Annotated in this window: 60 protein-coding genes, 2 tRNA genes and 1 riboswitch (2 of these 63 running past the window's edge); of the genes, 25 read left to right on the forward strand and 37 right to left on the reverse strand. The window is 66.7% G+C overall.

The features are described from left to right. On the forward strand, window positions 1–1,127 hold the 3' portion of the coding sequence (locus VLI63_RS03270; protein WP_409155483.1) for a hypothetical protein. It extends 286 nt beyond the left edge of the window; only the last 1,127 of its 1,413 coding nucleotides appear in the window; the start codon falls outside the window, past its left edge; its stop codon occupies window positions 1,125–1,127. A gap of 42 nt (window positions 1,128–1,169) precedes the next feature. Here VLI63_RS03270 and VLI63_RS03275 read toward each other — a convergent pair. Then, a tRNA-Arg gene (locus tag VLI63_RS03275) sits at window positions 1,170–1,241 on the reverse strand. 362 nt (window positions 1,242–1,603) lie between these two features. Here VLI63_RS03275 and VLI63_RS03280 point away from each other — a divergent pair. Next, window positions 1,604–3,967, forward strand: a complete 2,364-nt coding sequence (locus VLI63_RS03280) for an HAD-IC family P-type ATPase (protein WP_409155484.1) — start codon at window positions 1,604–1,606, stop codon at window positions 3,965–3,967. Here the strand turns inward: VLI63_RS03280 and VLI63_RS03285 are convergent. Beyond that, window positions 3,942–6,056: an MMPL family transporter gene (locus tag VLI63_RS03285; protein WP_409155485.1), complete on the reverse strand. Its 2,115-nt coding sequence runs from the start codon at window positions 6,054–6,056 to the stop codon at window positions 3,942–3,944. The genes VLI63_RS03280 and VLI63_RS03285 overlap by 26 nt on opposite strands. Before the next feature lie 62 nt (window positions 6,057–6,118). On the opposite strand from VLI63_RS03285, the gene VLI63_RS03290 reads away from it, so the two are divergent. After that, a complete protein-coding gene (locus tag VLI63_RS03290) occupies window positions 6,119–6,625 on the forward strand; it encodes a MarR family winged helix-turn-helix transcriptional regulator (protein WP_409155486.1) in 507 nt (168 codons plus the stop codon). A 7-nt stretch (window positions 6,626–6,632) separates the two neighbouring features. Here VLI63_RS03290 and VLI63_RS03295 read toward each other — a convergent pair whose 3' ends face one another. From VLI63_RS03295 to VLI63_RS03305, 3 genes are read right to left on the reverse strand one after another with little or no spacing between them, the layout of a single operon-like run. Beyond that, the gene (locus VLI63_RS03295) at window positions 6,633–6,890 is read right to left on the reverse strand and encodes a thioredoxin family protein (RefSeq protein ID WP_409155487.1); all 258 of its coding nucleotides are present in this window, start codon (window positions 6,888–6,890) and stop codon (window positions 6,633–6,635) included. 12 nt (window positions 6,891–6,902) lie between these two features. After that, the gene (locus VLI63_RS03300) at window positions 6,903–7,181 is read right to left on the reverse strand and encodes an oligoribonuclease (RefSeq protein WP_409155488.1); all 279 of its coding nucleotides are present in this window, start codon (window positions 7,179–7,181) and stop codon (window positions 6,903–6,905) included. Window positions 7,182–7,212: 31 nt separating this feature from the next. Then, entirely contained in the window at window positions 7,213–7,422 is a 210-nt protein-coding gene (locus VLI63_RS03305) for an SCO4848 family membrane protein (RefSeq protein WP_409155489.1), read from the reverse strand. A gap of 363 nt (window positions 7,423–7,785) precedes the next feature. On the opposite strand from VLI63_RS03305, the gene VLI63_RS03310 reads away from it, so the two are divergent. From VLI63_RS03310 to VLI63_RS03340, 7 genes are all read left to right on the forward strand, one after another. Then, window positions 7,786–8,223: a MarR family winged helix-turn-helix transcriptional regulator gene (locus VLI63_RS03310; protein WP_409155490.1), complete on the forward strand. Its 438-nt coding sequence runs from the start codon at window positions 7,786–7,788 to the stop codon at window positions 8,221–8,223. 1 nt (window position 8,224) lies between these two features. Further along, a complete protein-coding gene (locus VLI63_RS03315; protein WP_409155491.1) occupies window positions 8,225–9,472 on the forward strand; it encodes an MFS transporter in 1,248 nt (415 codons plus the stop codon). Window positions 9,473–9,543: 71 nt separating this feature from the next. Then, entirely contained in the window at window positions 9,544–10,167 is a 624-nt protein-coding gene (gene orn / locus VLI63_RS03320) for an oligoribonuclease (protein ID WP_354574904.1), read from the forward strand. Between the two features lie 185 nt (window positions 10,168–10,352). After that, window positions 10,353–10,425: transfer RNA gene (locus tag VLI63_RS03325), tRNA-His, on the forward strand. Between the two features lie 91 nt (window positions 10,426–10,516). Continuing rightward, window positions 10,517–10,801, forward strand: a complete 285-nt coding sequence (gene clpS / locus VLI63_RS03330) for an ATP-dependent Clp protease adapter ClpS (RefSeq protein ID WP_185201040.1) — start codon at window positions 10,517–10,519, stop codon at window positions 10,799–10,801. Further along, on the forward strand, window positions 10,798–11,277 hold the full coding sequence (locus tag VLI63_RS03335) for a DUF2017 domain-containing protein (protein ID WP_409155492.1): 480 nt from the start codon (window positions 10,798–10,800) through the stop codon (window positions 11,275–11,277). The genes clpS and VLI63_RS03335 overlap by 4 nt, the downstream gene beginning before the upstream one ends. After that, the gene (locus VLI63_RS03340; RefSeq protein ID WP_409155493.1) at window positions 11,277–11,627 is read left to right on the forward strand and encodes a metallopeptidase family protein; all 351 of its coding nucleotides are present in this window, start codon (window positions 11,277–11,279) and stop codon (window positions 11,625–11,627) included. The genes VLI63_RS03335 and VLI63_RS03340 overlap by 1 nt, the downstream gene beginning before the upstream one ends. Window positions 11,628–11,630: 3 nt before the next feature. Here VLI63_RS03340 and VLI63_RS03345 read toward each other — a convergent pair whose 3' ends face one another. The 3 genes from VLI63_RS03345 to VLI63_RS03355 are packed head-to-tail and all read right to left on the reverse strand — an operon-like array spanning window position 11,631 to window position 14,962. Then, window positions 11,631–12,551, reverse strand: coding sequence for an acetamidase/formamidase family protein (locus VLI63_RS03345; RefSeq protein ID WP_409155494.1), 921 nt, complete (start codon window positions 12,549–12,551; stop codon window positions 11,631–11,633). A 3-nt stretch (window positions 12,552–12,554) separates the two neighbouring features. After that, window positions 12,555–13,994 (reverse strand): APC family permease, encoded by a 1,440-nt coding sequence (locus tag VLI63_RS03350; protein WP_409155495.1) that lies wholly within the window; start codon window positions 13,992–13,994, stop codon window positions 12,555–12,557. A 53-nt stretch (window positions 13,995–14,047) separates the two neighbouring features. After that, the gene (locus tag VLI63_RS03355; protein ID WP_409155496.1) at window positions 14,048–14,962 is read right to left on the reverse strand and encodes a proline iminopeptidase-family hydrolase; all 915 of its coding nucleotides are present in this window, start codon (window positions 14,960–14,962) and stop codon (window positions 14,048–14,050) included. 203 nt (window positions 14,963–15,165) lie between these two features. Between VLI63_RS03355 and VLI63_RS03360 the strand changes: the two genes are divergently transcribed. After that, a complete protein-coding gene (locus tag VLI63_RS03360) occupies window positions 15,166–15,912 on the forward strand; it encodes a FadR/GntR family transcriptional regulator (protein WP_409155497.1) in 747 nt (248 codons plus the stop codon). A gap of 15 nt (window positions 15,913–15,927) precedes the next feature. Here VLI63_RS03360 and VLI63_RS03365 read toward each other — a convergent pair whose 3' ends face one another. From VLI63_RS03365 to VLI63_RS03385, 5 genes are read right to left on the reverse strand one after another with little or no spacing between them, the layout of a single operon-like run. Then, entirely contained in the window at window positions 15,928–16,791 is an 864-nt protein-coding gene (locus VLI63_RS03365; protein ID WP_409155498.1) for a sulfurtransferase, read from the reverse strand. Further along, window positions 16,788–17,360 (reverse strand): AAA family ATPase, encoded by a 573-nt coding sequence (locus VLI63_RS03370; protein ID WP_409155499.1) that lies wholly within the window; start codon window positions 17,358–17,360, stop codon window positions 16,788–16,790. The genes VLI63_RS03365 and VLI63_RS03370 overlap by 4 nt, the downstream gene beginning before the upstream one ends. Then, window positions 17,347–18,141 (reverse strand): energy-coupling factor transporter transmembrane component T family protein, encoded by a 795-nt coding sequence (locus VLI63_RS03375; RefSeq protein ID WP_409155500.1) that lies wholly within the window; start codon window positions 18,139–18,141, stop codon window positions 17,347–17,349. The genes VLI63_RS03370 and VLI63_RS03375 overlap by 14 nt, the downstream gene beginning before the upstream one ends. Continuing rightward, window positions 18,138–19,622, reverse strand: coding sequence for an ABC transporter ATP-binding protein (locus VLI63_RS03380; RefSeq protein WP_409155501.1), 1,485 nt, complete (start codon window positions 19,620–19,622; stop codon window positions 18,138–18,140). Before VLI63_RS03380 ends, VLI63_RS03375 begins: the two co-directional genes overlap by 4 nt. An 8-nt stretch (window positions 19,623–19,630) precedes the next feature. Continuing rightward, window positions 19,631–20,251: an ECF transporter S component gene (locus tag VLI63_RS03385; RefSeq protein ID WP_409155502.1), complete on the reverse strand. Its 621-nt coding sequence runs from the start codon at window positions 20,249–20,251 to the stop codon at window positions 19,631–19,633. Window positions 20,252–20,310: 59 nt separating this feature from the next. Further along, window positions 20,311–20,422: riboswitch (TPP riboswitch) on the reverse strand. A gap of 245 nt (window positions 20,423–20,667) precedes the next feature. Here VLI63_RS03385 and glgX point away from each other — a divergent pair. The 5 genes from glgX (at window position 20,668) to VLI63_RS03410 (ending at window position 29,176) form a co-directional block, all read left to right on the forward strand. Then, the gene (gene glgX, locus VLI63_RS03390) at window positions 20,668–22,866 is read left to right on the forward strand and encodes a glycogen debranching protein GlgX (RefSeq protein ID WP_409155503.1); all 2,199 of its coding nucleotides are present in this window, start codon (window positions 20,668–20,670) and stop codon (window positions 22,864–22,866) included. Then, the gene (treY, locus tag VLI63_RS03395; protein ID WP_409155504.1) at window positions 22,866–25,163 is read left to right on the forward strand and encodes a malto-oligosyltrehalose synthase; all 2,298 of its coding nucleotides are present in this window, start codon (window positions 22,866–22,868) and stop codon (window positions 25,161–25,163) included. The genes glgX and treY overlap by 1 nt, the downstream gene beginning before the upstream one ends. A gap of 7 nt (window positions 25,164–25,170) precedes the next feature. Further along, window positions 25,171–26,919: a malto-oligosyltrehalose trehalohydrolase gene (gene treZ, locus VLI63_RS03400; protein ID WP_409155505.1), complete on the forward strand. Its 1,749-nt coding sequence runs from the start codon at window positions 25,171–25,173 to the stop codon at window positions 26,917–26,919. 199 nt (window positions 26,920–27,118) lie between these two features. After that, window positions 27,119–27,919 (forward strand): Ltp family lipoprotein, encoded by an 801-nt coding sequence (locus VLI63_RS03405; protein ID WP_409155506.1) that lies wholly within the window; start codon window positions 27,119–27,121, stop codon window positions 27,917–27,919. A 792-nt stretch (window positions 27,920–28,711) separates the two neighbouring features. Next, entirely contained in the window at window positions 28,712–29,176 is a 465-nt protein-coding gene (locus tag VLI63_RS03410) for a phage tail protein (RefSeq protein ID WP_409155507.1), read from the forward strand. Between the two features lie 122 nt (window positions 29,177–29,298). Here VLI63_RS03410 and dinB read toward each other — a convergent pair whose 3' ends face one another. The 4 genes from dinB to VLI63_RS03430 all read right to left on the reverse strand — a co-directional run bounded on the left by dinB (window position 29,299) and on the right by VLI63_RS03430 (window position 33,156). Beyond that, window positions 29,299–30,561 carry a DNA polymerase IV gene (gene dinB / locus VLI63_RS03415; RefSeq protein ID WP_409155508.1) on the reverse strand — a complete coding sequence of 421 codons (1,263 nt, stop codon included), beginning with the start codon at window positions 30,559–30,561 and terminating at the stop codon, window positions 29,299–29,301. Window positions 30,562–30,641: 80 nt separating this feature from the next. Continuing rightward, window positions 30,642–31,535: an oxygenase MpaB family protein gene (locus VLI63_RS03420; RefSeq protein WP_409155509.1), complete on the reverse strand. Its 894-nt coding sequence runs from the start codon at window positions 31,533–31,535 to the stop codon at window positions 30,642–30,644. Between the two features lie 78 nt (window positions 31,536–31,613). Beyond that, window positions 31,614–32,264 carry a M23 family metallopeptidase gene (locus VLI63_RS03425; protein ID WP_409155510.1) on the reverse strand — a complete coding sequence of 217 codons (651 nt, stop codon included), beginning with the start codon at window positions 32,262–32,264 and terminating at the stop codon, window positions 31,614–31,616. 361 nt (window positions 32,265–32,625) lie between these two features. Beyond that, window positions 32,626–33,156, reverse strand: a complete 531-nt coding sequence (locus VLI63_RS03430) for a DUF1697 domain-containing protein (RefSeq protein ID WP_409155511.1) — start codon at window positions 33,154–33,156, stop codon at window positions 32,626–32,628. Window positions 33,157–33,262: 106 nt separating this feature from the next. On the opposite strand from VLI63_RS03430, the gene VLI63_RS03435 reads away from it, so the two are divergent. Next, window positions 33,263–33,823 carry a YceI family protein gene (locus VLI63_RS03435; RefSeq protein ID WP_409155512.1) on the forward strand — a complete coding sequence of 187 codons (561 nt, stop codon included), beginning with the start codon at window positions 33,263–33,265 and terminating at the stop codon, window positions 33,821–33,823. An 87-nt stretch (window positions 33,824–33,910) separates the two neighbouring features. Here the strand turns inward: VLI63_RS03435 and VLI63_RS03440 are convergent, their stop codons facing one another. Both VLI63_RS03440 and VLI63_RS03445 read right to left on the reverse strand, forming a co-directional pair. Further along, the gene (locus VLI63_RS03440; protein WP_409155513.1) at window positions 33,911–34,849 is read right to left on the reverse strand and encodes a cation diffusion facilitator family transporter; all 939 of its coding nucleotides are present in this window, start codon (window positions 34,847–34,849) and stop codon (window positions 33,911–33,913) included. A 47-nt stretch (window positions 34,850–34,896) separates the two neighbouring features. Then, window positions 34,897–35,409, reverse strand: a complete 513-nt coding sequence (locus VLI63_RS03445) for a PaaI family thioesterase (protein ID WP_409155514.1) — start codon at window positions 35,407–35,409, stop codon at window positions 34,897–34,899. An 82-nt stretch (window positions 35,410–35,491) separates the two neighbouring features. Here VLI63_RS03445 and VLI63_RS03450 point away from each other — a divergent pair, with 82 nt between their 5' ends. Together VLI63_RS03450 and VLI63_RS03455 are read left to right on the forward strand one after the other, a co-directional pair. Then, the gene (locus VLI63_RS03450) at window positions 35,492–36,331 is read left to right on the forward strand and encodes a hypothetical protein (protein WP_409155515.1); all 840 of its coding nucleotides are present in this window, start codon (window positions 35,492–35,494) and stop codon (window positions 36,329–36,331) included. 51 nt (window positions 36,332–36,382) lie between these two features. Further along, window positions 36,383–36,964, forward strand: a complete 582-nt coding sequence (locus VLI63_RS03455) for a TIGR03086 family metal-binding protein (RefSeq protein WP_409155516.1) — start codon at window positions 36,383–36,385, stop codon at window positions 36,962–36,964. Window positions 36,965–36,968: 4 nt separating this feature from the next. Here VLI63_RS03455 and VLI63_RS03460 read toward each other — a convergent pair whose 3' ends face one another. Beyond that, window positions 36,969–37,946 carry an aldo/keto reductase gene (locus VLI63_RS03460; RefSeq protein ID WP_409155517.1) on the reverse strand — a complete coding sequence of 326 codons (978 nt, stop codon included), beginning with the start codon at window positions 37,944–37,946 and terminating at the stop codon, window positions 36,969–36,971. A 65-nt stretch (window positions 37,947–38,011) separates the two neighbouring features. Here VLI63_RS03460 and VLI63_RS03465 point away from each other — a divergent pair, with 65 nt between their 5' ends. After that, complete coding sequence (locus VLI63_RS03465; RefSeq protein WP_409155518.1) at window positions 38,012–38,584, forward strand: YdeI/OmpD-associated family protein; 573 nt, start codon at window positions 38,012–38,014, stop codon at window positions 38,582–38,584. Between the two features lie 34 nt (window positions 38,585–38,618). Here the strand turns inward: VLI63_RS03465 and VLI63_RS03470 are convergent, their stop codons facing one another. Further along, window positions 38,619–39,815, reverse strand: coding sequence for an MFS transporter (locus VLI63_RS03470; protein WP_409155519.1), 1,197 nt, complete (start codon window positions 39,813–39,815; stop codon window positions 38,619–38,621). Between the two features lie 93 nt (window positions 39,816–39,908). Here VLI63_RS03470 and VLI63_RS03475 point away from each other — a divergent pair, with 93 nt between their 5' ends. Continuing rightward, on the forward strand, window positions 39,909–40,385 hold the full coding sequence (locus tag VLI63_RS03475) for a Dps family protein (RefSeq protein ID WP_409155520.1): 477 nt from the start codon (window positions 39,909–39,911) through the stop codon (window positions 40,383–40,385). Window positions 40,386–40,391: 6 nt separating this feature from the next. Here the strand turns inward: VLI63_RS03475 and VLI63_RS03480 are convergent, their stop codons facing one another. Continuing rightward, window positions 40,392–40,892, reverse strand: a complete 501-nt coding sequence (locus VLI63_RS03480) for a GNAT family N-acetyltransferase (RefSeq protein ID WP_409155521.1) — start codon at window positions 40,890–40,892, stop codon at window positions 40,392–40,394. Between the two features lie 39 nt (window positions 40,893–40,931). Beyond that, on the reverse strand, window positions 40,932–41,114 hold the full coding sequence (locus tag VLI63_RS03485) for a PspC domain-containing protein (protein ID WP_409155522.1): 183 nt from the start codon (window positions 41,112–41,114) through the stop codon (window positions 40,932–40,934). 81 nt (window positions 41,115–41,195) lie between these two features. Between VLI63_RS03485 and VLI63_RS03490 the strand changes: the two genes are divergently transcribed. Further along, the gene (locus VLI63_RS03490) at window positions 41,196–41,825 is read left to right on the forward strand and encodes a DUF1345 domain-containing protein (RefSeq protein WP_409155523.1); all 630 of its coding nucleotides are present in this window, start codon (window positions 41,196–41,198) and stop codon (window positions 41,823–41,825) included. A gap of 46 nt (window positions 41,826–41,871) precedes the next feature. Here the strand turns inward: VLI63_RS03490 and VLI63_RS03495 are convergent, their stop codons facing one another. The 11 genes from VLI63_RS03495 to VLI63_RS03545 all read right to left on the reverse strand — a co-directional run bounded on the left by VLI63_RS03495 (window position 41,872) and on the right by VLI63_RS03545 (window position 50,314). Continuing rightward, window positions 41,872–42,705, reverse strand: coding sequence for a DUF3097 domain-containing protein (locus VLI63_RS03495; RefSeq protein ID WP_409155524.1), 834 nt, complete (start codon window positions 42,703–42,705; stop codon window positions 41,872–41,874). After that, window positions 42,702–42,974, reverse strand: a complete 273-nt coding sequence (locus VLI63_RS03500; RefSeq protein ID WP_409155525.1) for a hypothetical protein — start codon at window positions 42,972–42,974, stop codon at window positions 42,702–42,704. The genes VLI63_RS03495 and VLI63_RS03500 overlap by 4 nt, the downstream gene beginning before the upstream one ends. 31 nt (window positions 42,975–43,005) lie before the next feature. Continuing rightward, window positions 43,006–43,179 carry a hypothetical protein gene (locus VLI63_RS03505; protein WP_409155526.1) on the reverse strand — a complete coding sequence of 58 codons (174 nt, stop codon included), beginning with the start codon at window positions 43,177–43,179 and terminating at the stop codon, window positions 43,006–43,008. Between the two features lie 85 nt (window positions 43,180–43,264). Next, window positions 43,265–44,098, reverse strand: coding sequence for an SDR family oxidoreductase (locus tag VLI63_RS03510; protein ID WP_409155527.1), 834 nt, complete (start codon window positions 44,096–44,098; stop codon window positions 43,265–43,267). A gap of 64 nt (window positions 44,099–44,162) precedes the next feature. Next, entirely contained in the window at window positions 44,163–45,623 is a 1,461-nt protein-coding gene (locus VLI63_RS03515) for an MFS transporter (protein WP_409155528.1), read from the reverse strand. A gap of 106 nt (window positions 45,624–45,729) precedes the next feature. Further along, window positions 45,730–46,110: a VOC family protein gene (locus VLI63_RS03520; RefSeq protein WP_409155529.1), complete on the reverse strand. Its 381-nt coding sequence runs from the start codon at window positions 46,108–46,110 to the stop codon at window positions 45,730–45,732. 16 nt (window positions 46,111–46,126) lie between these two features. Beyond that, window positions 46,127–46,759, reverse strand: coding sequence for a TetR/AcrR family transcriptional regulator (locus VLI63_RS03525; protein WP_409155530.1), 633 nt, complete (start codon window positions 46,757–46,759; stop codon window positions 46,127–46,129). Further along, entirely contained in the window at window positions 46,752–47,606 is an 855-nt protein-coding gene (locus VLI63_RS03530) for an alpha/beta fold hydrolase (RefSeq protein WP_409155531.1), read from the reverse strand. Before VLI63_RS03530 ends, VLI63_RS03525 begins: the two co-directional genes overlap by 8 nt. Before the next feature lie 58 nt (window positions 47,607–47,664). Then, window positions 47,665–47,940, reverse strand: coding sequence for a hypothetical protein (locus VLI63_RS03535; protein WP_409155532.1), 276 nt, complete (start codon window positions 47,938–47,940; stop codon window positions 47,665–47,667). Next, a complete protein-coding gene (locus tag VLI63_RS03540) occupies window positions 47,937–48,728 on the reverse strand; it encodes a hypothetical protein (RefSeq protein ID WP_409155533.1) in 792 nt (263 codons plus the stop codon). Before VLI63_RS03540 ends, VLI63_RS03535 begins: the two co-directional genes overlap by 4 nt. A gap of 71 nt (window positions 48,729–48,799) precedes the next feature. Then, the gene (locus VLI63_RS03545; protein WP_409155534.1) at window positions 48,800–50,314 is read right to left on the reverse strand and encodes a methyltransferase; all 1,515 of its coding nucleotides are present in this window, start codon (window positions 50,312–50,314) and stop codon (window positions 48,800–48,802) included. A gap of 40 nt (window positions 50,315–50,354) precedes the next feature. Between VLI63_RS03545 and VLI63_RS03550 the strand changes: the two genes are divergently transcribed. Both VLI63_RS03550 and VLI63_RS03555 read left to right on the forward strand, forming a co-directional pair. After that, window positions 50,355–51,317 carry a TIGR03557 family F420-dependent LLM class oxidoreductase gene (locus tag VLI63_RS03550; RefSeq protein WP_409155535.1) on the forward strand — a complete coding sequence of 321 codons (963 nt, stop codon included), beginning with the start codon at window positions 50,355–50,357 and terminating at the stop codon, window positions 51,315–51,317. Between the two features lie 577 nt (window positions 51,318–51,894). Continuing rightward, window positions 51,895–52,389 (forward strand): FBP domain-containing protein, encoded by a 495-nt coding sequence (locus tag VLI63_RS03555; protein WP_409155536.1) that lies wholly within the window; start codon window positions 51,895–51,897, stop codon window positions 52,387–52,389. Window positions 52,390–52,576: 187 nt separating this feature from the next. Here VLI63_RS03555 and VLI63_RS03560 read toward each other — a convergent pair whose 3' ends face one another. Beyond that, the gene (locus tag VLI63_RS03560) at window positions 52,577–52,879 is read right to left on the reverse strand and encodes a hypothetical protein (protein ID WP_409155537.1); all 303 of its coding nucleotides are present in this window, start codon (window positions 52,877–52,879) and stop codon (window positions 52,577–52,579) included. A 13-nt stretch (window positions 52,880–52,892) separates the two neighbouring features. Between VLI63_RS03560 and VLI63_RS03565 the strand changes: the two genes are divergently transcribed. Next, complete coding sequence (locus VLI63_RS03565) at window positions 52,893–53,654, forward strand: VOC family protein (RefSeq protein WP_409155538.1); 762 nt, start codon at window positions 52,893–52,895, stop codon at window positions 53,652–53,654. Between the two features lie 18 nt (window positions 53,655–53,672). Here VLI63_RS03565 and VLI63_RS03570 read toward each other — a convergent pair whose 3' ends face one another. Next, on the reverse strand, window positions 53,673–54,038 hold the full coding sequence (locus VLI63_RS03570) for a DUF3054 domain-containing protein (RefSeq protein ID WP_409155539.1): 366 nt from the start codon (window positions 54,036–54,038) through the stop codon (window positions 53,673–53,675). Between the two features lie 20 nt (window positions 54,039–54,058). Then, on the reverse strand, window positions 54,059–55,562 hold the 3' portion of the coding sequence (locus VLI63_RS03575) for an APC family permease (protein WP_409155540.1). 236 nt of this gene lie beyond the right edge of the window; 1,504 of the gene's 1,740 nt are visible here — the last part of the coding sequence; its start codon lies off the right edge, out of view — the gene reads right to left on this strand; the stop codon is at window positions 54,059–54,061.

Below are 55,562 nucleotides of genomic sequence, written 5' to 3' on the forward strand. Positions count from 1 at the left end.
TGCGCCTTCTGCCGATCGCGGGAACCGCGCTCGCAGCCGACTGGTCGCGCCACGAGATCGCGGGGATGAAGCGCAACGCCATCTCGTTCAGCTTCCAGGCCGAGCAGTCCCTGCTTGTATTCCGCGACCGCCTGATCGAATGGCAGGGACGCCCGAGCCGCGCCAAGAAGCTCTTCAAGAACGACCTCGACTCCTGGGCCTATGACTCCTCGGCTAGCGAGCAGGAGCTCGTGCACCAGCAGCAGAAATGGGCCGCGCAGCAGGTCACGGAGACCGGTCCGATCACCACCGTCACGACCACGCCGTTCACCCGGCCACCGTCGCCCGCGCCGATCCAGGCTCCGCTGGTCGAGTCCACCGCGGCCGTCACCGCCGGAGCCGCTGCCGCTGGCGCCGCCGCTGCCGGAGTCACTGCCGCCGGCCTCGCTGCCGCGGCTGCCCCCGTCCCGGCCACCGTCGAGACGGAGGTCGATCCTCCTCGCGGGGTAGTACCCTCGCCTGCCGAAGCGGCAGCTGTCGACGCCGCTCGGCTCGAAGGAGCCACCGCCAAGCCCGAGGTGCCCGCGGCGGGCCTGATCGAACCGAGTTTCAGCTCTCCCGAAGCCACCGTGCCTGCTGAGTCCGCCGTGCCCGCTGAGTCCGCCGTGCCCGCTGAGTCCGCCGTGCCCGTGGGCGATGAGCCGCATCCTCTGGTGGAGCCTGCCGACACCTCCTCGCACGATGTCTCTGAAGCATCCATCTTCGGGGGAATTCCGCCTCAGGGGTCCGCAGAGCCGCAGAGCAACGCGCCAGACCACACCGCGTCCGCGTTCACGGGGCCCGAGCACACGGGGCCCGACCACACGGGGCCCGACCACACGGGGCCCGACCACACGGAGCCCGAGCAGAACGAACCTTCCCTGTCCGAGTCCCACATCATCGATGGTGAAATCGTCGAGTCGGATGCCGAGCACGGGGACGCGTCGCACGATTCTGGAGCGGACCAGAACTCCGGCTCCGACGATGACCATCATGGTGACCACGAGAACAATCATGACGATCATCAGGACCACGAGCACAATCACGACGAGCACCAGCACGACGAGCACAATCACGACGAGCACCAGCACGACGAGTGGCGCGGCTGACCCGAATCGGGCACGAAGAACAACGCACTGACTGGCGCTGGGTCCCCCCGGAGGGATTCGAACCCCCGGCCAAGTGGGTAGAAACCACACGCTCTTCCGCTGAGCTACGGGGGGAGGACGGTCCCCAGATTACTACGCGGGCGTGCATCGCCCGTTGCTGCAGCGCCGCACACCAGTTCTCGCCTGACCCTTGCCCGACGGGTCTGAGGCAACGTCCGCAGCGCTGCAGTCCTCTGGAAACCGAGTCTGGACCTTCTAGACGGATATCGCTAGGGGCGCGCACAGAACCGTGCGAGCCGCCATCCTCGGGATGAGCCATCTAGTAGATTGAGGCGATCGAGCCCTCTCCGCAGTCCCTCCCGGGTACCGATCCGTTCGCGCCCCCCCACCGGCCCGCCCTCCCCCCGGTCGATGCCGCGCGGCTTGCCGATAGCGGACTGGATCACACCGAGGTGGCGGTTCGCGTCCGCGCGGGGGTGACCAACATCCTTCCCAGCGGATCCAGCCGCAGCTTCGGACACATCCTTCGCGCCAACCTGTTCACCCTCTTCAACGCGGTCGTCGGTGCCGGCACGGTGGTGCTCATTCTCTTCGGCGACTGGCAGGACGGGCTGTTCGGGCTCACCGCCCTCGCCAACGTGCTGATCGGGGTGTTTCAGGAGTTCCGCGCCAAACGACTCCTGGACTCTCTCGCCCTTCTCAACGCGACCCCGGCCCGGGTCCTTCGCGGGGGCGAAACCCACGAGATCGCCACCGAACTGGTCGTGCTCGATGATCTGCTAGTGCTCCGGGTGGGAGACCAGGTGCCGGCCGATGCGGTGATCGTGAGCGAGGTCGGTCTCGAGATCGACGAGTCGCAATTGACCGGTGAGACCGTCCCGGTGGGAAAGCGGGCGGACGACACGGTGCTCTCCGGATCCGCCGTCGCCGCCGGGCACGGCACGGCCCGCGTGGTGCGGGTCGGCGCGGATTCCTACACGAGCCGACTCACCGCGGAGGCGAAGCGCTTCTCCCTGGTCAATTCCGAGCTCCGCAATGCGGCCAATCGCATCGTCCGGTGGGTGAGCTGGGGCTTGGCTCCCCTGATCATCCTCGTCATGAACGCGCAGATGCACGCCGCGGGCGGATGGGATGCGGCGATCCGGTCCGGGCACTGGCGAGAGGCCCTGATCGGCACAGTGGCCAGCGCGTCCAGCGTCATCCCGCAGGGCCTGATCCTCATGATCAGCATCTCTTTCGCCCTTGCGGCGGCAAAACTCGCACAATCCCAGGTTCTGGTGCAGGAGATCGCGGCCATCGAGATCCTCGCCAGGGTCGACACTCTCTGCTTCGACAAGACGGGCACGCTGACCGACGGCGCCATCGCCTTCGATGGTGCCTATCCGATCGAGGCCGACGGCGAGATGGCTGGTGCCGAATCAGCGGATTGGGAGGCCGTGCTGGGCTGCTTCGGTGCCGACGACGATGCGAATGCGACGGCGCGCTGCCTGCGGGCCGCCTTCCCGGACGGAGACCTGCGGCCGAGCAGATACGCGCCGTTCTCATCGGAGCGCAAGTGGAGCGCGCTCGGCATCTCGCAGGGAGCGTCACGGGGCACCTGGGTATTGGGAGCGCCCGAGATGGTCTTCGTGCACCTCCCCGATACGCATCCCGACCTGCAGAAGCGCCTCTCCGGCCTCCTCGCGCGCGGGCTCCGCACCCTGGTGCTCGCCCACAGCGTCGATCACCTGAGCGAGGCAGCTGTCGCCGGACACCGCTTGCCCGGCTCTCTACAACCGGTCGCTCTCGTCACCTTCGCCGAGACCATCAGGCCGGATGCGGCGGAGACCGTCGCCTACTTCCGAGCGCAGGGAGTCGAGCTGAAGGTGATCTCCGGGGACAACCCGCACACCGTCGCCACCATCGCCCGCGCGGTGGGCATCCAGTTCGAGGGTTCCGGCTACGACGCGAGTGAGCTCCCCCCAGACCTCGCGGCGATGGGCGAGGTCCTCGAAATGAACTCGGTTTTCGGCCGGGTGACGCCGGCCCAGAAGCGGCAGATGGTTCGGGCCCTGCAGCAGCGCGGACACGTGGTGGCCATGACCGGTGATGGCGTGAACGATGCGCTGGCCCTCAAGGCCGCCGACATCGGCATCGCGATGGGATCGGGGGCTTCGGCCACGAAAGCCGTGGCCCGCATGATCCTGCTCGACGGGCAGTTCTCCCGGCTCCCCAAGGTGGTCGCGGAGGGCCGACGCGTGATCGTGAACATCGAGCGAGTGTCGAAACTGTTCCTCACCAAGACCACCTACGCCATCCTGCTGTCGATCGTCGTGGGGGCGCTGCTCTGGAAGTTCCCGTTCCTGCCCCGCCAGTTCGCTCCGACCGACGGCCTCACCATCGGCATCCCGGCGCTGCTTCTGGCGCTCGCCGCGCAACAGAAGCCGTACCGGCCGGGTTTCCTGCGCCGCTCGCTGACGTTCTCGCTCCCGGCCGGAGCAGTCACCGCGACGGTGATCGTCGTGGTGCTCGCATTCGCCCGCCTCTCCGGAGGTTTTTCGAACAGCGAGATGTCCACCGCAGCGGCGATCGCGCTGTCTATCGTGGGATTCTGGGTGCTCGTGGTGTCGGCGCGCCCCCTGACCGCACGGCGTTACGCGCTGTTGCTCACCATGGCGACCGTACAGGCAGCCTGTTTCCTCGTGCCGCTCGTGCGCACATTCCTCGCGTTCACCCTGCCGACCGGCCCGCTCTTGGCGGTCGCATTCGGAGTAGCGGCTACGGGTTGCCTCGCCATCGAGATCATCTTCCGGGTGACCTCACGAAGAGCTCCGCTCAGCGCTGTCCCGCCGCGACTTTAGTCTCCGTGGGTGTGCCGGGGTCCGTCGATGATGTGTGCTTGTGCGCACGACGGTGCGACGGCCACCAGAAGAAGTCCTTCGTGATGAACACCATCGCTGGCACGAGCACGGTGCGGATCACCAGGGTGTCGAAGAGCACCCCGATGCAGACGATCACGCCGATCTGGGTGAGCGCCACCACAGGCAGTACCCCCAGCACCGCGAACACCGCCGCGAGGAGGATGCCGGCGCTCGTGATCACCGCACCCGTCGATGACAGCGCTCGGATCATCCCCTCCGAGGTGCCGTGCAGTTCTCGTTCCTCCCGCGCCCTGGTGGTGAGGAAGATGTTGTAGTCCACGCCGAGGGCCACCAGGAACAGGAAGGCGAACAGGATCACATTGGTGTTGAAGGCGGGGAAGCCGAGCAGGTGGGTGAAGATCCAGTTCGCCGCGCCGAGGCTCGCGAAGAAGGTCGCGAGCACGCTCGCGATCAGGAGCACGGGGGCGATGAGCGACCGAAGCAGGATGGCGAGGATGGCGAACACGATCGCCAGGATGATCGGGATGATGAGGTCCTGGTCGCGCTGCGAGGTCGTGAGGCTGTCGAGGGCCGTCGCATCCCGCCCGCCGACGATCGTCGTTCCGACCGCGCCGGACTGGTCGGCGTAGGCCGACCGGAGCTTGGTGATCGTGCTGAAAGCCGCGTCACTCCCGGGAGCGCTGGTGAGGGACACGTTGAGCTGGGTCAGCCCGTTGGCGCTCTCCCCCGGGGTGACGGAGTCGACGCCGGAGACGCCCTTCGCGATCGAGGTGGCATCTGCCGCGGCATCCTCGGGGGCGAGTACTGTCGTCTGGCTGGTGAGACCGGCAGAGAAGGACTTGTCGACGATCTTCTGGGCGACCACCGACTCCGGGTTGCCGAGCAGCTGCTCGGTCTGCGACAAACCGACGGAGAAGCCGGACAGCCCGAGGGTCAACACCCCCACGACGGCCACGGAGAGCACCGTGATGATCACCGGGCGGTGCGAGACTCCGCGGCCCAGTCGGGTCCAGAAGCCGTCCTTCACCACAGCGGATGCCTCGCGCACGCGCGGCACGAAGGGCCAGAACAGTCCGCGGCCGCACACCACGAGCGCTGCGGGAAGCACGATGAGGGCGAAGAGGATGGCCACGACCACACCGATGGCACAGGCGAAGCCGAGGGCGCGGTTGCCGGCAAGCTCCGCGAAGAGCAGAGTGATGAGGCTCAGCGCCACGGTGCCGCCGCTGGCCGCGATCGCCGGTCCCGCGCTCTTCACCGCGGTGAGCATCGCGACCGAGCGGTCCTCGATCTTCAGCAGCTCCTCCCGATAGCGTGCGACGAGCAGGAGGGCGTAGTTCGTGCCCGCGCCGAAGACCAGCACTGAGAGGATGCCGCTGACCGACGCATCCAGCGTGATACCGAATGGCTTGGCCAGAGCGGTGACGACGGCTCCGGCGAGACCGTCCGCCGTGCCGACGACGGCGAGCGGCACGATCCAGAGCACGGGGCTGCGGTAGGTGACGATGAGCAAGACGGCGACGACGATCACCGTGACGAGGAGGAGTTTGAAGTCGGCGCCGGCGAAGGCGTTGGTGATGTCGGCCTGGAATCCGACGCCTCCGGTGAGGTAGCTGTCGAGTCCGGTCGGCAGGTTCTTCGCCGCGGCGGTCCGCAGCGAGTCGGCGGTGCCCGCGACATCCTTGTCGACGGCCTTCACACTGAGGGGCACGACCGAGATGGCCGCCTTGCCGTCATCGCTGAATTGCGGGGCGGTGGCGCGGGGAGCGGTCGAGAGCTCGCCGAGGGCGGCAGCGCGGCTGGCGATCGCGCCACGATCGGCGGCAGTGAGGGTCGAGTCGCCCCGGCTCCAGACGAGAATCGCGGCGGTCTGCTCCGCGGAAGGGAATTTGGCCAGCGCCGCATCGACCTGGGCGGCCTGGCTGCTCGAGGGGAGCCCGGTGCTGGGGAAGCTGTCGCCGGAGTTCTTCGGAAGGAGCGAGAAGAGCAGCCCGACAGCCACGATGGTGCCGACGAGCACGATCCATGCCGTCCGTCGGCCGCTGATGAAACGCCAGATCGCGGTCACGATTCCTCCACATCGATTGGTAGCTAGTTTATTTAGCTATCACATCGTTTAGCATGTCTGTTATGGAAGATTCGCGCAAGTCGAGGGTGCCGATCGCGCCGGAGCTTTCCGAAGACGTCAGTGCTCAAGCCGTGACGCCCCAGGTCATCGCGGAGCAGCTTCGCGAGATCTCCGCCCTCTCGACCCGATTTCAAAAGCACGTCGGCCACTCGTTGTCCGTCAACGACACCGACCTGTCGGCGATGGAACACCTGATGACGAGCGGACCGCTCACCCCAACGGACCTATCCCATCGCCTCGGCATCTCGACCGCGGCCACCACGGTCATGGTCGACCGGCTCACCGCTCTCGGTCATGTGCATCGCGAACCGCACGCCCACGACCGGCGAAAGGTCGTCGTGGTGCCGACGCCGGCATCGGTTCAGGAGGCCTTCGCGACGCTCGAGCCCATGATCGCGGGGGTGACGCGGGTGACCGCCGCCCTCCCCGCGGAGGAGAGCGCAGTGGTGACCAGATTCCTCTCCGAGGTCATCGGAGTGTTCCGGGGGGCGATCCCCGCGGCCGACTGAGTCGTACTCAGACCGCTTTCGCCAGGGCGACGAGCACCTGGTCGAGGCTGGGGGCGCCCTCGGCGCGGAAGACCTCCGCGCCATCCGCGAGCACGATCACCGTCGGAGTCGAGCGGATGCCCGCCCGCTCCGCCTCGTCGCCGTGAGCGGCGACATCAAGTTCAGCGATCTTCAGCGCGGGAACGAGCTTCGACGCCTGGTCGAGCACGGCCCTGGTCTGGATGCACGGATCGCAGAAGGCCGAAGAGAAGAAGAGAAGCTGCACGGCGCGAATCGGCTACTGGCGGTCGCCGCGGTCCTCCGGAGCATCGAAGGGCTCGCTGTCCTTCGCGTCGAAGGTGTAGTTCACGTGATACGTGCCACCGACCTCGGTGAAGTCGACCAGGGTGTAGTCCGTGAGGGTCTCTTTGCCTCCGACAGCGGTGAGCACCGTGATCTCGGTGTCGAAGCCCCCGTCGGTGGAGATACGGGTGTCGGTGCGCCCGTCATTGGGACCGCCCGAGTAGATGGCGATGTATTCGTCGCCGTGGGAAAGGGTCGGTTGCGCGTCAGTCATGCTCCATTAGTACCACGACCGGGTGGCAACCTCAGAAGAAGGAGACGATCGCGGCCACGGCCGAGGCCGCCGCGATCAGGTAGGCGATGCCCACGATCACCCGATGCACGCGGAGAAACCGAGTTGCCGCGCCCGAAACGTCCCGTGCCCGGCTGTCTTTCGCCACCCGCCGGTAGAAGGTGGGCCAGACGATCACGGCGAAGGCGGCGTTGACGAGGAGCAGGATGGCGAGGAGGGTCACACCCTCCAGCCTAGGGTCGTGACGGATGCCGGTCCGCAGGCCCGAGAGCGGACATCCTCGCGGGCCGCGGTGTGTCGCGGGCCTCAGGCGGCGCGTCGCGCGGGATCTCCGCTCTCGGACGCAGGGAAGCGCGGCAGCCCCGGCACGTCCGCTCCACCCGCACACGCCGCACCCGCGCACAGCGCACCCCAACGCAGCGCACCCGCGCACAGCGCACCCCAACGCAGCGCACCCGCGCACCGCGCACCCCAACACAGCGTACCCGCGCCCTCAGCCGGCTCACGGCTCACGGCTCACGGCTCACGGCTCACGGCTCACGGCCGCACATAGACAAACTATATAGTTTTGCTATATAGTTTTTCTATGCCTGAAAGAGAACGTCCCCTCGTCGAGAAACTGATCGTCGAGGCCAACCGCCTCACCAGGGTTGCCGCACAGGCGACGGGGAGCACCACTCCCGCCGCCGTGTGGCGCACCCTGTCGATCCTCGCCAGCGACGGCTCGTACCGCATCGGCGATCTCGCCAAGGCCAGCCGCGTCACCCAGCCGACCATGACCAAACTCGTCCAGAACCTCGCGGAGGACGAGCTGATCTACCGGATCGCAGATGTCGCGGACTCACGCGCGTGGCTGATCGCCATCACCGAGAAGGGCACGAACGCCCTCGCCGCCTGGCGCATCGAACTCGGCACAGCCCTCCAGCCGATGTTCGCGGACCTGAGCGCCGACGAGACAGACACCCTCGAACGCGCCGTCACCATCCTCGAATCCCTCACCAACCCCGTACGAAAGGGGGCCTGACATGGTCCACGAACAATCCTCCGGAACGAGCATCCTGAAGCAGCCAAAGGAGGTGTGGGCCGTCGCCTTCGCCTGTGTCGTCGCCTTCATGGGTATCGGCCTCGTCGATCCGATCCTCCCGGCGATCGCCCACGAGCTGTCGGCGACCGCGGCCCAGACCGAACTCCTCTTCACCAGCTACCTGCTGATCACCGGCGTGATGATGTTCTTCACCAGCTGGATCTCCAGCCGCATCGGCGCCAAGAAGACGCTCATGATCGGTCTGGCCTTCATCGTCGTGTTCGCGCTGCTCGCCGCACTCAGCGGCAGCGTCGAGGCCGTGATCGGCTTCCGCGCCGGCTGGGGTCTCGGTAACGCCCTCTTCATCTCGACGGCGCTCGCGACCATCGTCGGCGCCGCGAGCGGCGGCACGTCATCGGCGATCATCCTCTACGAAGCCGCACTCGGCCTCGGCATCGCGATCGGTCCCCTCCTCGGCGGTCTGCTCGGCAGCGTGAGCTGGCGCGGACCGTTCTTCGGTACCGCGGCACTCATGGCGATCGCCTTCGTCGCGATCGTCGTGCTGCTCGGCAAGGAAGACAGGTCCGCCCGGGTGGCCACGAAGCTTTCGGCCCCGTTCTGGGCGCTGGGGAACCCCGCCCTCGCGATACTCGCCGGTGCCGCGCTGTTCTACAACATCGGATTCTTCACGCTGCTGGCCTGGACCCCCTTCGCGCTCGAGCTGCCCAAGGAGAGCGCCGCCCTCCAGCTCGGCCTCATCTTCTTCGGCTGGGGACTCTGTGTCGCCATCGCGTCGGTGTGGATCGCACCCTTGCTCACGGCCCGGATGAAGCGCACCACCGCACTCACGCTCGTCCTTCCCCTGCTCACCCTCGACCTCGTGGCGGCGGGCATCTTCGCGGGCAGCAAGCTCGGACTCATCGTCTGCGTCGTGCTCGGTGGGCTGCTGCTCGGCATCCTCAACACGGTGCTCACCGAATCCGTGATGGAGGCGACCGAATTGCCTCGCTCGGTGGCGTCATCCGCCTACTCCGGCGTGCGGTTCCTCGGAGGGGCCGCCGCTCCGCCGCTCGCCGCACAACTCGCGATCTGGTTCAGCCCCTCGGTGCCGTATTACGTCGCCGGTGCATCCGTGCTCATCGCCGCCATCCTGGTGCTCTCGGGGGTGCGCTTCCTCGGCCGCGTGAACAACGGCCCGGAATCGCTTCTCGCCGAGGCAGAATCGATCGGCGTCGGCGAACCCGCCTGATCTCCCCCCCGCTGCCGATGCCGGCCCGGCCGCGAGCCGCCGGCATCGGTACCCGACGATAGAATTCACGGATGCCAGCAAACACCGACCGCCTCGTCTGGATCGATTGCGAAATGACCGGGCTCGACGTCACCATCGACGAGCTCGTGGAGGTCGCGGTGGTCATCACCGACTTCGACCTCAACATCATCGACCCCGGCTTCGAAATCGTGATCAAGCCCGACCAGGCCGCCTGGGACAACATGGGCGAGTTCGTGCGCGACATGCACACCAAGTCGGGCCTGATCGAGGCGATCCCCCACGGTGTGAGCCTCGCGGACGCCGAGTTCGCCGTGATCGAGTACATCCTGAAGTTCATCCCCGCGGAGCAGCACGCGCCGTTGGCCGGTAACACCATCGGCACCGACCGCACCTTCCTCGCCAAGTACATGCCGCGCGTCGACAACCACCTCCACTACCGCAATGTGGATGTCTCGTCGATCAAGGAACTCTCCCGACGCTGGTTCCCCCGCGTGTACTTCAACGCTCCGGCCAAAAACGGAGGGCACCGTGCACTCGCGGACATCCTCGAATCGATCCGCGAGCTCGACTATTACCGCAAGGCCGTGTTCGTGGCCGAACCGGGACCCACCACCGACGACGTTCAGGCTGTTTCCGCAGCCGTCGTCGAGAAGTTCCTGCCGCACCTCTCCTAGCGTCAGACGAGTCGCAACGCCGCTCGAAGGGTCGACGTGGCCGGTCGGGGTGCCCTCTGGGCACCGCCGGGTGCCCGAAGCGCACCGGGTCGACCGCGCGCGGATGCCGCGGCAGCAAAACTTCTTCGGTTGTAATAAGCTTGTGGAGTTGTGTCGGTCGCGAATCATCGTGGACGGCACGCATGGTGGTCGTAGCTCAGTTGGTAGAGCGCTGGCTTGTGGAGCCGGATGTCGCGGGTTCGAGCCCCGTCGGTCACCCAGGGAGTTGCACGGTGTGCAGCAGAACAATGTGTCAAGAGAATGGCCCCGCGGAAACGCGGGGCCATTCTGCATGTGTGAGGGTTGACCTATGACCGATGTCCTCGAGCAGACCGAGCTGGTCGAGTCGACCGTTCTCGATTCGCCCTGGGTCACCATCGTCTGGAACGACCCGGTCAACCTCATGAACTACGTGTCCTGGGTGTTCCGCAGCTATTTCGGTTTCACGCGGGCCGAAGCGGACCTGCGGATGCTGCAGGTGCACAACGACGGACGCGCGGTGGTCGCCACCGGCAGCCGCGAGGAGATGGAGCGCCACGTGGAAGCGATGCACGACTTCGGGCTGTGGGCCACCCTCGCCAAGGCGGACGAGTGAAGGCCTTTCGCCGCTCCCGCCACCAGTTCGTCGCGGTCTTCGAACCGGTCGAGGCCGGCACACTCTCGCTCCTCGCCAGCCAGCTGTCCGAGCTGATCGACTCTCGTGCCGACCACGACGCCGACCCGGCATTGGAGCGACTGCTTCCGGACGCCTACCCGAACGACGTGGAGGCATCCGCCGAATTCCGCCGGTTCACCGCCGACGACCTGGCCTCCCGAAAGAGTGCGAACGCGCATCGCATCGTCGCCGACCTCGCCACCGCAGCCCAGGCGAGCTCGCCGACCGCGGTGAAGGTCGATGAGCAGTCGGCCCAGGCCTGGGTGCGGTCGCTCACGGACATCCGACTCACGATCGCCGCGCGGTTGGGCATCGAGGCGGACGGCGATCTCGGGTCGGAGGATCCGGTGCTGCTCGATCTCTACGACTGGCTGGGCTTCGTGCAGGGATCTCTCGTCGACTGCCTGGACCACTGATGCAGGCGCTGGGGTCGGAAGAGTTCGAGAGGCTGGTGGTCGATGAACTCGACCTGTTGCCGGACGAGATGGTCGACGGACTCGAGAATGTCGTCTTCGTGACAGAGGACCGCCCGGAGGACGGCTCGCTCGACCTCCTGGGACTCTACGACGGCGTCGACCTCACCCGACGCGGCAACTACGGTTTCGGGGAGCTGCCTGATCGCATCATCCTCTACCGGGAGCCGCTGCTCGCCGTCGCCGCAGATCTCGAGGAACTGAAGGACCAGATCCACGTGACCCTCGTGCACGAGATCGCGCACTACTACGGAATCGACGACGACGAGCTGCACGACCTCGGGTGGGGCTGAGGGTCACAGCACGCTCTTGGGCAGTCGGTGCAGTGTCACCGCCCCGACCGCGTCGAAGGGATGCAGTGGGTCGGGTGCCACCGAGCCGGTCGGACCACCCAGCCGCGAGTGGCCCACGGCGCTCAACACGGCGTAGGCATCGCCGGAATCCCAGTCGAGATCATCGACCAGGAAGCCGAACAGGTCTTCATAGCCGCGGCGGATGCTCTCCTGCACGGGCGCCCCGAGGCCGACGAAGATCCACTCGTCGGCGGTCTCGATCCGTGGAGCGCGCAGGCTCATGCCGGTCACGAGTTCGACACTCACTACCGCGATGCCCTCGGCTTCGATCGCGACGAATGACGACTCGCCCTCCGCCATGATCGCGTGGATGTCGCCGATCGAGAGGAGGGCGCCCTCGGTCATCACGGGCAGGTACACGATCGAACCCGGGCGCACCTCCGTGACATCCATGTTGCCACCCTGCGGGTAGGAGGGCATGAGGGTGGAGTTCGAGCCCTGCGCGGGCGCTGTGCCGATGCATCCGATCATGGGACGGGCTTCGAACACATGCCGGCTGGTCACGTGGACCCCCTCGGCGTCGATCGGCACCTTGCGGGTGAACATCTCCTCGCCCATCACATGCTGAAGGGCCCCGGACCCGGGGATGCTGACCGACCAGCCGTAGTCCTTCAGCCTGATCTCGTGAATGGTCACCTTGAGTGCATCGCCGGGCATCGCGCCCTCGACCCAGACTGGCCCGGTCACGGGGTTGATCTGTGCCGTCAGGCGAGACATATCGTGGTGCTCGTGCAACTCCGCGTAGACGGCATCGCTGGTCTCGAATCCGATTCGCTCCCCGGTGCCCGGCACGATACGCAGTGCGGGTGATCCGGAGGCGGAGAATCCGGGCTTGCCGTGACTCTTGTCGAGGAAATGATCCATGGTCTACAGCTCTCCACGTTCTCCGGTGGCCGGCACGACTTCGTTGTTCTCCTCGCCGAGGGTTGGTGTCTTGCGCCCCGACCACCGGTAGTAGAGATAGACGCCGAGCCCGACGACCAACCATACGATTCCACCGATCTTCGCGGCGTCGTTGGCGTTCAGCAGCACGTAGCCGATGATGAGGAATCCGACGACCGGCACCACAAGGTGCAGCAGGTAGTTCTTCGACTTCTTTCGCACGATGTAGTGCACGATGACGGACACGTGCAGGAGCATGAAGCCGAAGAGGGCGCCGAAGTTCACGAGCGACGAGATCACGTCGATCTGGCCGACGAAGAAGAGCACCAGAATGGCCGACAGCGCAGAGACGGTGAGGATCGCGGCCTGCGGGACCTGGCGGCTGTTGATCTTGCTCAGGAACTTCGGAAGCTGGCGGTCCCTGCTCATCGAGTAGAGCAGACGGGAAGTCGCGGCCTGCGCCGCCATGGCGTTCGCAATTCCGACGGCGAGCACGTTGACGACGAAGAATGCCGTCGCCCAGCCACTGTTGGAGGCATCCCGCACGAGGTTGAAGAAGGCGTTTCCCACCTCGTTGTCGGGGAAGGACTGCCGGCCGGCCGCGAGGGCGCTCGCCAGCCAGGTCTCGAGTACGAAGAAGAACGCCACGATGAACAGGGCGATGATCATGGCCTTTCCCGCCGAGTTGCGGCGTCCCGTCGATTCTTCGGCGAGGGTCGAGATTCCGTCGAAGCCGAGGAAGCTCAGAACGGCGATCGAGAGGGCAGAGGCGATGAGCGGGCCGGTGACCTTGCTCGAGTCCCAGACCGATGCCGTGGTGAATTCGGCGCCGGGAATGGTGCCGTTGTTGAGAGCTATCACCGCAATGATCACGAAGATCACGATGAACACGACCTCGATGGCCAGGAAGATGCGGTTGAGCAGCTTGAGCGAGGAGATGCCGAGGAGGTTCACCACGGTGTTCACCGCGACGAAGATCAGGGCCCAGATCCAGCGCGCTGATCCGGGGAAGATACCGATCATCGACTCGGCCGCGAAGACGTAGAGCAGGGTCGGCACGAGGAGGTAGTCGAGCAGGATCGCCCAGCCGGCGAAGAACCCGAAGGTGGGGTTGATCCCCCGGCCGACATAGGAGAACACCGATCCCGCCAGGGGGATGGACTTGGCCATCTGCGCGTACGCCAGCGCGGTGAAGATCATGGCGACGAGACCGATGATGTAGACCAGCGGCACCATACCCGCGGAGGCATTGTAGACGGTGCCGAAGATCGCCCATGGTGCGATGGGCACCATGAAGATCAGCCCGTAGATGAGCAGGTCGACCGTGGAAACGGATCTCTTCAGCTCCTGTTTGTAGCCGTAGGACTCGAGCTGCTCCTGCGAGCTGAGCTCGGAGGCTCCCGGGGAATCACTGCGGATCGACATGGATGACTCTCTTTCTAAAGCGGGTGTGAAAGGGAACTGCGGATGGGGTGCTATTACAGGTCGTGCTGCGGGTCGTGTGTGTCGAGAAAGCGGGCGATGACGGCCCGGAACTCCTCCGGCTGTTCCAGGTGGGTGCAGTGGCTCGCTCCCGCAAACACGTGGCCGATGGATCCCGGGATCAGGTCGAGGAACGGCTGCCAGGTCGCGGGGGTCGCTTCGTCGAATTCGCCGGCCACCACGAGCGTCGGAACGCTCACACTGGCAAGGCGATCGATGACGCTCCAGTCGCGGAGGGTGCCGATCACGTGGAACTCGTTCGGGCCGTTCATCGTGTGGTAGACCGTGGGTTCTGCCTCCATCTGGAGCTCGCTATCCACGAAATCCTGTGGCGTCGGAACGATCCGGCAGACGTGTCGGGAATAGAAGACCCCGGTGGCCTCCAGGTAATCGGGGTCGGTGACCGTGCCATCCGCTTCATGGCGGTCGAGGGTATCTTGCACCTCCTGGGGAAGCAGTGCCCTCAGTTCGGCAGCCCCCTGCGCCCAGAGGCGCATCGACGCCGGTGAGTTGCAGATCGCCAGGCTCTGCACCTGGGGAATCCGGCGAACGGCTATCTCTGCCCCGAGCATTCCCCCCCAGGATTGACCGAGCACGTGCACGCTTCCAGAGCCGAAGTGGCGCAGCAGGTTCTCGAATTCATCGACGAAGAGTTGCGGCGTCCAGAATTCGGTCTCGGCATCAGGGAGGTGGGTGCTTCTTCCACATCCCAGCTGGTCGTAGTGGATGACGGTGCGACCCGTCTCATCGGCCAGCGCCGCGAGGTTACGCACATAGTCGTGGGCCATACCCGGACCGCCGTGCAGGACCACCAACGGAATCGTTCCGGAACGCGGCCGATCCGGCGTGGTCACGCGCACCCAGGTCTGCCACTCGCGGAACGGGACGAGCAGGGTGGAGACTGTCGACATTCAGGTGGCTCCTTGCAGAACGAGGGGTAATTCTTCGATGAACTACCGGGAACGGAAACGCTGTTGCTCATTGTGCAGGTGCAATGGTCTTACGAGAAGACCATTTGAAAGGAATTAATACGGTCGTAACACGGGCGGGGTTTTTGCGGTGGCACCGCTCCCCGCGCGCAGACAGCCGCCCTGATCGGAGATACGGTGGAGCCGTGGGAGACGACAGAGCTGGCGCACTCGGACGACCGATCGCTACGGCCTCCCGGATCGACGAAATCACCGACCGGCTGATAACCGCGATCGCCATCGGTGAGTATCTGCCGGGATCTCGACTGCCATCCGAGCGAGCGCTCGCCGAATCCCTCCGGGTGGGGCGCATGACCGTGAGGGCGGCGCTCGCCCGGCTCGTGGAGCGGGGACTGCTCGAAACCCAACGCGGCCGCGAGGGCGGGTCGTTCGTGCGTGAACAATGGCCGACATCGTCGAGCGCCTCGGTGCACCGAACACTGTCGGCGCGCTGGGAATCGCTCCGCGACACGAGCGAAGCGCTCAGCAGGCTCTACGGGGTGATCTCCGGCGCTGCGGCGGAGAACCGGAGTGACACGGATGTCGCCGTGCTGCATGAGAGGTTGAACGCGTTTCGGAACGCAGGTTCGGGGCTGCCATCACAGAAGGCCGACGAACTGCTTCACCTCGCCATCATTGATGCGGCAGGCAACGCGACCCTGCGCGATGTGGTCATCGAACTCGAATCGCGCATCAGTATCGCCGCCCCTGCACACCTCTGGGGCTCGCCGGAGGGCATGAGGACCATGGAGGCGCGAGCGCTCGTCGATCACATCAATCTCGTCGACGCGATCGCCGCCGGGAATGCAGACGAAGCCAGCGCAATCGGGCGGGAGCACGCGAAGATCGACATCGAACTACTCGAGTCGGCGCTCAAGCAAGCCGGCATCTGACGCATTCGCGGTGGGTCAGCCGAGCGCGAGCGGAAGCGACTCGTCGGCAGACCACTCCTCCAGTGAGCCGTCGTAGATGCGCACGGCGGAGATGCCGAGTTCGACGAGGGTGAGGGCGTTGGCGGATGCCGAGATGCCTCCGCCGCAGTAGAGCAGCACTTCCTCATCGCCGGTCACGCCTTCCGCCGCATAGGCCTCTCGCAGGGACTCGTCGCTCTTCACCGTGCCGTCGGTGGCGAACAGGTCACGCGAAGAGACATTCACGCTGCCGGGGATTCGGCCGCGACGGGAGTACCGGGAGGGGTCGGAGCCGGTGAAGCTGCCCGCAGGCAGCCCGCAGACCAGGGGGCGAGCATCCGATTCGGATCGCTCGACCAGCTCCTCCTTGGTCACCCACGACTCGAGGGTCGCCGAGGGGGTCCACGCGGGCGCGGGCAACGGCACGGGCTCCTCTCCGGTCACTGTCTGCTTGCCCGCCGCGGTCCAGGCGGCGAGGCCCCCATCCAGCACCCGCACGTCGACACCGATCCAGCGCAGGAGGTACCAGAGGCGGGCAGCGAAGAGCCCGCCGGTCGTGTCGTAGACCACCACAGCATCGGCGGCGCCGACACCGATGACCGCCAGTTCGCGCGCGATCGCCGCTGGGTCGGGGTGGGTGTAGTGCAGGGTCGCCGTACTGTCAGAGAACTGACTTGGCACGTCAACATGCTGCGATCCCGGGATGTGCCCCTCGAGCCAGCGCGGACGCCCAGAGTCGCGCCGATAGTCGCCATCGAACTGTGCCGGGTGCAACACGCAGCTGGCGTCGAGGACAACCGGCGGCACCGGGGAATCGAGCAGGACGGAGAGTTGGACGGCGGTGAGGAAAGGCGAAGTCATACCGATGACGCTAGCTCGTCGACCAGTCTCACGACGTCTTCGTCGCTGAGAACGACGTCGGCCAAGAACCAGGGATGCTCACGAAGGCCGAAGGAGCGTTCCTGCGCGGCCCAGCGGTCCCAGTGCGGAGCGTACGTGTCGCCGTCCCGCGCAAGCGCACGTTGCTTGCGAGTCGGGGCATCGAGTTCGACCCAGATGCCGAAGGTGGCGCGGGCGCGATTGGCGCGGCTGAGGCATCCGGAGCCCTCGATCACCAGCGGGAGCGAGGCATCCAGCGCCTTCCATTCCGCCGCGGTCTCGGTGACCCAGTCCCAGCGACGCCAGCCGGGACCGAGCGGGGCGAGCACGTCGTCGTGAACCGCGAGGCTCGCGGAATCCAGTCCGTCCCAGCCCGGGTAGATGTCGTCGAGTCGCACGAGCTGGGCGACGAGGGCGGGGGCGAGGGCTTCGGCGAGAGTGGTCTTACCGGAGCCGGAACCGCCATCGATGAGCACGACCGGGCGGGCTGCCCGGCGGAGGCGAGCCAAGAGGGTGGGCGCGCCGACGCCGAGGCCGTCAGGCCCCGGCAAGGAAGTTCCAGTGCCCGGTGAGTACCGAGGTGCCGACCGCGGCGAGCGCGATCACGAAGGACAGCGCAACGAGCATCCTCTCCCGCCCGCCGAACCGCGACTCCCGCGCCCAGCTCCGCGGTATCGACGAGCCGAAGCCCCTGGCCTCCATCGCGGTGGCGAGCTTGCTCCCCCGCCGGATCGACAGCACGAGGAGCGCGAAGGCCTGGCCGGCGAAACGGCGCAACCGTCCGCGGTCGGCGATCCCCCGGGCGCGGCGCGCGAGTTCGAGGGACTTCCAATCCTCGGCGAACAGACCGACGAGACGCAGTCCGCCGAGAGCGCCGAGCACGAACCGGGAGGGCAAGCGCACTACCTGGGCGAGCCCGTCTGCGAGATCGGTCGGATCGACAGTGACGAAGAGCACGACGGCCGGAAGGCCGATCGCAAGCACCCTCAGCAGGGTGGCCACGCACAGTTCGATCGACCCGTCGGTCACGTTCACCAGCAGGAAGCGCCAATGGCTGGTGCCGGAGGCCCGCCCGTAGAGCAGGATCGTGGCCGCTGCGAAGAGCGCCGCCACCGCCACCGGCAGTGTGCGGCGCACGAACTGCCGCGGGCCGAGACCGGCGAAGAAGAACAGCACCGCCTCGCAGGCGAGCGCGACGGATGCCGAGACCCAGTCGATCGACAGCACGAGAGCGATGCCGATCACCGCGGTCGCGGCGAGCTTGGCCACCGGATTGATGCGATAGATCACGCGGGTTCCGGCCGGAGGGGTGAGGATGTCGGCGGTCGTCATCGGGGCACCCTCGACTCGAGCAGGTGACCGGCCCGCGACATCCGCAGTTCGGTGTCGGCGAGGGCGTCGACCAGGTGAGCATCGTGGGTGACAGCGACGACGCTGCTGCCCTCGTCGAGGAGTTCGGCGAGGAATGCGACGAGTTCAGCCCAGGTGCGCGCATCCTGCCCGAAGGTCGGCTCATCCAGCACGAGGAGCGGCGGTCGGGTGACGAGAATTGTCGCAACCGACAGCCGACGCTTCTCGCCGCCGGAGAGCGTGAACGGATTCGCCGCGGTGAGGTGCCCGAGTCGGAGTCGTTCGAGCAGGGGATCGATGCGTCGAGCCGTCTCCGCGACGGACAGTCCGGTCGCTCGCGCCCCGACCGCGAGTTCGCCGGCGACCGTGCCACTCACGAACTGGTGCTCCGGATCCTGGAACACGCTGCCGATGCGGGTGACCAGCTCCCGGGACTTCCAGCGCAGCGGATCGGCGCCGAGACCTCCGGCGAGACCATCGGCCGCGACACGCCCGTCAAGCGCGGGCAGCAGCCCTCCGAGAGTGAGCCCGAGAGTGGTCTTGCCCGCTCCATTCGGGCCGGTGATCGCGAGGCACTCCCCCGCTCTCACGACCAGGTCGAGACCGGTCTGAAGCACCGAGGCACGCCCGATCGCGAGGGCATCGGTGTGCAGCAGCTGCTCGCCCGGCTGTCGGCGGCGGTTCGGATGCTGCGGCAGGTGGCCGGGAACCCACACTCCCGAGGCGGCAAGGGCCGCGCCTTCCCGGCGCAGGACGTGCTCGGGCGTGCCATCGGCCAGGACTCCCCCACCCGGCGAGAGCACGACCACGCGATCCACCAGGGGCCACCACACGTCCACGCGGTGTTCGACCACCACGAGCGTGCTGCCGGATGCTTCGAGCACACGAGCCACCGCGTCCCGAACCTCGATCACCCCCTCGGGGTCGAGATTCGCCGTCGGCTCATCGAGCAGCAGAAGGCCCGGTCGCATCGCGATCACCCCGGCGAGCGCGAGCCGTTGTTTCTGCCCACCGGAGAGTCCGCTCGTGGGATGACGCAGCGGCAGGGGCAATCCGACCGCCCGCAGAGACTGCTCCACCCGGAGCCAGATCTCCTCGCGCGGAACGCCCATGTTCTCGCAGCCGAAGGCGACATCGTCGCCGACCCGGGCGAGCACGACCTGCGAATCCGGATCCTGAAGCACCAGCCCGACCCGCCCTCGGGCGTGCGCGGCAGTGCTGCCCCCGATGAGCAGCTCCCCCATCGATTCGCCCTCTTCATCGCCTCCGAGCACTCCGGCGAGCGCCTGCAGAAGAGTGGACTTGCCAGCCCCGGACGCCCCGAGCAGCAGCACCCGCTCGCCTGGCTCGATGCGCAGGTCGAGGGCGCGCACCGCCCAGTCCGCACGACCGGCATGGCGCCATCCCCATCCGCGGGCGTCGACAGTGAGCGGCGTCGCCGGGGTGAGGGGTCGAGGTGACATGGCGGGGATCAGCGAGCCGCGACGCGGCCCGACGCGAAGCGGCTGAGCGCACCGGTGCGCGCGAGTCCGCGCACGATGAACCACGAACCGAGCCCGGCGATCACTGCGCCGGAGAGGATGCCAGAGACGGTATAGATCGCCTGGAACGTGGAACCGGAGGCGAGGTAGTAGCCGACGATGTCGTTGACGGCCATCGCGAGTCCCGCCGCGGCTCCCGCCAGCATGGCCACCACAACATTCCAGCGGTGGTAGAGGAACACCAGGAAGATCAGTTCCGCCCCCAGACCCTGCACGAGGCCGGCCTCGATCGTGGCGAAACCACCCCACTGCGCGCCGAGGAGTGCGGAGACGATGGCGGCGACGAGTTCGGTGAACAGCGCGGCGCCGGGCTTTCGGATGACGAGCCCGCCGAGCACCCCGGCGAAGAGCCAGAGGCCGTAGAAGAGGGCCTGGGATCCGGGAAGTACTGCCTCGAGCGGTGCGGTCACCGGGGCATAGACCTGGTTCCAGGCGAAGAAGACCAGGGCGCTGGCCACGCCGAGCACACTCGCGACGACGATGTCCACCACCCGCCAGCGCGGGTCGATGCGTCGAGCGGTCGGCCGAGAGGATGTTGCGGTTGCGTTCATTGTCGTGCCCCAATCGTGAGTGAGGGCACGGGTATGAGTTGTGCGCGGATGCGACAACCCGGAGAGAAAATCTGCCTCCCTGCGCTGGCATGATCCAGATCAGGTTCGACGGTCGGAGCTTGGAGAAGCTCCCTCTCAGCCCGGCATCACCGGACTCCCGTGTTCACGACAAGCTTAGCGCCGCGCACGGGTGCTGTGCTCGATAATTGCCCCCCGCGCAACCTTTGCCCGGACGCGGTCAGCCTGCCGGATCCCGGCGGATTCGCCGCGTGCCGCCGGGGAATTGCGCGCCCGCGGCATCCCCATCCACTCTCGGCCCGACTTGTCAAGGCTCCCCAAGGGTTCGACCTTCGCCGCGCCCGCAGGATACGGTGAAAGCCCCCGCTGAACGAGCCTGATCGAATTGAGAAAAACCCATGGAAACCTGGCCCGGATCTGCCTATCCCCTCGGCGCTACCTTTGACGGCAGCGGCACCAACTTCGCCCTCTTCAGCGAAGTGGCCGAAAGAATCGAACTCTGCCTGTTCGACGACGACGGTGTCGAGACCCGTGTCGAACTCTTCGAGATCGACGCCTACGTCTGGCACGCCTACCTGCCGCAGGTGCAGCCGGGCCAGCGCTACGGCTATCGCGTCTACGGTGAATACGACCCGGAGTCCGGCAAGCGTTGCAACCCCAACAAGCTGCTCCTCGACCCCTACGCCAAAGCGACCTGCGGTGACTTCGACTGGGACCAGTCGCTGTTCGCCTACAACTTCGGTGACCCGCTCTCTCGCAATGACGAGGATTCGGCCAGCCACACGATGATGGGCATCGTCATCAACCCCTTCTTCGACTGGGCGGGCGATCGTCATCCGCGCATCCCCTACAACGACACGGTCATCTACGAGGCCCACGTCAAGGGCCTCACCGAGCTCCACCCCGACGTTCCGGCGGAACAGCGCGGCACGTATTCCGGGCTCTCCCACCCCGCCGTGATCGAGCACCTGCAGAAGCTCGGCATCACGACTCTCGAGCTCATGCCCGTGCACCAGTTCGTGCAGGATTCGACCCTGCTCGACAAGGGCCTGCGCAACTACTGGGGGTACAACACCATCGGGTTCTTCGCTCCGCAGAACAGCTATTCCTCGACCGGGGATCGCGGCCAGCAGGTGCAGGAATTCAAGAGCATGGTGCGCTCCATGCACGACGCCGGCATCGAGGTCGTGCTCGACGTGGTCTACAACCACACGGCGGAGGGCAACCACCTCGGCCCGACGATCTCGTTCAAGGGCATCGACAACGAGGCCTACTACCGCCTCGTCGAAGACGACCAGCAGTTCTACATGGACTACACCGGCACCGGCAATTCCTTCAACGTGCGTCACCCGCACTCCCTGCAGCTCATCATGGACAGCCTGCGTTACTGGGTGACCGAGATGCATGTCGATGGATTCCGCTTCGACCTCGCCTCCACACTCGCCCGCGAGTTCTACGACGTCGACAAGCTCTCCACCTTCTTCGAGCTGGTGCAGCAAGACCCGATCGTCTCGCAGGTGAAGCTCATCGCCGAGCCGTGGGACGTGGGCCCCGGCGGCTACCAGGTGGGCAACTTCCCCCCGCAGTGGACGGAGTGGAACGGAAAGTACCGCGACACCGTTCGCGACTTCTGGCGCGGCGAGCCCTCAACGCTCGGCGAGTTCGCATCGCGGCTCACCGGCTCCGCCGACCTGTATGAGGGCGATGGACGTCGCCCCGTGGCATCCATCAACTTCGTCACCGCGCACGACGGCTTCACTCTCGCCGACCTCGTGTCGTACAACGAGAAGCACAACGACGCGAACGGTGAAGAGAACAACGACGGGGAGTCGGAGAACCGTTCCTGGAACTCCGGCGTGGAGGGCCCGACGGATGACCCGAAGGTGCTCGGCCTGCGCGCCCGCCAGCAGCGCAACTTCCTCGCGACGCTGCTGCTGTCGCAAGGCGTTCCGATGCTCCTGCACGGCGACGAACTGGGCCGCACCCAGCAGGGCAACAACAACACCTATGCCCAGGACTCCGAGATCTCCTGGGTGCATTGGGATGCGGCGGATGCCCCGCTCACCGAATTCGTGGCGGCTGTCACCCGGCTGCGCAAGGACCACCCCACCTTCCGGCGCAAGAGCTTCTTCGACGGGCGACCGGTCAAGCGCGGGGCGGGCGAACCGCTCGCGGACATCGTCTGGCTCACCCCCGGGGGCGAGGAGATGGAGCCAGAGAACTGGGACTCCGGATTCGGCCGCGCCATCGGTGTGTTCCTCAACGGAAACGGAATCCAGGGGCGCGACCTGCGTGGACAGCGCATCACCGACCTCAACTTCGCCATCTTCTTCAACGCGGGTGACGAATCGGTGGACTTCACGCTGCCCTCCGAGGAATTCTCCGGCTCGTGGGAGATCGTGATCGACAGTTCCGGCGAACTCGCCGACACCCAGCCGCGCAAGGCGAAGGACGTGCTGCCCGTCGTGGCGAAGTCCCTCGTCGTGCTGCGGGCGTGGGTTGCCCCGGAGGTGGAGATCGATCACTCGGTCGCGGCCTCGCTGAGCGCCCAGGCGGGAACCCAGGCGGCCGCACCGCGGATCCCGGAGTCCCACTGATGCGCATACCGGCCTCCACCTACCGACTGCAGATTCGCGAGTCCTTCGACCTGAACGCTGCGGCGGCCATCGCCGGCTATGTTCACGATCTCGGTGCGGACTGGCTCTACCTCTCCCCTCTCCTGAAGGCGGAGGAGGGCTCCGACCACGGTTACGACGTGGTCGACCACTCCCTCGTCGACCCGTCGCGTGGCGGCCGGGACGGTCTGGATGCCGCCTCAGCGGCCGCGCGGGCGCTCGGCCTCGGCGTGCTCATCGACATCGTTCCGAACCATGTGGGCGTCGCCACACCGAAGCAGAGCGTCTGGTGGTGGGATCTGCTGACCAACGGGCGCCAGTCCCGCTATGCGGAGGCTTTCGACGTTGACTGGGTGTTCGGTGGCGGCAAGGTGCGCATACCGGTTCTCGGAGACGAAGCCGATCCGGAGTTCCAGATCATCGACGGCGAACTCGCCTACTACGACAATCGCTTCCCGTTGGCTCCCGGCACCGCCGATGACGGAGCGTCGCCGGCGGAGATCCACTCCCGCCAGAACTACGAGCTGATGAACTGGCGCCGGGCGGATGCCGAACTCAACTACCGCCGCTTCTTTGCCGTGAACACCCTCGCCGGCATCCGCGTGGAGACACCGTGGGTGTTCGACGAGTCGCACGTGGAGATCATCCGCTGGATCACCGAGGGCCTCGCCGACGGACTGCGGGTAGACCATCCCGACGGCCTCGCGGACCCGGCCGGGTATCTGGATGCGCTCGCCGCGGCCACCGACGGTGCGTATGTGCTCGTGGAGAAGATCCTCGAGGGCGACGAACAACTGCCGACCTCCTGGGCGGCCTCCGGAACGACAGGCTATGACGCCCTCGCGGATGTCGACCGGGTGCTCGTCGATCCCGCGGGCCGCAAGGCTCTCGACGCGCTCGACTCCACCCTGCGTGACTCGACCGAACCAGTGTCCTGGACCCGCCTCATCCACAGCACCAAGCGCGCGATCGCCGACGGCATCCTGCGTTCGGAGGTGCTGCGCATCGAACGCGACCTCGGTGCCGATGGTGCCAACGAGCAGACGGCGGATGCCCTCGCCGAACTCCTCGCCTGCTTCCCGGTCTACCGTTCCTACCTCCCGCTCGGAATCGAGCACCTGCACGAGGCGGTGAGGCTGGCGAAGGAGTACCGGCCGGAACTCTCAGAGCGCATCGATGCCCTGCTGCCGACCCTCAGCGATCCGGCGCATCCGGCCGCCGTCCGCTTCCAGCAGACCTCGGGGATGGTGATGGCGAAGGGCGTGGAAGACACCGCGTTCTATCGCTACACCCGGCTCGGATCACTCACCGAAGTGGGTGCAGACCCATCCGAATTCTCGATCGGCATCGACGAGTTCCACCGCCGCCACCAGTTGAGGCAGGCGAGCTTCCCGGCCTCCCTCACCACCCTCTCCACGCATGACACCAAGCGGGGGGAAGACGTACGGGCGCGCATCAGCGTGCTGGCCGAGATCCCCGCGGACTGGGAGGCGGCCCTCGCCCAGTTGCGTGTCGCGGTTCCGCTCGGGGACGGTCCCCTCGAATCCCTCCTCTGGGAGGCGATCGTCGGTGCCTGGCCCGCCAGTCGGGAGCGGCTTCACGCCTATGCCGAGAAGGCGGCCCGCGAGGCCGGCAACTCCACGAAGTGGACCGCGCCGAGAGAGGAATTCGAGGCACGGATGCACCGGCTCATCGACTCCGCCTTCGATGACGAGCACGTCATCGGCATCCTCGACGGCGTGCTCGACACCGTGCGCCAGCCGGGCTGGTCGAATTCGCTGTCGGCCAAGGTGATCCAGCTCACGGCGCCCGGCGTGCCCGATGTGTACCAGGGCAGTGAACTCTGGGAGACCTCCCTCGTCGACCCCGACAACCGGCGCCCGGTCGACTTCGACGAACGGCGGCTCTACCTTGCCGCCATCGACGCCGGAGCACACCCACCGATCGACGAGTCGGGAGCCGCGAAGCTGCTGGTGACCTCTCGCTCCCTGCGGCTGCGGCGCGATCATCCGGAATTCTTCACCCGCTACGCCGCGATCGAGGCCTACGGGTCCGCAGCGAAGCATGTCGTCGCCTTCGACCGGGGCGAAGCGCTCACCATCGCGACCCGTCTGCCGATCGGGCTCGACCGCGAGGGCGGTTGGGGCGACACCTCGGTGATCGTCGCGGGGCGTCCCGTCACCGATGTCTTCACCGGCCGGCAATTCGAGGGCGGAACCCTGCTGCTCTCCGAGGTGCTCGAGCGGTACCCTGTAGCACTGCTGGTCCCAAGCGAGTAGGCGGACGATGATGACCACTGAAGCGATGAAATTCGACATCTGGGCTCCCGCGGCCTCGAGCCTCACCCTGCTGCTCGACGGGGAGCGCCACGAGATGACGGCGACCACCGGAGGCTGGTGGACCGCGCCAGAGGGAGTGTCGGGCACCGACTACGGCTATCTGGTGGACGGAGAAGAGACGCCGCTGCCCGATCCGCGCAGCCGGCGCCAGCCCGAATCCGTCCACGGCCTCTCGCGCACCTTCACCACTGATTTCGAGTGGACCGACACCTCCTGGACCGGCCGGCAGTTGGCCGGCGGTGTGATCTACGAGTTACACCTCGGCACCTTCACCCCGCAGGGGACCCTCGACTCCGCGATCGACAAGCTCGATCACCTCGTCTCCATCGGGGTCGACTTCGTGGAACTGCTGCCGGTGAACGGCTTCAACGGCGACCACAACTGGGGCTACGACGGGGTGCTCTGGTACACCGTCGACGAGACCTATGGTGGGCCTGCCGCCTACGAGCGGTTCGTGGATGCCGCGCACGCGCGCGGTCTCGGTGTGATCCAGGACGTCGTCTACAACCACCTCGGTCCGAGCGGCAACTACCTCCCACGGTTCGGCCCATATCTTCGCACCGGTTCGTCGAACACCTGGGGCGATTCGATCAACCTCGATGAGCCGGCCGTGCGGTCGTACATCGTCGACAACGCGCTGGGCTGGTTCCGCGACTTCCACGTGGACGGCCTGCGACTGGATGCCGTGCACGCCCTGGTCGACGAGTCACCGAAGCACCTCCTGCAGGAGCTGTCCGAGCGTACCGACGCCCTTTCCGCCTTCCTCGGTCGGCCTCTCAGCCTCATCGCCGAGTCCGACCTCAACGATCCGAAGCTGATCACCCCCCGCGAGGGTGGGGGCGGCGGTTACGGCCTGCAAGCCCAGTGGAGCGACGACTTCCACCACGCGGTCCACGTGGCCCTCACCGGGGAGACCACCGGGTACTACGCCGATTTCGCCCGGCTGGACTCCCTGGCCAAGGTGATGACCCACGGCTTCTTCCACGACGGCACCTACTCGTCGTTCCGCGAGCGAGATCACGGTCATCCGATCGACACCGAGTACATGCCGGCCTGGCGGCTCGTCGTCGCCAACCAGAATCACGACCAGATCGGCAACCGCGCCGTCGGTGACCGCTTGTCGGCCCAACTCGATGCGGACCAGCTGGCCATCGCGGCAGTCCTCACGCTCGCCGGCCCGTTCACCCCGATGCTCTTCATGGGCGAGGAGTGGGGCGCGAGCACTCCGTGGCAGTTCTTCACGGCACATCCCGAGCCCGAGCTCGGAAAGGCCACTGCCGAGGGGCGCATCGCGGAGTTCGCGAAGATGGGGTGGGATCCCACTGTCGTGCCGGACCCGCAGGATGTCGAGACCTTCCGGCGATCGAAGCTCGACTGGGACGAACCGGCCGATGGCGACCACGCCCGCCTTCTGCAGCTGTATCGCTCGCTCGCGGCCCTGCGCCGCGACCGCCCGGACCTCACCGATCCGCGGATGTCGCGACTCTCTGCCGAATTCGACGACGAGGCGAAGTGGTTCGCCCTGCACCGCACCGATACGGATGGCACGGGCACGAGCATCGTCGTGAACTTCGCCGACTTCCCGGTGGCGCTGCCCTACGGCGGTTCGGTGCTGCTGGCGACCACGAACACGGTTGCGGCGTCCTCCGCTGAAATCCTGCTCGGGGCGCGATCGGCCGCGATACTCGCCCGCTGAGCTCACGCTGGACACAGGGCGGATGCTGCATCGCATAGCGCTGCGCCCTCGAGCAACGGCGGACACGTCGCGCGGCGCACCCCCCCTGATCTAGCGGGAACTTTTTCACCTGACCTCTCAGCGGGACACGCGGTGAGGCTGTCCATTGCCCCCGTACTGGGGAAATCGAAATATCCTCCGTATCTGACATAGTGAATTCATGACCACACCCGAACAGCCTGTAACCCCGTCACAAGAGCCCAGCCCTGTAGTTCCGCCGTCACCGACGCACGTGTCTGCTGCGCAAGGCGCTACCGCGACACTTCCGCCTCAACCCTCGGTCGCTAGCAAGCCGATGGGGCTCGCGCTTGCCGCATTGCTGGTGGGCATCGGAGCGTTCCTTTTTGGGCTGATTCCTGTGTTCGGCGCGCTCGTGGGGATCACGGCGATCGTCTTCGGGTTCTTGGCCATCCGTAAGCAGCAGTCAAAGGGAATGGCAGTCACCGGCATAGTGCTCGGCAGTGTTGCCCTGATAGTGTCCGTCGGTGCCACCATCGGACTCGGAGCCGTGGTGAACAACGCCTCGGACACCCGGCCCGCGACGGCCCAGTCAGCAGCCGCGGAACCTGAGCCGACAGCTTCTGCAGATCCGATAGCGACTCCAGATCCGGTGGAGACACAGGCTGCACCCACCCCGCCGCCCGCCGCAGCTGTCCCAGTCGAGTACCGCTCTGCGTTGACGAAGGCTGCAAGCTATTCGAAGCTGATGCACATGAGCAAGGTCGGAATCTATGACCAGCTGACGTCCGAATACGGAGAGCAGTTCACTCCAGAAGCTGCTCAGTACGCGGTAGACACACTTCAAGCGGACTACGGAGCGAACGCTCTCGAGAAGGCCAAGTCGTACCAACAAACCATGTCGATGTCTCCAGCGGCGATCCGTGAGCAGCTCGTTAGCCCGTATGGGGAAAAATTCACCGCTGCCGAGGCCGATTACGCGATCGCCAACCTGAACGGCTGACCCGCTGTCTGGATACGAAAGCCTCGCCTGCTAGCGGGGCTTTCGTGGTTTAGGTCGCGACCCGACCGAATGTGTGACGGCATCCGCTCTGACCGGGAAGCCCAACAAGGATGCCAGGCCCAGGCTTTCCGGCCATCCATCAATGGCTCACGGAGATGGACCTGTCCTTCTACCACCCCGGAGCGATTCAAAGCCACCCTCCTCAGCCGAGTGCCGACGATGTCTTGACTCGGCACACACCGAGAGGCAGCTACGCGAACTGCTCGACGCTGCCGTGACAGCTGTCTCATGATCCGGAGGTCGCTGAGGTGGAACCGACCGTCGGGCAGTACGGCACGGATCCGGTCGTCGTCGAGGAATCGGATGGGACAGGAGGACTTCACCAGGACACGTCGTGGGAGGCGCAGCCTGGCTGATTCCTTCGGCGAGCATCGGCACTCGAGCATCGCAACAGAGTCCTCATGTTCGGCCGGGCGAGGACTCTAACCGCCCAGTCCGGGAGCGGTACGAACGGCGCTCGGCGTCCGGCGACTCGTGCGATCCGGCGGACGGCGGCACCGAACTCGAATTCTTCGATCTCCATGACCCAACCGTCGGCTCGGCAACGCGTCCCTCGATCGCGACGGATGACACGGTGACCGCGTCTTCGATGGGCACGGGCCGCCCCATCCTCTCGCGACGGCCGACAGCGAAGAGACCGGCCAACTGCGCGCAGCTCGAGTGCCGCACCACCGGACCGGGCGCCCAGCGCCACCAGCGGAATACAATCGCATGATCGAAGAGGGAGATCGCATGCGTCACCGCGTTGATTTCGAGAAGGTATCGACGTCCGGGCTGGAGTCGAGTCCGGTCGCGTCAGCGCTGGCGGGCCTGCGGGCCAATGAGGCTCGCTACTACAGGAACAAATACGATCATGTCTTCAGCGTCGGCCCGGCGGCGGAGGAGACCGAAGCCCTCGAGTGGGCGACTCGCATCCTCGCCGAAGAACGCGACATCGTCATCTCCTCGCCCCCGCTGGAAGCGACCTCTTTCGAGGTCGGCGGCTACCGCATGGTCTATGTCTTCTATGAATCCGGCCTGTTGATCAATGTGATGTACGCGCTGGATGAGGGAGGGAAGCGGGCGGTCGGATTCAAACTCTCGGAGGGGATGGAAGTTCCCGAAGAACTCGGCACGCGATTCAAGTTCGCTCGACAGAAGTCGAAACTCGCGGGTGTGATCCGCGGCTCCTACTTCGTGATCAAGAACCGATATTGACACCGGCGAAGCCGGGGCGGGCGAGAACTGAGCACTGACGATGTGCGGTTGGAGCGGATTTCGACCCCAGGACCCGTCATCGTGCACCGAGCGTTGGGACGCCCGCTCTCTGTGGCTCAGGCTCAGCGGGGCGGCTCGTAGTCGATGCGGTGCGCGTTCTGGGCGTCGCCCCGTGGGGCCTTTGCCTTCAGCAGGGAGGCAGGGCGCAGCATCCCGCGACCGAATCGCGCCGTGATCGCATCGATGGTGTCCTCGGCCTCGCGCCAATCCTCGTCTTCGTCCCAGAGACCGATCTGCTGCCCGTCACCCTCCGTCAGCTGTTCCATGCGCACCCCGATCAGACGCACGGGGTTGTGGCGGCCGAGGGCCTCGTAGATCGACCGGACCTCCTCGTAGATGCGGCGGCCGACATCCGTCGACTCCGCGAGGGTGCGCGAGCGGGTGATCGTGGTGAAGTCGTCGTACCGCAACTTGAGCACGACGGTGCGCCCCACCCAGCCGGCCGTGCGCATCCGCACCGCGACGGCGTTCGCCTGGCGCAGGAGCTCCCTGCGGAGCTCGTCGGCATCGACGGTGTCCTGTTCGAAGGTCACCTCGTGGCCGACGCTCTTCTCCACGGATGCCGTGGTCACCGAGCGGGGGTCGCGCCCGTTGGCGAGATCGTGCAGCTTGAGACCGGAGGCATCCCCGACCGCGCGCTGGAGAGCGGCGAGTGGGGAGCGCGCGATATCGCCGATCGTGCGCAGGCCGCGCCGGGTGAGAGCCTCCTCGGTGACCGCTCCAACCCCCCAGAGCGCACCGACGGGCAGCGGGTGGAGGAACGACAGCGTCTGGTGCGCGGGCACGACGAGCACGCCGTCGGGCTTCGCACGCCCCGACGCCAGCTTCGCAACGAATTTGGTGGATGCCGCCCCCACCGAACAGGTGAGCCCGGTCTCCTCGTGGACCCGCCGGCGGATCACGGCCGCGACCTCCGCGGGGTTCCCGATCAGTCCCGCCCCGGAGACGTCGAGGAATGCCTCGTCGATGCCGAGCCGCTCGACCAGGGGAGTCACATCATCGAAGATCTCCATCACGAGCTGCGAATAGTGCCGGTACTTTTCGAAGTGCGGCTCGAGAACGATCGCTTTGGGGCAGAGCCGCAGAGCCTGCGAGAGCGGGATCGCCGAGCGCACCCCGTACTTGCGCGCCGGATAGTTGGCCGCCGTCACGACCGAGCGCATCGACTTCCCGGCGACGATCACGGGCAGGTGCGCGAGTTCCGGGCGGTCGAGCAGCTCCACGGAGGCGAAGAAGGCATCGAGGTCGACGTGGAGGATCGTCGCGGTGCTGCTGTCGACCGAACTCGCACTGACCTGTCGGTCGCGGCCGTCCTGCTTGCTCATCGGTTCGGTCTGCTCTGTCTCATGGCACGACCGAATCTACCCTCGGCCGGCGACAGCGGCAGTGGTCAGCGCAACAGTGTTCAGAGCAACCCGAGCCGGGCGAGTCGACGGCGGGCGGCGTCCTCGCTCGTGGAACTCCGGCCGAGCAACGAGCCGACGAGCACCAGGATCAGGCGCGTGGCCGTGATCGCCGGCCACCACGCGCGGCGGAGGCCGAGCATCCGCCGGTATTCGAGCGGGATGGAGGCCACCGCTCCGGCGAAGAGGATGTTGTAGAACGGCAGCATTCCGGGGGGCAGCCCCGGCTTGCGGATGAACCGCACGGCCTCGGCGACCCGATCGTCGCTTTTGAGGATGCCGGCAGTACGGAAGGCCTCGAGCTGCGAGTGGAGTTCGGCCTGCGACGCGGGAGGGTCGACGACGCCGACGAGCTCGCCCGCCTTCGTCCATTCGCTCACGTACTGGTCGGGCCCTCCCGGAATCGCCGAACCCCAGACGAGATGGCTCCCGAGGAATGCGTCGGTGAAGACGACGTGCACCCAGGACAACAGCTCCGGGTCGCCCGCGGCGTACTGGCGCTCCGCGCCTTGGGCATCGAGGTAGGTGCCGACCACCCGGTCGTGGAAGCGTCCCACCCGGTTGGACTCTCGGACCGCCATCGTCGTGTCGGAGAAGGTGACGCCGATGAGCCACTGGATGGTTCCGGAGAGCCGTCCGAGCGGATCTTCCTTGTACCTCGACCAGTCGTGAACGCCCGCCATCGCTCCGGGGTGGAGGGTCTGCATCAGCAGGGCGCGGATGCCGGCGACGAGTGTCGCCATGCCGCCGTGAACCGCCCACGCAGCGGACCCGACACCGAAGAATCCGGCATCATCGCCCTCCTCGATCTGGCTGACCCAGTCCGGTCGTCCGCTCGAGTCGCCGGTGAATGCCGAAAGCAGTCGAGACCGGAACGGGGCGGTGAGAGAAGTCACCCCAGCACGCTATCCAAGGAGTCTGGGAGTGACGTTCAGCTAGCTGACTAATTGTGCGAACGCGCCGATCGCTCGGAACTAGCCCAGCCTTGCGTGCATCCAGGCCACCGGATCGACCGGCGTCGTGCCGCCGGCCCGGATCTCGAAGTGCAGGTGCGCTCCGGTGCTTGCGCCGGTGCTGCCGACGCGCCCGATGAGCTCACCCGCGAAGACCGTATCGCCCACGTGAAGAGGCATCGATCCCACCTGCATGTGACCGTAGGCGCTCGTAATCGTCTGGCCGTCGATCACATGCTGGATGGCCACGTGGATGCCGAGGGCAGCCCATCCCGGATTGTTGGTCTCGACCACGGTTCCGGCCGCAATCGCATGTACGGGCGCGCCGTTGCCGGCGTCGTAGTCCGCCCCTTCGTGTTGGGAAGAGCAGCCCGCGCACGGCGACACCCGCGGACCGAAGCCGTCACTGATCGGGCTCGACGGATCGACAGGCCACTGCAGAGGGGGCGGAACGGTGACCCCGTAGGCATCCCGCACCACGGCGACCGGCGGGGTCGCCGCGGCGACGGTGAGGCTCTGCAGGGGAAGCGTTCGCACCGGCGGAGCCGCGGTCGCCGCGGCGTAGGCCGGCACACCGAACCCGAGGGCGACTACCACCGCGAAGGATGCCGCGGCCGTGGCCACTCCCCCGCGCACCGCCTTCACGGCACGAACATGACGGAGGTTGCGCACGGACCGCCCGTTGAGGGCTGGGAGTTCTGGACTGTGTTCGGCGGGAACCGCCTGGACTGTACGGATGGGGGCGCGCGCAGAAGCGGCGAGGGGTTTTTTCAGCAAATGAGGATCTCCGATTGTCCGCAGCAGCGCAATCGCTAGGGTGACAGCGCGGCAACGGGCGGCGACACACGAGGCGTCGCGTGGCGGTGGTTGCTTCCCGAAACGGGTGGGAAACGGGCTTTCGACGGGATCCATAACAGGTGGAATGCTCTCACCGTCGGACCGCACTACTCGTCGATACCGCGTTCAACTGTTCGGTACGAAACTCCACGTTCCCTGTGAAGGAGGGGTCAGGCGCGCGTCGCGCGTAGAGCGATCAGCTGTGGAGGATGGCCCGAAGTTTGAGGACCGTGTTCCAGTTACGGGCCGTGACGGGTGCGTCGAACTGCTTCCAGAACGACCGGGGCACCCGGGTTTGGAGGCTCCCCTCTGGCATCCACTGGTACACCGCTGCGGGGCCGACGGCGAGCACTTCGGGGGCGAGGGAGGCGGCATCCGGGAGGGACAGCGAAGGCGGTATCGAAGTGACGAAGGTGACGAAACTCTTGGAGCCGTCGGTCGCGATGTCGAGAAGCGGATTGGCATCGAGAACGTCGCAGAACGCCGCGGATCCAAGGATCAGCACGCTCGATTGCACCCCGGTCGATGCGAGCACAGCGGCCTCGATACGGGCGGCAACATCCTCGGTCGGGGGCTCGGACGAGCCGAACACCACGTTTCCGCTGCGCAGTACGGTGTGGACATCCGAGAATCCGAGGGCGTCGAACACCGACGCGAGTTGCGCCATCGGAATCGCCTTCGCCCGGCCGACGTTGATTCCGCGGAGGAGTGCGACGCTTCGGGGCATGGTTCGAGGCTAACGAAGACGGCGGGCGAAGGAACAGTCCGTGAACTGCTGTGAATTGACACACAATTCGGGAATAACACACAGGTGCATGCACTTGCATAGAACTATGACAACCATCACTGACACTCATCCCTCCTACGTCGCCGGCACCTGGGTGCTCGACCCCACCCACTCCGAGGTCACCTTCTCGGTGAAGCACCTCGCCATCAGCAAGGTGCGCGGCTCCTTCGAGCGCTTCACCGCAACCATCGTCACCGCCGAGGACCCGGCGAATTCGACGGTAGAGGCCAGCATCGAGGTCGCCTCTGTCAACACGAACCAGAAGGACCGCGACAACCACCTCCGCACCAACGACTTCTTCAAGGCCGACGAGTTCCCGAACATGACCTTCGTCTCCACGAGCGTCGTTCTCGACGGGGACGACATCACCGTCGCCGGCGACCTCACCCTCCGTGGCGTCACCAAGCCCGTCACCCTCACGGGTGAATTCGGCGGAATCGTCACCGACGGCTACGGCCAGACCAAGGCCGGCTTCGCCGCGTCGACCAAGATCAACCGCCACGACTTCGGCGTGAGCTGGAACGCTGCCCTCGAGGCCGGCGGATTCACCCTCGGCGACGACGTCAGCATCAACTTGGAGCTGCAGTTCGTCCTGCAGGCCGCGTAGTCCCCATTCCCTCAGAAGGGCCCCCGCGTCGCGGGGGCCCTTCTTCGCGTTCGCGGTCGCGCACCGGGCCGGGTCGCTCAGTCGAGTTCAGCGGTGCTGGTCCACCTCGTGGTCGGCGTGCTCCTCGGGTTCCAGCTGGAAGGTGGAGTGTGCAACGTCGAAATGATCGGCGAGGCATTCGGTGAGGGCGTCGAGGAGCTGGTCGGTGCGGTTCTCGCTGAAGACCACCCGATCAACCACGACATGCGCGGAGAACACGTTGGCCCCGGGCGTGATCGACCAGACATGCACATCGTGCACCGACACCACGCCCGGCTTCGACAGCACGTGTTCGCGGATGAGCGCGACATCCGTTCCGCGGGGGGTGCCCTGGCTGAGCACGCGGATCACGTCCCGAAGCAGGCCGAGCGCCCGTGGCACGATCAGCGCGGCGATGGCGAGGGAGGCAATCGCATCGGCTCGCTCGAACCCGGTGAGCAGGATGACGATGGCAGCCAGGATCACGGCGACGGAGCCGATCAGGTCGCCGAGCACCTCGAGATAGGCGCCGCGCATGTTGATCGAATCCTTCGCTCCGCCGCGCAGCACGAGAAGCCCGGCGGTGTTCGCAATCGCCCCGAGCACGGCCACCCCCAGCATCAGGGGAGCCTGCACGGCCGCAACCGTCGGCTCGACAAGCCGCGTCACCGCCTCAACGACCACGAATCCCACGACCACCAGCAGGATGAGCCCGTTGGCCAGTGCCCCGAACACCTCGGCGCGCCGGTGACCGAAGGTGCGCGCATCCGTGGCCGGTCGAGCCGCCATGGTCAGGGCGACCAGCGCGACGAGCAGCCCGGTGAGGTCGGAGAGCATGTGACCGGCGTCGGCGAACAGGGCGAGCGAGCCGGAGAGGATGCCGCCGATCACCTCCGCCACGAGGACGACGGCGACGATGCCGATGGTGATCAGCAGGCGCGCGCGATTCGCTCGGCCGGCCTGGGGATCCAGGCCGTGCGAGTGGCTGTGCCCGTGCGCGTCGCTCACACTGCCAGTCTAAGAAGTCACGGCTGTCAGGGCGGTCACGACCCCGTTCAGACGGGGAACACCAGAAGGGTGCTGCTCGCGGTGGCGATGAGCTTGCCGTTCGAGTCGTGAACCGTGCCATCGGCGAAGGCGGCCCGGCTTCCCGGCTTCGTGACGATGCCGACAGCGGTGAGCTGGCCGGTGTCCGCGGTGACCGGACGAAGGTAGCTGATCTTGATTTCGAGCGAGGTGTAGGCCTGGCCCTTCGGCAACGTCGTCTGAACGGCGCATCCGAGCACCGAGTCGAGCAGGGTGCAGACCAGTCCGCCGTGAACCGTGCCGATGGGGTTGTAATGCGATTCGTCGGGGTCGCAGGTGAAGGTGACCTTGCCCACCTCGACCCCGACCGGCCTCATCTTCATGAGGTTCACGATCGGCGGCTCGGGGATACTGCCGTCGAGCAGACCCTGCATGTATTCGAGGCCGGACATCGTCTTGGCGAGAGCGGCCCCGACCAGCGGATCCTCCCACGTCACCGTCCGCGATCGATCGATAGGGATGCTGCCGGAATCTGTGCTCATCGAGTGGGGCCTTTCCGTTTTCCAGCCTACGGCGGGGCGTACGGTTGTATTCACCCTGCACCACCGATGAGGACTATCGCTCATGGACGACGATACGGATGCCGCTCCGCTGCGAGCGCGGATCGCACTTCTCCGGCGCGAGGTCTACTCTCGCGAGGGTGCGGAGTCTCCCCTGGTGGACGCCATCGACCCGGACTCCGGAGCATCCCTGCGCCTGCGCGCCAATGAACTCGAACTCCGGAATGCCGAACGCCAGCTGCGGAAACTGACCCAGCCGAACGACATCCCCGACCCCCGCGTCGCCGCTGTGGTCACCACTGACGCTCGGGAAGAAGAACCTCGCTCCGAGATGCCAACGCACGAGAGAGCGGAGCCCTTCACGCGGCGGTCGCGGCCGATCGGGCTCATCGCTGCGGCCTCCGTCGTCGGGCTTCTGCTGGCCGCAGGAGGATTCACCCTCGGGCGCGTGCAGCCGCCGGAGAGCCAGCCGGCGCCTGTCGCGCCGAGCGCCAGCGCGGCCCCCAGCCGCTCGCCCGGCCTCGAGGTGCTGGACAGCGTGCAAACCCCGGACGATGTACCGGCCGTCCTGCTCGGCTCCGGTATCGCACCATCCACGATCCGATCCTTCGGCAACTTCGGGTCCACTTCCCAGGACGCCCTCACCTATGTCGCGCGCACCGTCTCCGGCTTGGTCTGCCTCGCGGTGGTGCTCCCTGACCACACGAACAGCCTGACCTGCGTCTCAGAATCGCGCTTCTCCGCCGAGGGCCTCCGCCTGCGGCTGAGCACTGCCGAGACGGTGCCGGCCCCCGATGACGAGGGCGTCGCAGAACCGGTCTACTACGAGTACTACTGGGCGAACGACGGATCGCTGAGCATGTCGTCCAATAGCCGCACCTTCGCTGTCGGGGACGGCACCTAGTGTTGCGCCGCTCTCGGGGAATTGATTCGCCTCCGCTGCGTTGACACCAGCATGGAACCGAGCGAATCGACAGCCCCGACCTACGACTGGCTCTCCCTGCAGAAACAGGCTCACCGCGAATTCGGCGTGCGTCTCGGCCAGGTGACGGATTGGGATGCTCCCACTCCCGACACCGACTGGAGCGTGCGCGACCTGGTCAGCCACGTGGTTGAGGAGCAGCAGTGGGTGCCGCATCTGCTCGCCGGCAGTTCCGTCGCGGAGGCGCAGCGTCGCATCCAGCCTCTCGGTGACGATCTTCGTGCGGAGTGGCGGCTGTACTCGCTCGCAGCCACCTCGGCCTGGGACGCCGCAGCACCGGACGCGCCGGTGAGCCTCTCCTTCGACACTGTCGCGGCCCACGAGTACCTGCGAGAGCAGGTGAGCGATGTCACCATCCACTCCTGGGACCTCGCACGGGCGGTCGGCGCCGACGAGACCCTCGACGACGATCTCGTCGCCGCAGTCTGGACGGTCTTCGAACCGCAGCGCGACACCCTCTCGGCGAGCGGCCTGTTCGCCGCACCGGTGCCACTGCCCGCCGATGCCTCCCTGCAGGTTCGCCTGCTCGCCCTCACCGGACGCGACGCCCGCTGAGGGACTAGAACCCCGCGACGGAATGCGGGATGTAGTGCTCGGTCAGCGACGCGAGCTCGGCATCCGTGAGATCGAGCTCGACCGCGGCGACCGCGTCATCGAGATGCGAGAGCTTCGTCGCCCCTACGATCGGCGCGGATACCGCCGGCTGCTGGGCCACCCACGCGAGCGCTACCTGCGCGCGCGGCACCCCGCGAGCCTCCGCGACGGATGCCACGGCATCCGCGACCCGACGGTCGGAGTCCTCGAACTGGGAGTAGAGCGTCTTACCGAACTCGTCGGTCTCCGAGCGTGAGGAGGAGGCATCCCAGTCTCGGGTGAGCTTGCCTCGGGCGAGCGGGCTCCACGGCAGCACTCCGACGCCCTGGTCGAGGCAGTAGGGATGCATCTCCCGCTCCTCTTCGCGATTGATGAGGTTGTAGTGGTCCTGCATCGATACGAAGCGGGTCCAGCCGTTCAGGTCCGCCGCGTGCTGGGCGGTGGCGAACTGCCAGGCGAACATCGAGGATGCCCCGATGTAACGGGCCTTGCCCGATGTGACGACGTCGTGCAGTGCCTCCATGGTCTCCTCGATCGGCACCCGGGGGTCCCAGCGGTGAATCTGGTAGAGGTCCACATAGTCCGTGCCGAGGCGACGGAGGCTCGCGTCGATCTGCTCCATGATGTGCCCGCGGGACAGACCGCCCCCATTGGGACCGGGGCGCATCACCCCGTGCACCTTGGTGGCGATCACGACCTCTTCTCGAGTCGCGAAGTCCTGGAGGGCGCGGCCGACGATCTCCTCGCTCGACCCGTTCGAATACACGTTGGCGGTGTCGAAGGTGGTGATGCCCAGTTCGAGAGCGCGGCGGATGAACGGACGGCTCTGTTCCTCCGGCAGGCTCCACGAATGATTGCCGCGATCCGGCTCGCCGTAGCTCATGCAGCCGAGGGTGACGGCCGAGATCTCGAGGCCGCTGTTTCCGAGAGAGGTGTATTCCATGGTCCCAGTCTGCTCCTCGGATCTCTCCCTCGCGAAACGGGTCGACCGCGCAATACCATGGGCGCATGGTGGCCCACGAGTCGAAGCCGGTCATGCATTTCGCGACACCCGCGGAATGGGAGGCGTGGCTGCTGGCGGAGGGATCGGAGTCGTCGGGCGTGCGTCTCAAACTGCGCAAGAAAGGGTCCACGACGCCGGGGATCGTCTATGCCGAAGCGCTGGACGTGGCCCTCTGCCACGGCTGGATCGACGGACAGACGAATGCCTTCGACTCCGACTTCTATCTGGTCTCCTTCACCCACCGTCGCGCCAAGAGCATGTGGTCGCAGATCAATCGCGATCACATCGCCCGCCTGGTGACCGAGGGGCGCATGCGACCGGCCGGCCTCGCCGAGGTGGAGCGCGCCCGGGCGGACGGCCGCTGGGATGCCGCCTATCGCCAGAGGGACGCCGAAGTTCCCGAAGACCTGCGCGCGGCTCTCGCGGCGGATCCCTCGGCCGCCGCCGCGTTCGCTGCGCTCTCCTCACAGAACCGGTTCGCGATCCTCTTCCGCATCGGCGCGGTCAAGCGCGCGGCCACGCGAGCGGCGAAGATCGAGAACTTCGTCGCCATGCTCGGCCGCGGGGAGACGCCCTGACCGCATCAGCCGCAGAAGGCGGAGGCGACGCGGGTCACGTGGTGACGGGAGTGCGTGTTCTGCCGGGCATCCGCAGGGCATAGGCAGAGGCTCCGGCGAAGAAGACCGCGCCTACAGCGAAGGCAACTGGGTAGGAAACGGTGTCGGCGAGAAAGCCGGCGACGAGCGGGCCGATGATCGCCCCGAAGTCGGAGAACATCGAGAAAACGGCGACCGGTCGACCTCCAGCGGCACCGGCGGCATCCCCGACCGCCGCGGCCGGGGCCGTGCCCATGAACGCCGCCGCCACGCCGTAGAGGCAGAGGAGGGCGGTGAGGGCGAGGAAGCTCGTGACGAAGGGGACGGCGGCGATGGTCACGGCAGCGACCGCGAAGGATCCGACGATCGCGGGCTTGCGGCCGACCCCATCGATGAACCGCGCTGCCGGCGCGAGCGCGACGGTCTGGGCGACCGCGGAGAAGGCGAAGGCGATGCCGGTCCAGGCGCTGGGTCCCCGAAGCACCTCGACGATCAATACGGGCACCAGCGAATTGCGCACGCCGAAGGAGGTCCAGCCCTGGGCGAAGTTCGCGATACAGGCGGCGCGGAATCCGCGGTCGCGCAACACCTGACGGAAGGGGATGCTGACGGCAGCCCCGGAGTCCGTGGTCACGGCGACCGTGCGGGGCTTCAGCAACAGCACGCCGACGATTCCCGCGACAGCAAGGGTGCCGGCGTAGAAGAAGAACGGGGCGGTGAGCGAGATCGTCGCGAGCAGGCCGCCGAGGGCCGGGCCGGTCATCCCGCCGATGAGGAACCCACCCTGGTAGAACCCGATCGACCGTGCCCGCATCGCGGTGGAGGTCGATCCGATCAACAGGGTCATCGCCGACACGGTGAACATCGCCGAACCGATGCCGCCGATGCCCCGGAGGATCAGCAGCTGCGGATAGTTCTGGGCGAGGCCGACGAGGCCGCTCGAGAGCGCGACGATTCCGATCCCGATCGAGAGGATCGCCCGCTCCCCCGCCCAGTCGATCAACCGACCGCAGAAGGGGCTGGAGACGAAACGCATCAGCGCGAAAGCCGAGACGACGGCACCCACCTCCGCGTTGCCGACGCCGAAGCTGCGCACGTAGACGGGCAGCACCGGCACCACGACGCCGAAGCCCACCATCACGAAGAAGGCGATGACCCCGAGCACGATCACATCGCGCGACAGTCGGGGCCTCCGTGCCGAATCGACGCTCACGAGGCGAGGATTCTGGCGAGCGGATGCATTACCCCAGCGTATTGCGACCGACAACGGGTTGAACCCACGCCCACCGCGTGTACCGTCGTGCCCATGAAGGCAACCAAGCAACTCTCCGACAACATGCAGTCCGTTCTCGTCGACCTCATCGAGCTCCACATCCAGGGCAAGCAGGCCCACTGGAACGTGGTGGGCACCAACTTCCGCGACACCCATCTCATCCTCGACGAGATCATCGACGCGGCCCGCGGTCTCTCCGATGAAATCGCCGAGCGGATGCGCGCACTGCACGCCCTTCCCGACGGTCGCTCCGAGACCGTGAGCGCCACGACGACGCTGCCGAAGTTCCCGGCGGACCAGGTCGACACCTCAGAGGTCGTCAGCCTCATCACGGAGCGTCTCGATGCCGCCGCGGAAACCTGCCGCCGAGTGCACGACGAGGTCGACGAAGCGGATCCCACCACCGCGGACATCCTGCACAAGGTCATCGAGACCCTGGAGCAGTACGCCTGGATGGTGAGCGCCGAGAGCCTCAAGCCGCGCAAGCGCGACGCGAAGACCGGCCTCTAGGCCCGGTCAGAGCTCCGCGGCGAGAAGGGCAACGGTGACGGAGCCACCCTTGGTCTCCTGTTCGCCGACGCGCTCGAAGCCGAGGCGCGCGTGGAACGCGAGAGACTCCGGATTCGGCGGGTCGAGGTTCACCTCGCAGGTCACCTCTCGCATTCCCTCTTCGCGTCCGAGCGCGAAGACGGCCCCGTAGAGAGCGCGCCCGATGCCAGAGCCGCGCCGCGAGCCGTCGATCACGATGCGGTCGACGTAGAGGAAATCCGAACTGCGCGAGTCGAAGAAGCGGTAGTTCTCGCTGGAGTACTCCGCGCGAGGACGCATTCCGATCACGAATCCGATGAGGGTGTCGCGGTCGCGGGCCGCGAGAGTGAATCCGGAGGCATCGAGCAGGGCTGCCATCTCCAGCTCGGAGGTGATGGGCACCGCCGGCGATGCCGCGTCGTTCAACTCCACGAGTCGCGGGATGTCGGAAGCGGTGAGAGAGTCGAAGTTCGTGTCGTCTGGGTTCACTCCCCCAGTCTGCCGTGCCAAGAGCTACTTCTCGGGTGGCTACTTCTCGGCTGGCACAAAGATCCACAGGGCGATGTAGATCAGAAACTGCGGACCGGGCAGCAGGCAGGACAGGATGAACACCAGTCGAACCACCGTCGCGCTCCAGCCGTAGCGGTTCGCGATCGCCGCACACACTCCCGCGATCACGCGGCCCGATTTCGGTCTCTTCAATTCAGCCATGAGTCCACCTTGGCCGCTTCAGCTGCACGGCGCGATGGGGTTATCCCCCGCAATCGGTCCACCGGGTGATGTAATCGGCACATGCATCGCTATCACACCACGATTCGACTCCTCATCATGCTCGTCGCCGGGGTCGCCGCGACCATTGTCACCGGTGGTTTCGGCGAATGGACCTACGCACCAACGGTCGGCTGGTGTGTGGCAGCGCTCGTGTATTCGTCCATGGTCTGGGTGCGTGTCGCGCGACTCGACCCCACCGAGACCCGGGAGCGGGCCAGCCGGGAGGAGCCGGCCAGAGGGATCGCCGACCTGCTCGTGATCCTGCTCAGCGTCGCAAGCTTGTTCTCCGTCGCCTTCGTGCTCGTTCAGGCCGCCCAGGCGAGCGGCATTGCCAAGGGGCTGCTCGCCACTCTCGCACTGGTGAGCGTCGCGCTGTCGTGGATTCTCCTCCACACCCTGTACACGCTTCGCTATGCCAGCCAGTACTACACGGCCGACAAGGGCATCGACTTCAACCAGGATCGGCCTCCGCAGTACACCGACTTCGCCTATGTCTCTTTCACCCTCGGCATGACCTACCAGGTGTCGGACACCGACATCACGAACCACACGGTGCGCGCCACGGTGCTGCGTCACACCCTGCTGTCGTTCGTATTCGGATCGGTGATCCTCGCCACGACCATCAACCTGGTGGCGGGACTGTCCCACTGAGTTTCGAACGAGACCCGGCGGCTGGCCCGGGACGGTCACGCTGGCTTCAGGCGGTCACGAAGTCGATCAGCTGCTCCACTCGGCCGAGCACCACGGGTTCAAGGTCCGCATAGGTGCGTACCTGTCCGAGGATCCGTTGCCAGGCACGGGCGATGTCCGCCTGGTCCTCGTGTGGCCAGCCCAGGGCAGCGCAGATGCCGTGCTTCCACTCCACCGAGCGGGGGATCTCCGGCCAGGCCGTCAGGCCGAGCCGGGCGGGCTTCACCGCCTGCCAGACGTCGACGAAGGGATGCCCCACCACGAGCACATGAGCGCCGAACGGACCACGAGCCACGACCTCCGCGATTCGACTCTCCTTCGACCCGGCGACGAGGTGATCGACGAGTACGCCGATCCGGCGGTCGGGGCCGGGCGCGAAGTCCCGCACGATGGCGTCGAGGTCGTCGATCCCCTCGAGGTATTCCACGACCACTCCCTCGACCCGCAGGTCAGCACCCCAGACCTTCTCGACGAGCTCTGCGTCGTGCCGACCCTCCACGAAGATGCGGCTCGGAAGGGCGACCCGCGCCTTCTGGTCCGCGACGACGAAGGACCCGGAGGCCGTACGCGCGGTGCCCTTCGCTGCGGCGACCGGCGCGGTGAGCACCACTGGTCCACCCTCGAGAAGGAACCCGCCCCCGAGGGGGAAGAGCCGCACGCCCCCGCGATAGTCCTCGAGGTGCACCAATTTGTTCTCGACCCGCAGGACAGCGCCACAGAAGCCGGTGTCCGCCCACTCGATCACGAGGTCACGCTCGGCGGCGATCTGCCGGATCGCTTGACGTTTCGATCCGCGCCAATCGCCGGCCAGGGCATCCTCGCCGTAGTCGCCGAAGCTCATTCCTGGTCGCTCACCGGTGGTGCGAGTTCGAGGAACTTCTCGTGCACCTGGGCGGAGGGAAAGGGTCCGTCGCCATCCGAATTGGTCTGGGGCTCGTCGAATTCGACCCACCACATGCGTCCACCGCCGCCGCGACCCCAGACGCCTGCCAGGGCGGATCCGCCGGAGCGAACGATGACGCCGCTCGGCTCGTCCGGCCAGGGCGCGAGTTCACCGGTCCCGGCGGCACGAACGACCACCTGTGCCCCGATGCCGAAGTCGTCAGACATCGAGGGTGCCGAGCTCGCCGATCTCGAGGACCTAGCCGTCAACGCGCTTGAGCACGTGGAAGGGGATGGCGAGGGAGACCGCGACGCTCGCGATGCCGGCGAAGAAGAGGATGCCGTGGGGCGCATCCGGTTCGAAGGCGTAGCCCATGAGCAGCATGCCGAGCAGGAAGAGCCCCAGCGCGATGACGAAAGCGATGATTTTCACGAAGGGTCCTCCTGGTGGATCGACAGCGGTGGATCCAGTCTACGGATCCACCGCTGGGGAGATGGCGCGCGCCGCCGGCGCAGGGCTACTTCGCCGTGCCCTGCGCCTCGATCGACACGTCATTCCACTCATCCCAGAGCGCGATCCGCCCGGCGTAGTCCGCCTTGGCTGTGCCGAGGGGTGACTCACCGAAGAAGATCCGCAGTGGCGGGCGGTCGGCATCCACGACCTTGAGGATGGCGCCGCGGGTGGCGACGGGATCCCCGGGAGCGGCGAAACGCTGCTTGCGCGCGGCATCGACCGCGTCGTGCAGCTCGGCGTAGTCCGCGAGCGCTTCGGAACGCGTGGAGGAGGATCCGCTCCAGTCCGTGGAGAAACCGCCCGGCTCCACCAGGGTCACGAAGATACCGAATCCGGCGACCTCCTGGGCTAGTGCCTGGGAGAAGCCCTCGAGCGCCCACTTGGAGGCGTGATAGATGCCGACGAGCGGGAAGGCCGTGATACCGCCGATCGACGATACCTGGATGATGTGGCCGCTGCCGTGCGCCCGGAGGAACGGCAGCGCGGCCTGGGTCACCCAGAGGGCACCGAAGAGGTTGGTCTCCATCTGGGCCCGAGCCTCGGCTTCGGTGATCTCCTCGATGAATCCGAAGTGACCGAAGCCCGCATTGTTGATCACCACATCGAGGCCTCCGAAATGCTCGTGAGCCAGGGCGACAGCGGCGGTCGCGGCGTCCTTGTCGGTGACGTCGAGCGCGATCGGCAGGATGGCGTCGCCGTACTTCTCGACGAGATCGTCGAGGCTGTCGGTGTTGCGGGCCGTGGCGGCGACGCGGTCGCCACGATCGAGGGCGGCGATCGCCCATTCGCGGCCGAAGCCGCGCGAGGTACCGGTGATGAACCACACTTTTTCAGACATGTACTCTCCTGTTTCTGGAGTGGGGGATGCCAGAGGTAACAGCACCGCGACGGTTCGGTATTCCCTAGGACTGCGAGCTGCCAGCCCCCACTGTGGAGAGCGGCTCCGCGACATCCTCAAGGGACTGCCGCTCGGCGTTGGTGCCGAAGATCAGGGCGACGACCCCGCCGAAGATCATGATTCCCGCACCGAGAAGATAGCCACCGGTGAGCGGACCGCGATCCTTTCCGTCTCCGATCAGGGCTCCGTAGACGACCGGACCGAGCGCCCCCGCGAGCTGGCCGAGGGAGAAGAAATAGGAGATCGCCCGGCTGCGCAGCTCGAGCGGGAAGGTCTCGCTCACGGTCAGGTAGGCCGAGGACGCCCCCGCAGACGCGAAGAAGAACGAGACGCACCAGAAGATCGTCTGCGTCGTGGCATTCAGTGCCCCCGCACTGAACAGGAAGGCGGAGACCGCGAGCACAGCACCGGCAAAGGCGTAGGTGAGGAAGATCATCTTGCGCCTGCCCCACGTGTCGAAGAGGTGACCGAGCAGGAGCGGGCCGGCCAGGTTGCCGATGGCGAAGGGGAAGAAGTAGAGCGGCGTGGATCCGACCGGCACCTGGTAGAAGTTCTGCAGCACGAGCGCGTAGGTGAAGAAGATCGCGTTGTACAGGAACGACTGCGTGACCATCATCACCGCTCCGGTGAAGGTGCGTTTGGGGTACTTGACGAAAAGCACCTTCATCATCGCGATGAATCCGACGCGACCGTGTGACTTGACGGTGATCGCCTTGCTCTCGTCGACTTCAGGAAGGTCACCGCCCTGGTGGCGCACCCGTTCCTCGATGTCGTCGACGGTCTTCTCGGCCTCGTCCTCGCGTCCGTGGCTCATCAGCCAACGCGGACTCTCCGGGATGTGCCGGCGAAGGTAGATGATCACCACGCCGAGCACGGGGCCGATGAAGAAGCCGATGCGCCAGCCCCAGTTCTCGCTGACCAGGGCCGGATTGAGAAGGAAGAGGTTAGCTGCTGCGCCGAGCGCCGCTCCACCCCAGTAGGTTCCGTTGATGGCGATATCGACCCGTCCGCGGTAGTGGGACGGGATGAGCTCGTCGATGGCGGAGTTGATGGCCGCGTACTCCCCGCCGATGCCGAGCCCGGCGATGAAGCGGAAGGCGAACAGGAACCACATGTTGGGCGAGAAGCCGGCGATCCCGCTGCCGATCAGGTAGATCAGCAGGGTGAGGATGAACATCCGGCGACGGCCGATGCGGTCCGACAGCCAGCCGAAGAACAGCGCCCCCACGACCTGGCCGACGAGGTACACGGATCCGGCCGCGCCGACCTCGACAGCACTCATGTGAAGGTCTTTGGCGAATCCGGCGGAAGCCACGATCTGGATCTCGAGCCCATCGAGTATCCAGGCGACCCCGAGGCCCACGACCACCGACCAGTGGAATCGGGTCCACGGAAGCCGGTCGAGCCGAGCCGGGACGAGACTGCTGACTTCCTTGGACGTGTCTTCCGGTCGCGTGCGCGCCACGTTTCTCTCCCTCTGCCGCGCTCGTCGACGAGCACGGCAGTGTCAACCTATGCCCGGGGAGTAATTTGGTCAGTGGGCTTGAAATCGGAGCCCGACAGGAGGATGGCTAGCGCGAGCTGAGCACCGAGAGCACGTTCCCGGCGGGGTCGAGGAACCAGGCGATGTCGGGTCCGTTGCCCCTCATGATGCCCTTGCTGTCGCTCGGCATCTGCTCATCCGAATAGATTTTCGTGGTGACCCCGCGGGCATTGAGGTCATCGACGGCGGCCTCGACGTCGTCGGTCGGAAAGTTGAGGATGGTGAAACTCGCGGGCGTGTGGTCGGGCTTCGAGTAGATGAGCACCATCGCGCCGCTGCCGAGAGTGAGCTCAAGAAAGCCCATGTCGTTGGTGGCGACGTCGAGACCGAGCGTCTCCCCGTAGAACGTGCGTGCCGCATCGATGTCATCGACAGAAAAACCGCTGAATGCGCCGGTGGTGCTGAACATGGTGCCCTCCTGGTGGCTAGCCCGATATCCCGTCCTGCCCTGTCAACACTGGCACGGAGGGCACCGATGCTGCCAGTCTTTCCACGCCGGATGTCACGGTCTCGACCATCACCTCGAAGCTCCGATCCAGGTCGTCGGGCAGGCCGAAGCCACTCCCGAGCTCGAGAACCACGAAACCGTGAAGTGCCGACCGCAGCATGCGGATGGCATCGATCATCCGCTCCGGGGGGAGATCGAACGCCCGAAGCACTGCCGCGATCACCGCGACCGTGTCGGCGGATCGGGCCGAGAGCGGAGCATCGTCGGGATCCCGCGGGTTCGCCGCGACCTGGGTTGCGGCATAGCGCCCCGGATGCTCCAGCGCGAAGCTGCGAAGTGCGTGCGACATCGCACCGACGGCATCCCGCCCCGAACGCCCGGTCGTGGCGCGCGTCAGCGCCAGGGTGAGGGATTCGACGGAGTCGACGGCGATTCCGCGCCGGAGGTCGGCGAGGGAGCTGACGTGCTTGTAGAGACTCGGAACGGCGACCCCGACCTCTGCTGCGACGGAGGCCAGGGTGAGGTCGGCGAAGCCGGCGAGGCCCTGGCGATCGACCAGTTCGATGCCAGCGGCGATCACTCCCGCCCGGGTGAGCCCGACCCTAGGCATGGGCCCAGGCCTGGTGGCCGGTGCGGATGCGACCGAGGAATTCGAGCGTCGCGGGCACCGTGATGTCCGGCCGCTGCGCGTGCGGATAGTGTCCGGCGTCCGGCACCAGCTGAGTCTCGCCCCCGATGCTGTCGATCCACGCGGCCTCGGCGGAAGGATCCGAGAAGTCGGGATCCTCTGCCCCGAAGAAGACCCGGAAAGGCGCATCGACCTCGCCCAGGCGCTCTTCGACGACGGAGTGGTCGAGTTGCAGCGCGAGGTCGCGCAGCGAGCGGAGCCGACCGGGCTCACGAAGGGAGCCTCTGAGGTCGGACACATGCTCCTCGAGCCAGGCGGCGTGGGTGCCGCGATTGATCGACCGGTAGTAGCCGGCCCAGAACGCGCCACCCCAGAGGGGAGCGAGAGCCAGCCGGAAGAGCAGGCTCATGGCGATGCGGGCGACGGCCGGCCGGGCCGGCTCCCGCAGAAAGGGGTCGTACAGCACGAGCCCGATCACGGCATCCGCACGCTCCGCCGCGGCCCAGGCGGCCGCGCTTCCGCCCATCGAGTTTCCGAGCACCACGGCCGGGCCGCCGAGCTCGTCGATGAGGGCGATGATGTCTTCGCCGGTGGCGACGTCTCCGTGGGTGTGAAAGGTGGTGTCGCTCGCGCCGTGACCGCGGAGATCGGTGACGGCGACCCGGTAGCCGGCCGCGACCAGCGGCGGAACGATTTCGCGATAGCTCGACCGCAGGTCCCCCATGCCGGGAACCGCGACCACGAGCGGGCCGGATCCCTCGACCGTGTAGGCGATGCGTCCCTCGGGACGCGGGAGGAACTGAATGTCCTCGCCGATAAATGCATCCATAGCCAAAAAGCTAATGCCATTAGCTTTTTGGCGCAAGCCCCCATCGCGACGGACTCGACTACTGCCCGTCGTCGCTTGCGCTCGCCGAGGTGTCCCCCGCCGTCAGGTCGCCCGTGCTCTGGACCGCCGATCCATCGACTATCGCCAACTGGCGGTCGATGTCGGCGAGCGGGTCGGCCGATGGACTTGCCGCCGGCGACGGACGTGGCGACGACACCACCGGGCTCGGTACCGGAGACTGCTGCACCGCGGTGCCCGGGCGAGCGCCACAGGCCGTGAGGGCGAGAGCGAGGGCAAGGCCGGCCGCGGGGATGGCCCAGCGGGAGAGCATCACGTGAGTGCTGCCTTCACTGACGCGACATCCGCCCGCGCCTTCTTCGCGGCGGCGGTCGCGGCCTTCACCGAGACGCGCGCAGCGGCGAGGATCTCGTGATTGCCGTTGAACTGCTCGGGGGTCACCGAGAGCGCGAAGGCAGAGACACCGGAGACGGATTGCTGGGCTGCCCGGATCTGGCCGGCGAGATCCGCCATCGTGGCGTCGATCTGGGGAGTGTCCTTCGAGGCGAGTGGGCCGGCGATGGCGGCGGCGAGAGTCGCCTGGGCGGACTGGAGGGCCGGGATCGCCGCATCCTCGAGGCCGGAAGCGGCCGCGAAGTACGACGCTTGCGGAATCGCGACGGCGAAGACCCGGTACCCGGTGAAGATGGAGTGATAGTCGGCGGTCGCCACCGTGAGGTCGGTGTCGGCCGCGATCTTCGCCGCAAGGGTGACCATGGCGGCTCGATCGCCATTGAGGGTGCCAAGCACCCGGTCTTTGTCAGTCGCGCTCAGGTAGGTATTGGCGGTGACCCGGGGAATGGCCTTATCCAGGGCGCTGATTCGCGCGGCGGTCGCGGCGGCCCCCAGGGCCTGCACCGACGACAGGGTTCGTGGCGCCGCCGTTGACCGGGCGGAGGGTGCCGAACGTGTAGGCCCCGAACCGGTGGCCTCTGAACCGGTGGCCTCTGAACCGGTGGGCTCTGAACCGGCGGGCGCTGCGGCGAGGGCTGCACTGCACGACCCGACGAGGAGTGCCGCGGTGACGGTGGTTCCGAGGATGGATGCTGCGAGTGATGGTTTCATGATCGTGACTCTGCACTGTCATTGTTCGGCGCAGATGCCGCGAATGTTCGGAGCAGGTAAGGCCGAAGCCGTCACGCAAGCGGACGCAGGAAGCCCGTCGTCACCAGTTCGCGGATGCTCGGCATCAGCTCCGCCGACAGTGCGGCCTCATCCACCTCGAGCAGTTGCGCGATGGCGGCGATGATCGCCCGAACGCTGAGCTCACCGTCGCAGGCCCCGACCAGGGCCGCGAGGCCCGTATCGAGGGGCAGCGAGCGGCCGAATCCCCCGCCCTGCCTCAGGGTCATGACGGTGGGATCGGCGTCGCCCGGCCAGTAGTGGCGATCCTCCGTGACATCCGGGGCCAGCTCCAGATGCTCGCGGCCGATTTGCTCGTCGGTGAGAGCGGACTGCCAGTCCCAGGCCGCCAGGGTCTCGGCGATATGCACGCCGAGGCCACCCTCGATTGCGCTATCGAGTCGCTCCAGACGGCGCAGCCCGCGCGTTGTCGCCCGCAGGCTGAGATAACCGAAGCCCACGGCGGTCACGCCCCGCTGCTCGAAGTCGTCGAGCCAGGCACCGTACAACCGGTCGAACTCGGGGCCGGGGCGGGTGCCGCCATCCCGGATCCAGGTCTCGGAATAGAGCGCCGCATCCTGAACCTCCCGCTCGACCACCCAGGCATCGAGGCCGGTGGCGGAAACCCATTCGCCGGCACGATCGAGGCCGTCGACACCGTCGCGATACTCCCAATTGCCGAGAAGCTGGGCGATGCCACCCGGCTCGAGATGATCGGCCAATCCGTCGATGACCGACGCGACGAGCGCGTCTCCCACCATGCCGCCATCGCGATATTCATAGGAGGGGACGCCATCCGCGCGCGGCGTGATCACGAACGGCGGATTCGACACGATCTGGCCGAACCGCTCCCCCGCCACCGGGTCGAACAGGCTACCGAGCCGGAACTCGATGTTGCGGATGCCGTTCAACTCGGCGTTGAGCGCCGCGATCTCGAGCGCGCGGGGCGAGATGTCGGTCGCGACTACGCGGGTCGCATGACGCGCGGCGTGCATGGCCTGGATGCCGCAGCCGGTGCCGATGTCGAGGGCGGCGTCCACGGTCCCACCGACCATGAGTCCGCTGAGGGTGAGAGACGCCCCGCCGACCCCGAGCACGTGATCCTCCCGCAGCGCCCCACCGACGGTGAGCTCACCGAGATCGCTGGCGATCCACCAGCTGCCGACGCCATGAGCGTCGACGAAGCTGTAGGGGCGCAGGTCGAGAACCGCGCGAACTCGATCACCGTCGACCGACACGAGGCCGAGGGCGAGAGCCCCGTCGAGGCCGAGCTCGGGCAACGCCACAGCGAGCTGCCCCGCGGTCACCGGCATCCCCAGCACGAAGATCCGGGCGAGCACGCCGGCAGCCGTCTCTCCGGCGGGTCCGGTGAGAGCCCGGGAGGCGGGCACGCGCTGCCCACGGTGCAGGGCGGCATCCGCCCGGGTGCCCCACAACCTGGTGAGAACGTCGACGCTGAAACGGGCGGCGAGGAGATCGGATCGGAGTCGTTGTATCGGTTCGGAGTGCACCCCGCAAGTCAACTGCATGCCGGTTGATTTCGCGTGACGGCGGAGTATCACTGAATGCATGACCAATTTCGGGTACACCCTCATGACCGAACAGAGCGGGCCGAAGCAGCTCGTGAACTACGCGGTGCAGGCCGAACGCATCGGCTTCGACTTCGAGGTGTCGAGCGATCACTATTCGCCCTGGCTCACCTCCCAGGGGCACGCGCCCTACGCCTGGTCCGTGCTCGGTGCCGTCGCGCAGGCCACCGAGAGAGTCGAACTCGCCACGTACGTGACCTGCCCGACGCTGCGGTACCACCCGGCGATCATCGCCCAGAAGGCCGCGACCATGCAGCTTCTGGCCGACGGCCGATTCATCCTGGGTCTCGGCGCGGGCGAGAACCTCAACGAGCACGTGATCGGTGAGGGCTGGCCGCCGGTCGCCCAGCGCCAGGACATGCTCGCCGAGGCCATCACCATCATCCGTGAACTGCACACCGGCGAGCTGGTCACCTGGCAGGGCGAGTACTTCCGCATCGATTCGGCCCGCATCTGGGACCTGCCCGATGGCGGCGTGCCGATCGGCGTCGCGGTCTCGGGCGACAAGTCGGTCGCCCGCTTTGCCCCTCTCGGCGACCACCTGATCACCACCGAGCCGGAGGCGGGACTCCTGGCTTCGTGGGCGACGGTGCACGAGGGTCCGTCCCGTTCGATCGGCCAGATCCCGATCTGCTGGGGTCCGGATCGAGAGGCCGCCATCGAGATGGCCCACGACCAGTTCCGGTGGTTCGGGGGCGGCTGGTCCGTCAACGCCGACCTGCCGACTCAGGCCGGTTTCGAGGGGGCGAGCCAATTCGTGCGGCCGGAGGACGTGGCCGACAGCATCCCGTGCGGCCCCGATCTCGACGAGATCGCGGACGCCGTCCGTGAGTACGCCGCAGCCGGATTCACCGATGTCGCACTCGTACAGGTCGGTGATGCCAACCAGCAGCGCTTCCTCGACGAGGCTGCCGGCCCGCTGCTGGAGAAGCTGCGGCGCTGACGACCCGGCGGCAGGCGATACGGTGGACTCTGCGGTGCCCAGACCCGCATAACGAGGAGTTTCCATGGCCCAGACAACCGCGATCCTGTACACGATCCTCGGCGCGATCACCTTCTTCGGCGGCGCCGGCTTTCTCATCGCACTGATCGCGATGTCGAAGTCCTCTTCGCGCGACTGATCCGCATCCCGCGTGCGGGGCGCCGGCACTGGTCGCGCGCACCCTGGGCGGCCATCGTCGCCGGCGGCGTGGGCTCGTGCCGGTGACCAGCCGTCGACGGTCCGGGCGAGCGGAGGAACCGCGAGCATCCGACCGCACCGCAGGATCTGGCGGGTGTCGCTCCCGACGACACCGACAGAAGCCGGTCACCCCCGTCTCGCGAGCGTTGCGGCCAGGCTCGCTGCCGACGATCCGGCCGAGCCGAAGCGACGGAGACAGTGGGCGCAGCCGGGGCGAAGCTGGCTTCATCGTCGATGACCGGCGTCACGCTCCGCTGGGCGCGAACCGAATGCGGCCGGGGGCGGATTACGCTGGAAACAACCATCGGCTTCGCTGAGGAGCCGCTGCCCGGAGGAGGCCATGAAACCGCTCAACGAAACCGACATCCGTCGCAGCATCGTCAACGCCTCCAAGGGTGATATCGAGCGGATGCCCCTCCCGGGCCTGCACGAAGTGCTCTGGGGTGAGCGGGAGTATCTGGGCTGGCGCGACCACGGTGCTCCCCTGCGCGGTTATCTCGTGCACTGGGCGGATGACCGACCGGTCGGCATCGTGCTCCGGGCCTCTGGCGCGAGCATGAGACCCGGCATTTCCGCCATGTGCTCGCTCTGCCGCACCCCGCAACCCTCAGACCAGGTTGCCCTGTTTTCTGCCGCCCGCGCCGGACAGTCCGGCCGCGACGGAAACACGGTGGGCACCTACATCTGTGCCGACCTGGCCTGCTCGCTCATCATCCGCATCATGCCGCCGGCCTCCCCGATGCAGCCGGATCCCGCCGAGGTCGTCGCCAAGCGCGCGGAGGGTCTCCTCACGCGCGTGCAGAACTTCACCGCCGACATCATGAAGACGGTCTGACCCTCACCCGTTGCCCCGTCCCCACTAGGCTGTTCCGCTCATCATGAGTGGTGCCGTCCGCGGCGGAAAGAGGCCGACCGGAGGGAATCCTCGTGGGCATCGAGTCGCCGAGCACGAGCCCGGTCCAAGACAGCGAAGGCCCGGGACATCCTCACAATCGAGCGACGTCCCGGGCCTCCGGTCGAACTCAGCCGTTCGGCTTGTTCGCAGCCTTGGTCTTCTTGTCGGCGCGCTTCTCTTTGAGAGACTTCGACGCCGCCGTCTTCGAGGTTGACTTTTTCGGTGACTTGTCGGCCATGGTGAGCTCCCTCGGATCGGGAGCCCGATTGGCTCCCCGTGTGCCTTGAGAATACGCCGTCTTTCGTGGCGTCGCACGTGCACTGTCGAGGTGGAGGTGGAGGCCGAGGGCGAGGTCATTGCGCTCCCCGCCCCGGTCCACGACCATGGAGGGCACCGCGGCTGCAGCGCCGTTCACCGAGGAACGAGACATCGAAGGACTCACCGTGCCCACACCCACCGACATTGCGAACGGCGCCCCCGTCTGGCTCGACCTGCAGAGCTCTGACACCGCCCGGTCGATCGAGTTCTACTCTGGCCTGCTCGGCTGGACCCACGAAACCGCCGGTGCCGAGTTCAACGACTACGTCACCTTTTCAAAAAACGGCCACCGGGTCGCCGGCATGGTCGCCAACCGGTCCGGCACGCCGGACCTGTGGACCGTCTACCTCAAGACGGCGGATGCCGAAGCAACGGCCACTGCGATCGTCCAGCACGGAGGGCAGGTGTTCTTCAGCCACGCGGTGCCCGGGCTGGGAACGATGGTCGGTCTCGCCGACCCCAGCGGGGCCCAACTCGGAGCCTGGCAACCCGGCGGCCACTCCGGCTTCGACCTCGTGAATGAGGCAAGCGCGCCGGTATGGCATGAGCTGCACGCCACAGACTACGACGGCGCACTCGAGTTCTATCGGGACGCCTTCGGCTGGACCACCACGACGATGAGCGACACCCCAGACTTCCGCATGTCGACGTTCAGCGCCGGAGGCGATCCCCTCGCGGGGATCTTCGACGCCACCGGGTCCCTGGCCGCGGGGCAGACCGCCCGCTGGATGCCCTACTTCGGCGTCGAGGACGCGGATGCCGCGGCATCCGTCGTCACCGGACTGGGCGGCACCCAGCTCGACCCGGTCACCGATTCGCCCTTCGGCCGGATGACCCACCTCGAGGATTCGACCGGCGCCCCGCTCACGATCATCCAGGTGGGGTGACCATGACCGTGCTCCAGTTCAGATGCGGCGTGCGCGGCGGCGGAGCAGAAGCTGGCCGATGGCGCGCCAGCCGAGCAGGAAGATCGCCAGCACCACCGTCGTGACGATCACGAATCCGATCTGCACACCCTGCCCGGCCACCGCGCGCAGGAGCATGCCGACGATCACCGTCGCGGCCCAGATCGTGAGCCCGGACCAGCGGAGGGCGAGGGGCGTCCGCCAGGCGCGGGCGCCGATCCATCCGATCACCAGCCCCGCGAAGAACGGCCAGAGCGTCACCAGCGCGCCAAGGGGGCCCTCGTTGTGACTCGCGCGACCGATTAACACGAATGCCCCGACGAGCACGACATCGAGGAGGAAGGCAAGTGGCGGGATGATTTTCACCTCGCCACCCTACGCGACCCCTACTGAGGATCCTCGTCCGGCGGCACCGGGATCGAACTGGTCACCGGATCCCCGGTCGTCGCGTCGATGACCTTCTGACCGGGCGGCAGGTTCGAGCGGTCCGGCGCGATGACCTCGGCCATGCGCCCGGAGTCCGGCAGGCCGAAGGTGGGGATGCGACCCTCACCGGGGGCGAGCACCAGGTCGTCGGAGCGGCGCGGAAGCGTCTTGCCCTGGAAGAATTCGGGCTGGCGCAAGAACCAGAGGAACATCAGCACGGCACCGAGCAAAAGTCCGATCACTCCGACGACAGCCGTCGCACCGATGCCGAAGATCGTGACGTTATTACCCTTCGCGTCCTGAATCCAGTCGGGCAGGGCGAACTGCTGCAGACCGTAGACGAAGACGAAGAGCAGTATCGCCCCACCGACGAAGGGGAAGAGTCCCCGCATGATGAAGTGGCGGAACGACGAGGTGAGCGTCTTGCGGTAGAACCAGACACAGGCGAATCCGGTGAGGCCGTAGTAGAACGCGATCATCAGTCCAATGGATCCGACCAGGGCCTGAAGCAGAGTGTCTGCACCGATCAGCGTGAACACCAGGTAGAACGCGGCCGAAATGATCCCCATACCGATCGTGGACCAGGTGGGCGTGAGGTACTTCGGGTGGATGCGCGCGAACTTCGACGGGATCGCCCGGTAGACGGCCATGGAGAGCGCGGTGCGAGCCGTCGGCAGGATCGTGGTCTGCGTGGAGGCTGACGCCGAGGTGAGGATCGACGCGGCGAGCAGCAGGAGCAGGATGTGCCCGATGAGGCTGTTGCCGAACAGGTCCGGACCGATAGCGGAGAACACGTCGCTGGCGTTGTCCGGGTTGCCGAGGCCGACGCCCTTGGTTCCGACCCCGGCGAAAGCGACGACCGCGACGGCGACGAGGGCGTAGGTCACGAGCAGCAGCAGGGTGCTGATGATGGCAGCTCGACCGGGCGTCTTGGCCGGGTCGGCGGTCTCCTCGTTGACCGAGACGGCGGTGTCCCATCCCCAGTAGATGAAGATCGCGGTGAGCATGGCAGGCGCGATCACCTTGGTGAAGTCGAGGGTGAAGGGGTTGAACCAGTCGAGGCTGGGCACCAGCGAGTAGGTCTCGGCATTGCCGGAGTACACGCGCACGAGCGCGAAGATGGCGAAGGCGATGAGGATGATCACCTCGATGCTGAGCAGGAAGTACTGCAAGCGCGCCGAGATCTCGATGCCGCGATAGCAGATCCAGGTCATCAACGTGATCCAGAGCAGGCCCGCGACAGTCGACCAGAGCGTGCTGCTCGACAGGTCGGCCATGCCGGGGACCCCGAATTCGCCGAGGAGCGTGAAGGTGTACGAGCCCGCGATCTGAGCGAGGTTCGCCATCACGATGACGTCGGCGACGATGATGCCCCAGCCGCCCATCCAGCCGGTGATCGGACCGAAGGCCCGGGTCGCCCAGGTGAAGGTGGTGCCGCAGTCCGGCTCGGCCTTGTTGAGCTCC

It is taken from the genome of Lacisediminihabitans sp. H27-G8 (assembly GCF_046156175.1).
Taxonomy (GTDB): domain Bacteria; phylum Actinomycetota; class Actinomycetes; order Actinomycetales; family Microbacteriaceae; genus Lacisediminihabitans.

Coding starts and splice junctions, on each gene's coding strand:
- VLI63_RS03545 (WP_409155534.1), bottom strand. CDS start 50,314: ATGCAGTTGACTTGCGGGGTGCACTCCGAACCGATACAACGACTCCGA.
- VLI63_RS03450 (WP_409155515.1), top strand. CDS start 35,492: ATGGACGACGATACGGATGCCGCTCCGCTGCGAGCGCGGATCGCACTT.
- VLI63_RS03460 (WP_409155517.1), bottom strand. CDS start 37,946: ATGGAATACACCTCTCTCGGAAACAGCGGCCTCGAGATCTCGGCCGTC.
- VLI63_RS03500 (WP_409155525.1), bottom strand. CDS start 42,974: ATGTCTGACGACTTCGGCATCGGGGCACAGGTGGTCGTTCGTGCCGCC.
- VLI63_RS03290 (WP_409155486.1), top strand. CDS start 6,119: ATGGAAGATTCGCGCAAGTCGAGGGTGCCGATCGCGCCGGAGCTTTCC.
- VLI63_RS03345 (WP_409155494.1), bottom strand. CDS start 12,551: ATGGATCATTTCCTCGACAAGAGTCACGGCAAGCCCGGATTCTCCGCC.
- VLI63_RS03385 (WP_409155502.1), bottom strand. CDS start 20,251: ATGAACGCAACCGCAACATCCTCTCGGCCGACCGCTCGACGCATCGAC.
- VLI63_RS03410 (WP_409155507.1), top strand. CDS start 28,712: ATGCGTCACCGCGTTGATTTCGAGAAGGTATCGACGTCCGGGCTGGAG.
- orn (WP_354574904.1), top strand. CDS start 9,544: ATGCCAGCAAACACCGACCGCCTCGTCTGGATCGATTGCGAAATGACC.
- VLI63_RS03465 (WP_409155518.1), top strand. CDS start 38,012: ATGGTGGCCCACGAGTCGAAGCCGGTCATGCATTTCGCGACACCCGCG.
- VLI63_RS03435 (WP_409155512.1), top strand. CDS start 33,263: ATGACAACCATCACTGACACTCATCCCTCCTACGTCGCCGGCACCTGG.
- VLI63_RS03430 (WP_409155511.1), bottom strand. CDS start 33,156: ATGCCCCGAAGCGTCGCACTCCTCCGCGGAATCAACGTCGGCCGGGCG.
- VLI63_RS03530 (WP_409155531.1), bottom strand. CDS start 47,606: ATGGATGCATTTATCGGCGAGGACATTCAGTTCCTCCCGCGTCCCGAG.
- VLI63_RS03510 (WP_409155527.1), bottom strand. CDS start 44,098: ATGTCTGAAAAAGTGTGGTTCATCACCGGTACCTCGCGCGGCTTCGGC.
- VLI63_RS03560 (WP_409155537.1), bottom strand. CDS start 52,879: ATGTCTCGTTCCTCGGTGAACGGCGCTGCAGCCGCGGTGCCCTCCATG.
- VLI63_RS03555 (WP_409155536.1), top strand. CDS start 51,895: ATGAAACCGCTCAACGAAACCGACATCCGTCGCAGCATCGTCAACGCC.
- VLI63_RS03350 (WP_409155495.1), bottom strand. CDS start 13,994: ATGTCGATCCGCAGTGATTCCCCGGGAGCCTCCGAGCTCAGCTCGCAG.
- VLI63_RS03475 (WP_409155520.1), top strand. CDS start 39,909: ATGAAGGCAACCAAGCAACTCTCCGACAACATGCAGTCCGTTCTCGTC.
- treZ (WP_409155505.1), top strand. CDS start 25,171: ATGATGACCACTGAAGCGATGAAATTCGACATCTGGGCTCCCGCGGCC.
- VLI63_RS03375 (WP_409155500.1), bottom strand. CDS start 18,141: ATGACGACCGCCGACATCCTCACCCCTCCGGCCGGAACCCGCGTGATC.
- dinB (WP_409155508.1), bottom strand. CDS start 30,561: ATGAGCAAGCAGGACGGCCGCGACCGACAGGTCAGTGCGAGTTCGGTC.
- VLI63_RS03380 (WP_409155501.1), bottom strand. CDS start 19,622: ATGTCACCTCGACCCCTCACCCCGGCGACGCCGCTCACTGTCGACGCC.
- VLI63_RS03355 (WP_409155496.1), bottom strand. CDS start 14,962: ATGTCGACAGTCTCCACCCTGCTCGTCCCGTTCCGCGAGTGGCAGACC.
- glgX (WP_409155503.1), top strand. CDS start 20,668: ATGGAAACCTGGCCCGGATCTGCCTATCCCCTCGGCGCTACCTTTGAC.
- VLI63_RS03540 (WP_409155533.1), bottom strand. CDS start 48,728: ATGAAACCATCACTCGCAGCATCCATCCTCGGAACCACCGTCACCGCG.
- VLI63_RS03310 (WP_409155490.1), top strand. CDS start 7,786: ATGCCTGAAAGAGAACGTCCCCTCGTCGAGAAACTGATCGTCGAGGCC.
- VLI63_RS03550 (WP_409155535.1), top strand. CDS start 50,355: ATGACCAATTTCGGGTACACCCTCATGACCGAACAGAGCGGGCCGAAG.
- VLI63_RS03485 (WP_409155522.1), bottom strand. CDS start 41,114: ATGGCTGAATTGAAGAGACCGAAATCGGGCCGCGTGATCGCGGGAGTG.
- VLI63_RS03315 (WP_409155491.1), top strand. CDS start 8,225: ATGGTCCACGAACAATCCTCCGGAACGAGCATCCTGAAGCAGCCAAAG.
- treY (WP_409155504.1), top strand. CDS start 22,866: ATGCGCATACCGGCCTCCACCTACCGACTGCAGATTCGCGAGTCCTTC.
- VLI63_RS03445 (WP_409155514.1), bottom strand. CDS start 35,409: ATGAGCACAGATTCCGGCAGCATCCCTATCGATCGATCGCGGACGGTG.
- VLI63_RS03520 (WP_409155529.1), bottom strand. CDS start 46,110: ATGTTCAGCACCACCGGCGCATTCAGCGGTTTTTCTGTCGATGACATC.
- VLI63_RS03490 (WP_409155523.1), top strand. CDS start 41,196: ATGCATCGCTATCACACCACGATTCGACTCCTCATCATGCTCGTCGCC.
- VLI63_RS03525 (WP_409155530.1), bottom strand. CDS start 46,759: ATGCCTAGGGTCGGGCTCACCCGGGCGGGAGTGATCGCCGCTGGCATC.
- VLI63_RS03495 (WP_409155524.1), bottom strand. CDS start 42,705: ATGAGCTTCGGCGACTACGGCGAGGATGCCCTGGCCGGCGATTGGCGC.
- VLI63_RS03300 (WP_409155488.1), bottom strand. CDS start 7,181: ATGACTGACGCGCAACCGACCCTTTCCCACGGCGACGAATACATCGCC.
- VLI63_RS03365 (WP_409155498.1), bottom strand. CDS start 16,791: ATGACTTCGCCTTTCCTCACCGCCGTCCAACTCTCCGTCCTGCTCGAT.
- VLI63_RS03340 (WP_409155493.1), top strand. CDS start 11,277: ATGCAGGCGCTGGGGTCGGAAGAGTTCGAGAGGCTGGTGGTCGATGAA.
- VLI63_RS03405 (WP_409155506.1), top strand. CDS start 27,119: ATGACCACACCCGAACAGCCTGTAACCCCGTCACAAGAGCCCAGCCCT.
- VLI63_RS03455 (WP_409155516.1), top strand. CDS start 36,383: ATGGAACCGAGCGAATCGACAGCCCCGACCTACGACTGGCTCTCCCTG.
- clpS (WP_185201040.1), top strand. CDS start 10,517: ATGACCGATGTCCTCGAGCAGACCGAGCTGGTCGAGTCGACCGTTCTC.